This window comes from Aeromonas sp. 603757, from assembly GCF_049171255.1.
Lineage (GTDB): Bacteria > Pseudomonadota > Gammaproteobacteria > Enterobacterales > Aeromonadaceae > Aeromonas > Aeromonas veronii_A.
The window spans coordinates 1-56643 of the sequence record NZ_JAAKOE010000020.1; the positions used below are offsets into that span (position 1 = coordinate 1).

Here is a 56643-nt window from a genome sequence, read left to right on the forward strand (position 1 = left end):
AATAAACTGTTCGACTTCTTATTGCTAAGAAATCGTCTTGGTCACTTCATCAGACATTGAAAATCAAAAATTGTTTTGATGTTCGATGCTGTGAGTGCCCACACAGATTGCTTGATTCAAATTGTTAAAGAGCGATGCAACAGAGTGTTGCTGCGGGAGTGAAATTCTACTCAACCGCCTTCTCGAGTCAAGCCTTATTTTCAAAGGCTTTTCGAGGTTATCGACTCGGCTGTTTGCGTTGCCGCTTGCCCTGTCGATGTGGCGCATTATAGAGATCCAGCTCACATTGACAAGGCTTTACCGCAATAAAATTGCAAAAAAGTGCAATTTCTTGGTTATTCATATTAACACACAGCCTTTATACAGACTTATCCACAACCAAGGGTGAAGTGAGGACGTTTTACACCGGATAAATGCCTTACAAGGGTACTGGCCTGGCACTCATCCACCATTGCCGCACTGTCGCGTCTAACGCGCAGCGCCCTCGACATCTTCTATATAAGAAGGCCTATGAGGAATATATAGAAGCGCTTATCCCAATCCAGCCTCTTTGACCCAGCACGCCATTAGCTCACCAGCGGGAAGATCCCGGCAGCCCGATACATCCTGCCCAGCCCAGAGCGGAGAGAAGCCACTATCCCCCGCCTTCTCGGCGGCGACGCGCAGCGGGGCCAGTGCGCCACTGGCATAGGGGAAGTGAGGGGCAAGATCCGAGAGCGGGCCCAGCTCTTTCATAAGACGGTTGACGATCCCCCGCGCCGGACGTCCACTGAACAGATTGGTCAGTGCCGTCTGCTGGCCCTCTGGTGAATGGATGGCGGCGCGATGCAACGCCGAGGTGGTCGCTTCATGGCAGCAGAGAAAAGCAGTGCCCATCTGCACGGCGCTCGCCCCCATTGCCAACGCGTTGGCGATCCCCTTGTCATCGACGATACCGCCAGCGGCAATCACCGGCAGATCGGTCACCGCGAGGATCTGCGCCAGCAGGGTCAAGGTGCTCTGCTGCAAGGCGAGATCATCGGAGAGGAAATGACCGCGATGGCCGCCCGCCTCCAATCCCTGAGCGATGATGGCGTCGGCACCGTGCTGGGCAAGCCATACGGCCTCCGCCACCGTGGTGGCGCTGGCCAAGACCTTGGCCCCCGCCGCCTTCACTTGGACAAGCAACTCGGGCGCGGGCAGGCCGAAGTGAAAGCTGACCACCGCCGGTCTGAACTCAGCCACCATGGCGGCATGTTCCCCATTGAAAGGTGCACGGCTTGGCGCCGTCGTAACAGCTGGGGGCTGTACGCCGAACTCGGCATAGTAGGGAGCAAGGCACTGCTGCCAGCGGGCCAGTACAACGGGATCCGGTTCCCGTTGCCGATGGCAGAAGAAGTTGATGTTAAATGGCCCAAGACCACTTTGGGCAAGACGCTCCAGTTCGCTGCGCAGCTCCGCTGGCGTGAGCATGGCGGCAGGCAAGGAGCCCAAGCCGCCCGCACGGGTCACGGCCAGCGCCAGCTCGCTACCCTGCACACCGGCCATCGGCGCCTGAATAATGGGATAACGCATCCCCAGTTCGCTAAAGAGGCTCATCCATTCACCCCTTTTGCAGCGTCCGCCGCCAGATGTGCGCGGGCCAGCGCAATGGCACCGTCGATGGCACTACGCGCCTGCGGGCTGTTCTGCCAGCAAGTCGAGCCCAGCATGCTGGCCACCAGCTGGACGATATGGGTGGTGTCGGCCTCGGCCAATCCGGCCAGGGTATGATAGCCCAGCTGTTCGAGCCGCCCGATAACGGGCGGCCCCACCCCTTTCACTCCGAGCAGCATTGCCCGCTCTTGTGGGGTAAACCGGTTATTGCCATCCATCTGTCAGACTCCTTTCTGATAACCGTGGTTAAACATCAGGCCCGCAAGGGGCCCGATGAAGAGAGTGGAGGCTTAACGCACGCTGCGCAGCAGGAAGTCCGGCTGACCACAGGAGCGGCGCTCGCGCTTTTGCATCTCGGCGGAGCAGGTGACCGCATCCGTCCCCTCTTTATTGACGCAGATGTAGATCTCCCGCAGGAAGCGGCCACCATCGGCGCAAGCCACCGTGATGTTGTCGGGGGCCAGCCACTGGTTGACGCTCGCCAAATCGGCCTTGAGCTGGAAGCTGGTTTTGCGCAGCGGCTCTTCCGGGGATTGATAAGCCGCCGGGATCTTCACCTTCTGGCGCAAATCACTCGCCAGCTGATGGAAGGCCTGCTGGCTCAGGCCGGAGCAGGTGCCATGTTTCTCCCACTCATGGCGATAGAGGAAACGGCTGGGGTAGAGGTCGGCAAACTCGCTCTCCATATCGGGATCGAGCCGTTCGCGAGTGCAGTTGCTGGGGTAACCGCGATCGTACTGGGGCCAAAGACCATGCAGCACAAAGCCCAGCTTGCGGGAACACTGGTCCCGATCCGCCGGTTTGACGGCGCAGTGCTCGGGCGACCAGGAGAGCGCCATGGCGTAATAGTCAAACTCCCCCGCCTCCCCTTTGGCCTGCACGGCCGAGGAGAGCAACAAACCACCCGCCAACAGGGCAATCATCTTCTTCATCTATATATGTCCATTTCAACCAACTCGGGAATGGCTGCAATGCTCCCATATTCCAGCGCGCGGAAACAGTGGTCCCGCCAAGGCTTGCGACAAGGGTCAGACCACTTCGGGGTTTCACCGGATACTAACGAGGCGTAAGCTGGCATCCTGGCGCCGGGTGCGCCACCGCATCATTTCAAGCAACCACAGGATGTAACATGATCCGCAAGAATCCCTCCGGCCATCTGCCTGTCATCGACGAATCCGCCTATATCGACAAAACCGCCATCATCTGCGGCAAGGTGATCATCAAAGAGAATGTCTTTGTCGGCCCCTATGCAGTGATCCGTGCCGACGAGGTGGATGAGAGTGGAAATATGGAACCCATCGTCATCGGCGCCAACTCCAATATCCAGGATGGCGTGGTGATCCACTCCAAATCCGGCGCTGCCGTCACCATCGGCGAGTACACCTCCATCGCTCACCGCTCCATCGTCCACGGACCATGCGAAGTGGGAAACCGGGTCTTTATCGGCTTCAACAGCGTGCTGTTCAACTGCCATATCGGCGATGGTGCCGTGGTGCGTCACAACTCGGTGATCGATGGCTGCGATCTGCCGCCGGAGTTCTACGTCCCCTCCACCACCCGCATCAACCAGCAGAGCGATCTGACCCATATTCCGCGGGTTTCAGTGGATGCCGCCGAATTCTCCGAGGACGTGGCCCACACCAATATCGATCTGGTCAAAGGGTACAAGGCGCTCTCCAACGAGTTCTGATCCCTCTGTATTCCCAGAGAACAAAACGGGCGCCGAGGCGCCCGTTGCTGTTTCTATTTCTACTTATATACGTGCGGGTCAGGAGCACTTCTTCAGGCTGATATGCCAATTGGCGCCGGATTGCACCTGATGCTTGGCGGCGAAGCTGTCCATGTTCAGCGCCACTGACACCTGCAGCAGACTGTTGAGGTAGACCAACGGCTGACCTTCCGGCACGTCACCGAAGCTGCTGACGTAAGGGGCCTTGCCGTCATATTTGACCACATCCCCTTCACGGATCTTGATGCAGGCGTTATCCCCCTTGTTGATCCCCGCCTTGGTCAGCAAGGCATCGTCGATATTGGTCCAGACGTTGCCGTACTGCACATCGAGGATCGGGATGGTGCCCTTGAGGGTGCCATCTTTCTCTGCTACCGCAGGCTGATAGGGGATCTTCACTACCTCGGCGGGCAGCAGCGGGCCAACCTGCTCGTAGCTGATAGCGCCGGAGGCGAGCCGTGCGCCGGTATAGGCGTACACATCGCGGCCGTGGAAGGTGTAGGACTTCTCGGAACCCTTGAGGCGGTTGAGCTTCTCGTCGATCTGGCGCACCGCCTCGATGCCGAAGTGCTCGGCCACCAGGGTCAGGGTGCCGTTGTCCGGAGTCACGATGTAGTGACCGCTCCTGGTCTTGAGGACCACTGACTTGCGCTCGGTGCCGACACCGGGATCCACCACGCTGACAAACACTGTGCCCTTGGGCCAGTACTGCAGGGTCTGGTAGAGGCGGTAAGAAGCTTCCCAGATGTTGTAAGCCGGGATCTCGTGGGTCAGGTCATAGAGCGGCAGGGTGCGATCCACCCCGAAGGCGACCCCCTTCATGGCCGACACGGCGCCATCTTTGAGGCCGAAATCGGTCTGGATCACCAGCGCTTCGTTGGCGGCGGCGATGCCGCTTGCCAGCATGAGGGCGAGCGCTATGGCGCGGGGTGTGGTGCGAATATCCATATCTGAACTCCTGAATCATCTGAGGATAACGAAACGGCGACGGCCATTTAGACATCCAGACTGCCACCAATGGATTTTTTTGCAAGGGGTTTGCAACAAAGTGAGGGACGACTCGCAGAAATTGTGCTCGCAAAACGTCGGCGGCGGGGGTATCAAAGGCAGAATGGGAAAACGTTTACAATACAGGAGCTCAGCACCATGACACAACCCGTACCGGAGATGATGACCCTGCTGCTGGAGATCGGTGAACAGAGCAGTCAGCTCTGGCTGAGCCAGCCAGATGCGGCCCCGTCACACTACCCGCTGGCCTTTGGCACCCACGCCATCCAGCCCGGACCGTTTCGCAATGCGCCACCCACCCCGCTCGAACTGGAGCGGGCCATCATGGTGGTGGAAGATGAGCTGATGCGCATCGCCCCACAGATCCCGCCCGGCTTGCAGCTGACCCTGCGCAGCCAGCCATCGCTGGCCGAAGCGCTGGGGGACAATGAACTCAGCCGGGATCTGGTGGAGCAAGCCTTTGGCCAGCTGGCCGCGATGGCGGAAGGGGATCCCCTCGCCGCCAGCTTGCTGCCACGCGACGAGCACTTTGCCGCCGTGCTGCTGATCGTCAGGGAGTGGCTGCACCATCTGGCCAGCGAGAGCGTGCTGATCGTGGAGTAGTGTCATGGCTGATGCCCCTTGCACTGCCGACTCGCGGTAAAACAGAAGCGCGGCGACGAGGTCCTGCGCCACCGCCATGCGCGACATGCAAAACCGGGAGCTATGCGCCCTTGCTCATCATCACCTTCTGCCGCGCCCCCAGCTTCTGTTACCATCGCGGCCACGATCACTCATTGCATCGCGGCCGCTGGCCGCGATAACCCCGACTGGTGCCCCTATGTCCACAGCCTCCTTTGCCGAACTGGCCCTCTCCCCCCGTCTGCAGCAGACCCTGACCGAGCTCGGCTATGCCGCCCCCACCCCCATTCAGGCTCGTGCCATCCCCGTCATTCTGGCAGGGCGGGATCTGATGGCGGGGGCACAGACCGGCACCGGCAAGACCGCCGCCTTTGTGCTGCCGCTGCTGGAGCAGTTGCTTGCGCAGCCACAAATGGAGTCCCAACGCCCGATCCGGGCACTGGTGCTGGTGCCGACCCGCGAGCTGGCGGTGCAGGTCGCCGAGAGCGTGGCGCGCTACGGCCAGGGCACCGGTCTCACTAGCACGCAAGTCTACGGCGGGGTGAGTATCGCGGCGCAGGTGGAGGCGCTTCAGACCGGGGTGGATATCCTGATCGCCACCCCGGGCCGTCTGCTCGACCATCTGCGTCAGGGGGCCTTGAGCCTTGATAGCCTCCGCCATCTGGTGTTTGACGAGGCGGATCGCATGCTCGACATGGGCTTTATGGACGAGATCAAGGCGCTGCTGAAACAGATCCCGGCGGGTCGCCAGACCCTGCTCTTCTCCGCCACCTGCGACGACAACCTGTTTGCCCTCTGCAAGGTGCTGCTGCGCGACCCCGAGCTGATTGAAGTGGCACCGCGCAACACCACGGCGGCCGAGGTGGAGCAGCGGGTCTACACGGTGGACAGCGATCGCAAGCTGGCGCTGGTCGAACACATGCTGAAAGTGAAAGGGTGGGCACCGGCACTGATCTTCAGCCGCACCCGCCAAGGTGCTGACAAGCTGGCCCAGCAGCTTGGCAAGGCGGGCATCAATGCGCTGGCCTTCCACGGCGATCTGTCGCAAAGCGCGCGGGAGAAGGTGCTGCTGGAGTTTCGCGCCGGCACCTTGCAGGCGCTGGTTGCCACCGACGTGGCGGCCCGCGGCCTCGATATCAGCGATCTCAACTACGTGATTAACCTCGAGTTCCCGTTTGTGGCAGAGGATTACGTCCACCGTATCGGTCGCACCGGTCGCGCTGGCAACAAGGGGCTCGCCATTACCCTGTTCAGCCCGGAAGATGCACCGCTGCTGGAGAAGGTGGAAGCGGTACTCGACACCCGTTTGCCCCAGCAGTGGTTCCCCGGCTTTGAGCCGGATCTCACCCGCTTCGAGCCCGAGCCGCGCCGCAACAGCAAGGCGGCCCAGAAGCAGCGCGCCAGAAAGCAGGCCCTCGCTGGCAACAAGGGTGGCAAGGGCAAGCGTTAAGCCTGCCCTGCGCCGCCAATAAAAAACGCCCGCACGGGCGTTTTTTGTTATCTGACAGAAGCCTGCTCTTGGCGAGTCACACCCTAGCGGGTCGCCAGCACCAGTGGCAGGGTACGCAGGATCTGCCGCTCTGCCAGGGTCGATAGGATAAACATCACCATATAGCCGAGGCCCAGCGCCACGATAATCGCCACCACGTTGGCGGTGAACTCGGCCACCAGATAGTAGGCGGCGACCAGCGCCACTATGCCCGCCAGCCGGATCAACAAACTCTGGGTAAAGTGACCGTGAGCCTTGATATAGGCGAGCTGATAGCCGTTGAGCATCATAAAGATAAAGAAGATGGAGAAGTGGAACAGCACCGGCACCGCCCCCACGTAGTCGGCGGGGAAGAACAACAGCACCAGCGGCTTGCCCGCCAGCAGCATCAAACCAAAGAAGGCCAGACTGACGATGGCGGAGAGGCGGAAGATCCAGCGGCGAATAAGCCTTATCTGGCGGTGATCGCCGTTACGCAGATTGACCGCCAGCTCAGGCAGCACAAAACGGTAGATGGGGAAGACAAACAAGGTGGTCATATAGGTGAAGATGGGGCGCACCACTACCTGAAAATCCCCCAGCTCGTCGATGCTGAAGTGGCGGATGGTGAGCAGCACAGTGATGTAGATCATCAGGATGCTGGCCCCCGCCTCCAGGGATGCGGTAAAGCTCTTCTTCACATAGCTCACCATCTCGGGGCCGAGCGCCACCTTGGCCAGCGGCTTGGTGGCGATGGCCCGGCGCCGCGAAACATACATATAACCTGCGATGGCGAGCGACGAGAAGGTCAGCCCGTAGAAGAGCGAAGGGAGCGCATCCATCCCGAGCCCAAAGTAGCAGGCCATAAACAGCAGACCGTTGGCCAGCGGCTCCAGCCAGGTGACCCGGTTGGAGAGCGCATACATCCGGTACATGGCCACCAGATTGGTGAAGTAGACCTTGAGCCCCAACCCGAAGATGACCCCCACCAGTTGCAGATACTCCACCCGGATATGGAGCCCGTGCTTGATATAGGGGATCACCGCCCCCCAGGTGAGCAGCACGATACCGATGAGGAAGTAGCGAAAGATATTGATGATGTCCCGATCGTTTTTAGTCTGGGAGTAGCTCACCACCATGGAGGAGCGAAAACCTGTCATCAGGATAAAGGAGAGGGAGATCAAATCCACCACGCTGTTGAACAGCGCCAGCTCCCCCTTGGCGACCCACTGCGCCAGCCACACCTTGAAGGCGAAGCCGATAACGATGCTGACCAGCGAGGCCCACATCCCGGTGATAAAGGCCTGCTTGAGGCGCGCGAGAGAGGCGTATTGCATAACGAAAATGGATAACTTTCAGGAAAAAGAGAGAGGGCCATCTTATGAAAGCCCACCCCCCTTGAACAGCCTTAATCTCGCAGTGCCAACGCCCGCAATAAGTGGCCGCAGAAAAGCCGCAACAGCAAAACCCCGCTTATTTCCTGAAAGCGGGCGTTTTGTGGTGTGCCGTTATGGCTGCTGATTGCAGCGATGGCACGGCTTGCTGCCAGTCTGTCGCGCAACCCTTATGACTGCGGCACCGCCTTGATCAACTCTTCATAGTGATCAATCAGCTCGGGGCCGTGCAGCGGCGAGTCGTGCCCGCCAATCACCGTCTTGATCGGCAGCTTCATCGCCTTGAGCCGCTCGATGGTCTGCGGATAGGCCTTCACATTGGCAAAGCTCAGGTTGCCCAGCTTCTCCTTGAGGATGCAGTTGCCATAGAGCACCTGCTCGTCGGGGAAGTAGACAAAGATGCCGTCCGGCGTATGGGCCGGGCCCGCGTAGAAGGCGCGCACCTTGCCCTCTTGCAGCGTGAAGTCGCCATCGTGCACCACGTTGGGCAACACCAGCGGCAGATCCGGGAACTCCGGCAGCCCCTTGCGGGTAAAGGCGACAATCTCGGCCCAGTCGCTCTTCATCAGATCCCGGGTCTGGCGCGTCGCTACCACCTTGGCCCCGATGGACTTCCAGTAGGCATTACCACCCACCCGGTCGGTGTGGTAGTTGGTGTTGATCACCTCCAGCACCGGCTTGCTGCTGACCCGTTTAATGAGCTTGTGCAGCTCGCGGGCGGTATCCGGCGTCCAGGTCGCCCCCACCACAGTCACCCCCTTGGCCCCGAAATAGACCATGGAGTTCTCTTTGACGTAGTAGTTGTCCTCCACCACATAGACAGGGCCGCTTACCTGCTTGAGCTCGATCCCCGCTGCCCGCACGCTGCCACCCCAGAAACTCGCCATCAGCACCACGGCCCCGGCCAATGTGCACTTCATCCAACCTTTCATCATCTTGCTCCCTCGAACCAACCGCCCCCTCGCCACCCCTGTGGCAAGCCGGGCCTTTTAAGCAGTGGGCAGAAGATACGGGAGATTTGTGAGGGGAAAATGAGGTTGTGTGAAGAGAAAGTGAAGTCTGGGGGAATTCAGAAAAATCAGGGGGAATCGGCGGCCTCTCGGCCACGATCTATTCGCAAACGTCCGAATACGCTTCGCTATTCGAACCTGCAACACAGATAGCGGCCCCTCACCCTAGCCCTATTCCGAGGGAGAGGGGATGGCCCGAGCCAATTCCACGCTGCTCATATTCACCCGAACCACAGAGCCAACACACAACTAGCGGGGCATATCTGCTCCCTTCTCCCACTTTTGATCACAAACAAGGGGAGAAGGGCTGGAGATAACAATAACTCCCACAATGTAGGGTCGATTAGCGCAGCGTAATCGTCCGTTTATCGCCACGCCTCGAGTCATGGCAAGGCCAACAGGAAACTCTGAATATCACCTGCTTCTCGGCCACTACTTGTTCGCGTTCGTCCGAATACGCTCACTATTAGAACCAATGCCCTAAAGCTAAAGCAGACAGTATATACGGTCTATATCAACCGATTATCTCGTAACCAAGTTGATCTAGGGTTATATATGAGATACATATGTTATTGTCTTTTTCACTTTGACTTATTCTTTCTTTTTCATCGGCCTTCAATTCTGAATTCAATACCAAAATGAGATGTATTTCTGGTTTATGTCCAGTGATATCCTCATGAATTTGACATGCGTTTTTAATTCTACTAATGGAGAAGGCTAGGTATGCGGTCAACTGACTTGGATTCCTCAACCATTTCACTTCGAATATCTTGTTGTTTTTATTGTCTTTACTGGAAATGAAACCATCAAACTCTACAAATTTATTGTTTTGTGTTATCCGTACATTACGCTCTATCTCACCATGTGTTTGAGATACTAAATTCAAAGCCTTCTCTTCAATGTCCAATGCAAGCCTCATAGTAGCACCATGGCCTTGTTCATTAAGCTTTGCAATATTAATTGATGTGCTTTTAAATTTTTGTGGTGATGTGGGGGGAACCACTGATGCTATTTCTTCGGCTACAGCCTCTTCGACCTTTCTACGTAGATTATCTTCTTTGCTCAAAACTTCTTTTTTAAAATCAAAGTAATTTTTATCTTTGCTTATTATAGCGGCAAGATTTTGTAAAAACTCTAGTTCAGTGACTGCTGTTGCCACTATAAATATAGCTGCGAAGTATGTGGTCCAGTGAGAAGAGAAAAATGCAATAGATGTGACCAACATAATAGAGAACAGCTTTGTAGCATGGCCTCTTTGCTTTTCCATGAAGGTAATGCATAAACAAATGGCTGCCACTAGTAATGAGGTGGTTCCAATAAAATTTGGGTATGTATCTGGCGGAGGGAAATAGTTCATATTAAAAATAACCCCATAAATATATTCCCTTATCAGATTAACTATCTATAGTGGTGTTCAAATAGGCTCTATTGAAGCCTTTTATACGCGAAATTTATTGTTTTTTCTATAAGGATTTCAGTAATAAAATTAAATCTCAGATATCTTTCACACTTTTCTCAGCGCAAGGGGATTGGTCTCAATACTGGACCATCAGGAGGATAAAAAACCACCCGCATAGCGGGTGGTTTTGTGTTCGTTATCACAAGAAAAACTACTAATATTCAATCCCTGATGGCACTCACCCCAACGGCGGCGTGCGTGGCGGCACCATACGCTTGCTGCCGGTGGACTCGAAGGCCGAAGCAAAGCGCAGCAGGTTGTTGTCGTCATAGGCGCGACCGGCGAAGGTCAGGCCCACCGGCATACCGATATCGGCCATCACCCCCATAGGGACGGTAACGGTCGGCACGCCGAGATGGCGAATGGCGAGGTTGCCGTTGGCAACCCAGATGCCGTTGCTCCAGGCGATATCGGCGGAGGCCGGATTCACATCCGCATCAGCCGGGGCGACGTCAGCGACGGTCGGGAACAGCACGGCGTCGAGCTTGAGCCCGTCCATCCAGTCCTCCAAGTCCAGCTTGCGAGTTTTCTCCAGACCGCGCAGGCCGTCCGGCACTGTGGCGATCTCGTCCCAGGATTTCAGGCCGCGCTTGGCCATATTGACGTACTCGTCCATGCCCGCCGCCAGATCGCCCTCGCGGTTCGGCAGGGTGCCCGGGTCGTGGGGGAAGATCTTCGGCCCATCGACATCGGCCAGCTTGTTGAGCTTGGGATCACCGTTGGCGCGCAGGAAGTCGTCGAACGCCCAGCCGGAGAGCTCCCACAGCTCGTCGTTGAGAAACTCCGGGCTCACGATGCCGCGATTGAACACGGTCGGCGCGCCGGGTCTGTCCCCTTCGCAGTTGGATACCAGCGGGAAGTCCACTTCGATGACTTCTGCGCCAGCGGCTTCCAGCGCCTTGCGCGCTTCTTCCCAGAGGGCAATCACGGTCTCGCGGGTATGGATGCGCTGACCGGTCGGGCCGCCGATACCGGGGTTTTCGCTGGTGCCGGCCAGTTCATCCTTGTTGATAAACATGCGCGGCACGCCGAGGCGCTTGCCCTTGAGGGCATCGGCCTTGGCTGCCAGCTCCAGATAGGAAGCCGGACGCACCTCGGAGGCCTTGGGCAGCTGCACCCAGGGCTGCATGCGCCACAGATCGCCACGGGTATCGGCATCGTCGGCGACCACTACATCGAGCACTTCCAAGAGATCGTTCATGGTGCGGGCATAGGGCACCACTACATCCATAGTCGGGGTCAGCGGCCAGTTGCCGCGCACCGAGATGACGCCACGGGACGGGGTGTAGGCGCACAGGCCGTTGTTGGAGGCAGGGCCACGGCCGCTCGACCAGGTCTCTTCGGCCAGACCAAAGGCGGAGAAGCTGGCGGCGGTGGCGGTACCGGCACCGTTGGAGGAGCCGGAGGCAAAGGGCGCGGTCAGGTAGTCGGCGTTGTAGGGGCTCTCGGCACGGCCATAGACGCCGCGCTGCATGCCGCCATTAGCCATCGGCGGCATATTGGTTTTGCCAAGGCAGATGGCACCGGCGGCGCGCAGGCGCTCAACGGTAAAGGCATCGCGCTGGGCCACCAGATCCTTGAAGGCCGGGCTGCCGGAGGCGGCGGTCAACCCCTTGACCAGATAGCTGTCTTTGGCGGTGTAGGGGATGCCGTCGAGCGGGCTCAGGGTCTCGCCACGGGCACGGCGGGCATCGGAAGCCTCGGCTTCTTTCAGCGCATCGGGATTGGCGACCACCACGGCGTTGAGTTTGGTGGCAGTCTCGGGGCCGTTGTAGGCCTCGATCCGGGCCAGATAGGCCTTGACCAGTTCGACCGCTGTGGTGCGGCCTGATTCGAGCGCAGCACGCAGCTCGGCAATGGAAACCTCGGTCACTTCGATCATGGGGATCTCCTGTAAAAGGGTGACTGTTTGTCATGATGTTCGCCGCATCAGCACCGGCGACCATCACACCATCAAGAGAGAAAACCCCACGGCGTGGGGTTTTGAATACCAACGGGAACCGGTTTACGACCCGTCGCGAGAGGCCGTCAGCAAGGTGAAGAGCAGCGCAGGAACCGTAGTGTATGTGAATACATGAGGATTCCGAGCAGCACATGAGCCTTGATCACGGCTTCGCAGCAGGATCGTCATCCGGTTCTTATTTGCCGGAGGGGATCTGCTGGGTGATGCAGTGAATATTGCCACCGCCCAGCAGGATCTCGCGGGCCGGCACGCCGACCACTGTGTGATCGGGGAAGATCTCTTCCAGAATGCGCTGAGCTTCGCCATCGGTGGCGGCATCCAGCAGCGGATAGACGATGCGATCGTTGGTGATGAGGAAGTTCACGTAGGAACCGGCCAGACGGCCCTCGGCCTCGCGCGGCACACCGGTACCGCTCTCGACACCGGCAGACTCCTCTTCAGTGCAGAACAGCGGGCCCGGCTGGGGCAGCTTCCACACTTTCAGCTTACGCCCCTTGGCATCGACCGCCGCTTCCAGCACCTTGAGGGCGGCCACGGAGCGGGCGTACTGGGGATCGTTCTGATCGTCAGTCCAGTGCAGCGCCACTTCACCCGGACGCACGAAGCAGCACATGTTGTCGATGTGGCCGTCGGTTTCATCCATATAGACGCCTTCGTCCAGCCAGATGAAGCTGGTGACGCCCAGATAGTCGCGCAGGTAAGCTTCGATCTGCGCTTTGGTCAGGTGCGGGTTGCGGTTTTCGTTGAGCAGGCACTCGGCGGTGGTCAGGCAGGTGCCTTCGCCATCGACGTGGATGGAGCCACCTTCCAGGATCAGCGGCGCATCGTAGCGAGCCATCTCGTGTTGGGTCAGCATCTGGGCTGCCACTTCCTCATCCTGATTCCACGGGTAGTAGAGACCACCCTTGTGGCCGCCCCAGGCGTTGAAGCCCCAATCCACCCCACGGCACTCGCCGGCTGCGTTGGTGACAATGGTCGGGCCGGTATCGCGGGCCCAGCAGTCATCGCTGTCCATTTCAACCAGAGTGACGTGGGCGGGCATGATGGCGCGGGCCTGCTCCATAAACTGGGCCGGAACCCCCATAAAGACCGGAGTCGCGCCACCGATGGCATCGGCCACCTTGGCGAAGGTCTCTTGCGCGAAGCGACCGGCTACGCGCCAGTTGTCCGGGCGAAACGGCCAGATCATCCAGACGGCCTGCTGGTGCGCCCACTCGGCGGGCATGGTGAAGCCGTCGGCGGCCGGCGTGGAGTTAATGGTCTTGATGCTCATCGCAAGGCTCCTTGCATGGATTGAGGCCCCCGTTTACGCCAGATGCGGCACGGGAACCCGGAAAAATAAGAGTGGGTCGCAGATTAAGACGTTGCGCCCCCATCCATCAAATGAATAGGATGGATTGTCCCATAAACACGGCGAATAATCCCCCCATGAAACTGCACCAGCTCGATCTCAATCTGCTGCTCGCGTTTGACGCCCTGATGACGCAGGGCAGCGTCACCCGCGCCGCCGAAGCGCTCTTTATCAGCCAGCCCGCCATGAGCCACTCCCTTAACCGGCTGCGCACCTTTCTCGGCGACCCGCTGCTGGTGCGTACCCCGCAGGGGATGCTGCCGACCCCGCGCGCCCAGCGGCTGCATCTCGGGGTGCAGCAGGCGCTGCGGCTGCTGGAGCAGCAGCTCAGCGAAGAAGAGGAGTTCGAGCCGCGCCAGTCGAAGCGGCGCTTCGTGCTCTGCACCACAGATTACGTGGAGTGCGTGCTGATCCCGCCGCTGATCCAGCGCCTCAGACGGCTGGCGCCGGGGGTCACCATCGAGATCCGCATCCTGCGCGACACCCTGCCCGAAGCCGAGCTGGCAAGCGGCGAGATCGATCTGGTGCTGGGCTTTGACGAGTACATGCAGGTGCCGGGGTATCTTGGCAAGGAGACCTGGCTCACCGAGCCGCTGGCCGGACTGGTGCGCGCCGATCTGCCGATTGCCAAATCGGCCCCCGCCGGTGCCGAGGATGACCCCTCCCAGTGGCAGGAGCGCATCACCCTGCAGCAGCTCATCGCCATGCCCCATGTGTTCCACTCGCCGCTAGGTACCTCGGAGGCAAGCCTCGACCGCTATCTGAAGAGTCAGGGCTTTAGCCGCACCATCTCGGTCAACAGCCAGAGTTACATGTCCGCCGCCGCCATCGTCAGCCAGAGCGATCACCTTTTGGTGCTGCCCAGCATGGTGGCCGAGCTGCTCGCCACCCACTGGCCGCTGAAAAGCCTGCCGCTGCCCGAAGACGTGCCCGACTACCACCTCAACTGCGTCTGGCACCCCGTGCACGCCCAGCAACCGGCGCTGGTGTGGCTGAAAGATTTGATGAAAGAGCTGGTGGGGCCGAGGTAAAGCGGAATGCACTTCCCGAAAACAACAGTGGCTCCCGAGGGAGCCACTGTTGTTTCTGCGGTATCGCGTTACGCCCGCAGGGCCCGCATCAGCTGGGCGACTACATCGTCGAGCAGGGGGCGATCGGGGCGGCACTGGGCGAAGGTAATAAGACCCTGCAGGTTGATCAGCAGCAGGGCGGTGAGGGTGTGGATATTGCTATCCGGGGCCAGCTCGCCCTTGGCCTGCGCCTGCGTCAGCAACTCGGCCAGATCCTGCTCCAGCTCGCCATAGATCCCCTTGACCCGCTGGGTCAGCTCCTCATCCTGCTCGCTCAGCTCCATCATGGTGCGAGTCACCAGACAGGAGCCGCAGAGCGCCTCCCCCACAATCCGGTCGAGATAGGCCGCAAGGCCCGCCAGCGGGCTCGGGTTGTCGAGCAGGGAGCGGCGCAGGGTGCGTTTGCCCTCGACATAATGATCCACCGCCGCCAGCAGCAGGCCTCGCTTGTTGCCAAAGGCGCCGTAAATGCTGCCCGGATGGAGGCCTGTGGCGGCCACCAGCTCCTGCATGGTGGTCTTGGCATATCCCTTGGCGCGAAACGCTTCCATGGCATTTCGCAGTACCTCGTCCCGATCAAACTCGGCTATGCGCATGGTTCCTCCCGTGGGAAATGGTTCACCGGCAAGGGGCAACAGGGCCCGCCGATAAAGAGTGGCTGGAAAGGGCGGCAAGTTTACCCCAGCCGCCTGCTCGGGCCAACCTTCTTGAACGCTCATTCAAAAAAAGCTTGCGCCCGACGTAAAAAACGTCTTGAATGCACGTTCAAGAATAACCCGTTCAGGACAACCTATCATGAATACCCTGTTTCAGCCGTATCGACTCAATGACACTCTGACCCTGGCCAACCGTTTCATGATGGCCCCGCTCACCCGCTGCATGGCAGGCCCAGGTCTGGTGCCGACCGAGCAGATGGCTGCCTATTACGGCCGCCGCGCCGACATCGGCCTGATTGTTTCCGAGGCCGTCATCATCCGCCCCGACGCGCAGGGCTACCCCAATACCCCGGGCCTCTTCACCCAGGCGCAGATCGATGGCTGGAAGAAAGTGACCAGCGCCGTACACGCCAAGGGCGGCAAGATCTTCGCCCAGCTGTGGCACGTCGGCCGCCTCTCCCACCCCTTCTTCCATCAGGCTGAAGTGTTGGCCCCCTCTGCCGTGGCGCACGAGGGCACTGTGCCCCGCATGCGCGAGCTGACCTATCAGGTGCCGCGTGCCCTGACCGAGGCGGAAATCGCCCAGCTGGTGCTGGATTACGCCCAGGCCGCTGCCAACGCCATCGAGGCGGGCTTTGACGGGGTAGAGATCCACGGTGCCAACGGCTACCTGATCGACCAGTTCCTGCACCACTCCACCAACCTGCGCACCGACAACTACGGTGGCAGCCCGGAAAAGATGAGCCGCTTCGCGCTGGAAGTGGTCGATGCCATCAGCGCCCGCATCGGTGGTGATCGGGTTGGCATTCGTCTCTCCCCTGGTGCCTATGTCCATCTGGCGGGCAGCCCGGAAGATCGCGCCGTGTTCGACTATCTGCTGGGCAAGCTCAACGATCGCCCGCTGGCCTATATCCACCTCGGCATCTTTGATGACAACCTCACCTTCGATTATCTGGGTGGCCGCGCCTCCGACTATCTGCGCGCCCACTACAAGGGCAATCTGGTCGGGGTGGGCAACTACGACGCCGAGCGCGCCGCAGCGGCCATCGAGGCTAACCGCTTCGATCTGGTGGCTATCGGCCGTCCGCTTATCGCCAACCCGGACTACCTCACCAAGGTGAAGAAGGGCGAAGCGCTGGTGCCCTACGCCGACACCATGCTGGCCGAGCTGGTATAACCGCAAAGCCATCACCAGACGACAGGCAATAAAAAACGAGGGGAGCGATTGCTCCCCTCGTGCTATCTGGCTGATGCGCTGATCAGCTGGTGCAGACTTAATTGGTGCGGATGCTTAATTGGTACGAAATAGCGCCTCGATGGAGAGCCCCTGGCTCAGCAGGATCTCCCGCAGACGGCGCAGCCCCTCCACCTGGATCTGGCGTACCCGCTCGCGGGTCAGGCCAATCTCGGCCCCCACATCCTCGAGGGTGGCAGGCTCATAACCCAGCAGACCGAAACGACGGGCCAGCACTTCCCGCTGCTTGGGGTTGAGCTCTTCCAGCCAGTGTACAATGCTGCTGCGCATATCATCTTCCTGTGACTCCAACTCAGGCCCCATGCCGCGCTCGTCGGAGAGCACATCCAGCAGCGCCTTGTCGCGATCGCCACCAATGGGGGTGTCCACCGAGGTGATCTTCTCGTTGAGTTTGAGCATGCGGTTCACGTCATCCACCGAACGATCCAGCGCGAAGGCGATATCCTCGGCGGTCGGCTCGTGATCGAGACGGTGAGAGAGTTCGCGCGCGGTGCGCAGGTAAACGTTTAACTCTTTGACCACATGAATGGGCAGACGGATGGTGCGGGTCTGGTTCATGATGGCCCGCTCTATGGTCTGGCGGATCCACCAGGTAGCATAGGTAGAGAAACGGAAGCCGCGCTCGGGGTCAAACTTCTCGACCGCGCGGATAAGACCGAGGTTGCCCTCTTCGATGAGATCCAGCAGCACCAGGCCACGGTTGTTGTAACGGCGGGCGATTTTCACCACCAGTCGCAGGTTGGACTCGATCATGCGCTTGCGGGCGGCTTTGTCACCGCGCAAGGCACGACGGGCGTAGTAGACTTCCTCTTCGGCAGTGAGCAGCGGGGAGAAACCTATCTCCCCCAGATAGAGTTGCGTGGCATCCATCACCTTGTTCAGTTCCGGTGCCAGCAACTCATCGGAGATAATATCTTCCGCCTCGGCGGCTACCTCCTGCAACTCTTCTACTTCATGAGATTCGGGTTCAGCGTCAAACTCTAACTCTGCATCCTGCATTACCAGTTGTTCTTGGCTCATGGTGTGTCTCCCTGACGTTACCAGAGTAAGACGGTCTCTCTGGGGTTAACGCTTTGGCAAATAGCTCATCGGATTGATCGACTTGCCTCTGTACCGGATCTCGAAATGCAATCGCACATCCGGCGCGTCCGTGCTACCCATGTTGGCAATGACCGAGCCCCCCTTGACGCTGTCCCCTTCCTTCACCCGCAACTCGTCGTTGTGTGCGTAAGCGGAGAGATAGTCATCATCATGCTTGAGGATAATCAGCTTGCCGTACCCCCTTAAAGCACTGCCAGCGTATACCACTTTACCGCTGCTGGCGGCGTAGACGGGTTGCCCCTTCTGGCCGGCTATGTCGATCCCTTTGTTACCCTGTTCTGCAACAGAGAACCCCTCGACAATCCGGCCTTTTGCGGGCCAGTGCCAAGCAAGTCTCGACTGGGAGTTGTTTATTTTTTGTTCTTTGGACTGAGCGTATTCCTTCGGTGCTGCCGGAGCAACGGATTTCTGAGAGATGAACGGCGTGGTCTGACCAGATCCACTCGGCTCGGCCAACGGACGCGGACCGCTGCTCGGACGGCTCACGGCCACCGGCGTCACGGTTGCCGGACGAGTCGCAGCCACCATCTGGGTCGAACCGCCGCCTGCGGTCTGGACATTGAGCACCTGACCCGGTTGCAGCGCATAGGGGGCGCTCAGGTTATTGCTCTGGGCCAGCGCCTGCGGCGTCATGCCGAACTGGCGGCCGATGCTGCTCAGGGTATCGCCGCGGCGCACCTCATAGGTACCGGCACTGCGGCTGCTGCCAACACTGGCGCTGGAACCATCGAGTCGCAGTCGCTGCCCCGGATAGATGTTGTAGGGCGGGCTGATGTTGTTGAGGCTGGCCAGCGACGGCACGTCGTTGCCGGAGTTGAAGGCGATGGAGTAGAGGGTATCGCCCCGTTTCACCACATAGCTGCCGCCCTGAATGGGGGCGCTGACCTGGGCACCGCTTTGGCGAGCCGGAATGGTCGAGACAAACTGCCCCTCATCAACACCATCTACCGGAGCTGCATTTTTACTGGAGGAGCAGGCAAGCAGCAGCCATGACAACACCACGACACTGCTTCCTTGCCAAATACGCGAACGCATAATGGATCCTTAACGACTAAACCAGAAATAGGCCACCACGGCCAGACCAATACAGAGCCAACCGAGCACATCTACGTAGTGCATCAGTTTGCGTTCCATCTTCTCGCCACCCCAACGCATCAGGCCCGCAACCAGGAAAAAGCGCATGCCACGACCGATGAGGGAGGTGATGATGAAGGGCAGCAGAGCCATTTGCAACAACCCTGCCGTCACGGTAAACACCTTGTAGGGGATAGGGGTGAAGCTGGCAATGAAAATGACCCAGATCCCCCACTGCTCAAACCAGTTGCGAGCAATCTCGATCTTGTCCTGATAGCCCACAGACTCCACCAGTGGCAGCACGACCGGATCCCACAGCGCATAGCCAAGGGCATAGCCAAACAGGGCGCCCAGCACAGAGAAGAGGGTGGCCAGCGTGGCGTAGTGCCACGCCTTGTTTGGCTTAGCGAGCGCCATCGGTGCCAGCATCACGTCCACCGGGATGGGCCAGAATACCGACTCGATGAAAGCGGTGATGGAGAGATACCAGGGGGCATGCTTGTGGCGAGCCCACTGCATCACCAGTACGTACAAACGGGAAAACAACTTCACTCAACATCTCCGTCAATCAGGGGAACAAATCGTACCGGCTCCAGAATACGGCTGGTCAGCTGGGATCCGGATCGTTCGATCAGTTGCAGGGTCTGCTGGCTGTCACCCACGGGCAACACCAGTCGGCCCCCTTCGGCCAGCTGATCGGTGAGTGCCGTCGGGATCTCGCTCGCCGCGGCCGTCACCAGAATGGCATCATAAGGCCCCTTATTGGGCCACCCCAGCCAGCCGTTGCCGTGCTTGGCCGAGACATTGTGCAGATCGAGCTGGCGCAGTCGGCGTCTGGCCTGGAACTGCAGCGACTTGATCCGCTCCACGGTATACACATGCTCCACCAGATGGGCGAGGATCGCCGTCTGGTAGCCCGAGCCAGTGCCAATCTCCAGCACATGGGCCGGATTGTTTTGCATCAGCAACTCGGTCATTCGCGCCACCATATAGGGCTGCGAAATGGTCTGGCCGTGGCCAATGGGCAGGGCGGTGTTATCCCACGCCTTGTGCGCCATGGCCTCGTCCACGAACAGCTGGCGCGGCACTTTCGCGATGGTCGCCAGCACGCGAAAATCGCGAATATCCTGCGCAATGAGCTGATTTAACAGGCGCTGTACTATCACACCACCCTCATCCCTGCAGATCTAACCAGGCCCCCAGACCGGCGAGACTGTCATAGGCAGTCATATCGATGGTCAGGGGGGTAATCGAGACATAGCCCTGCTCGATGGCAGCAAAATCGGTGCCTTCACCGGCATCCTGCTGGCTACCGGGGGGGCCGATCCAGTAGATGGGCTGGCCACGGGGATCCTCGGTGCAGATCACCGACTCCGCCCGGTGGCGATTGCCAAGGCGGGTGGTCTTGATCCCCTTGATCTGCTCGAGGGGCAAGTCCGGCACGTTGACGTTGAGGATCTGATCGGCAGGCAGGGGGTGCTTCATCAACCCTTTCACCAGCAGGGCCGCATAGTGGGCCGCAGTGGCGAAGTGGGTCTTGCCCACCAGCGAGATGGCGATGGAAGGGTAGCCAAGATGGCGCCCCTCGGTGGCCGCGGCGACCGTGCCCGAATAGATGACATCATCCCCCAGGTTGGCACCGTGGTTGATACCGGCCACCACCATGTCGGGTTCAGGGCGCACCAGCTCGTTGACCGCCAGATGCACGCAGTCGGTCGGCGTCCCCTTCACCGCATAGCTCTCGCACCCATTAAAGCCGTTTTCTGCAATGCGGGTAACCCGCAGCGGTACTTCCAGCGTCAGGGAGTGACTCGCGCCGCTGCGGTTGCGATCCGGTGCCACCACAATGACCTCGCCGCAGGCGCGCAGCGCCTCGCTGAGGGCACGAATGCCCTCGGCATGCACACCATCATCATTACTGACCAGAATTCGCATCGGTCTGATTCCTGAAACCGTGATCGGCCTCTTCGGCCTGCATTAACTCGCGCACCACGCTGGTGGCAAACGCGCCCGCCGGCAGGAAGAAGGAGAGGGTCAGCGCCTCGCCGTCCAGCTGCCAGCTCATCTGCTCCGGCTTGAGTAACAGGGGGCGCCTGTCCTGCTCCAGCCCGGCCTTCTCCAGCCCGTCACACCAATCGCTGTAAGGAGCCAGCACGCCCTGTTCGAACTCGGCAGCGGCGCCCTGACTGGCCAGGCGGCCACGGCCCCACTGGGGCGCGGTAAGCTGCACGTCGCCGGAGGCAAGACGCGCTTCCAGCTCGGGAGTCACGCTCTCTTCGCTGAAGATGGAGTGGCTGCCCTTGAGCATCACGCAATCACCGGCCAGCAGCTGATGAGCCAGCCCCTGCTCGATACGGGCGCTGACGATGGCGTTGAACAGCATGCTGCGGGCGGCAGAGAGGTAGAGGGAGCGCTTGTTGCGATCCTTGATCCGCTTGCCGGCAAACATCGCCTTGGCCGCTTCCAGGTTGTTGCCATCGCGGCCAAAACGCTGCTCACCATAGTAATTGGGTACGCCCTGAGTGGCGATGGCCTGCAGGCGCGCTTCCAGCCCGTCGGCCTGTTCCAGACCGGTGAGACGCAGGGTGAAATGGTTGCCCTTGAGGTAGCCGACCCGCAATTTGCGGTTGTGACGCCTGGCTTGCAGGATCTGGATGCTGTCGCTCTCGATAACCGACAAGTCCGGTTCGGCCTTGCCCGGCAGGTGAATGCCGAACCACTGCTCGGTCACCGCGTGGCGATCCTTCAGGCCCGCCCAGGTCACCGCATTGCGGTTGACACCGGCCGCATCGGCCAGCAGACCCGCTACCCAGGCGGTGTTCTCGCCGGTTTTGCGCACCCGGACGAAGATATGCTCCCCTTCCCCGCAAGGCTCGAAGCCGAGATCTTCATTGACCACGAAGTCGGCGGCCTCGGCCTTGAGGATACCGCGGGCGGTGGGCGCCCCGTGCAGATAGGCAAGTTGTTCCAGCATTATTGTTTCACCAGTAGGACGACGGCTTCGGTGGCGATCCCTTCCTTGCGCCCCGTAAACCCAAGCTGTTCGGTGGTGGTCGCCTTGACGTTCACCCGGTTCAAATCACATTGCAGATCGGCGGCCAGCACGGCGCACATGGCGTCGATATGGGGGGCCATTTTGGGGGCTTGGGCGATGATGGTCACATCCAGGTTGCCGATGGCATACCCCGCCTGCTGTACCCGGGCAAAGACATCCCGCAGCAGAATGCGGCTGTCGATCCCCTTGAACTCGGCAGCGGTATCGGGGAAGTGGCGACCGATGTCACCGGCACCGATGGCCCCCAGCAGGGCATCGCTCACCGCGTGCAGCACCACATCGCCGTCAGAGTGGGCAACCAGCCCCCGCTCGTAGGGAACCGGCACGCCACCCAGCATGCAGGGGCCAACACCACCAAATTTATGAACATCAAAACCATGACCAATGCGCATCATCAGCGGCAACCTCCCAACATGCTGAAACCAACCCCATCAATTTTGTGTACGTCCACACCATGTCCAATCCGGATCATGCTAACTCCTTGTTCGGGCCTGTTTGTTCGAGACGCTCTGCTCTGAACGGTCTGTTCTGACTGAGAGGCTTATGCTTGCTGGCTTAAAAACAGCCCCGCCAGCGACAAATCTTCCGGCCGGGTCACTTTGATATTGTCGGCGCGCCCCTCCACCATCCGCACCGTGAATCCGGCCCGCTCCATGGCGGAGGCCTCGTCGGTGATGGTGGCGCCCAGCAGCAGCCCCTCTTCGAGCGCCCGTTTCAGGGCTCGGGTCGGGAACATCTGTGGCGTCAGGGCATGCCAGAGCTGCTCGCGCTCGACGGTGGCGATGATATTGCCCTCCCCATCGGAGCGTTTCATGGTATCGCGCACCCGACTGCCGAGAATGGCACCGCCGCAGTTCATGGCCGCGGCAATCAGCGCATCGAGATCGCCGTGAGTCAGACAGGGGCGGGCCGCATCGTGCACCAGCACCCACTCCCCTTGCGCCACATGGAGGCCATTGAGGACGGAAAAGGCGCGCTCGGCGCCTCCCTCTACCCGCACAATTCGCGGGTCGGCCGCCACTGGCAGGGCCTCGAACCAGCGGTCATGGGGTGCCAGCGCCACGATCACCTGGGCGATAGCCGGGTGGGAGAGCAGCCGCTCCAGGGTATGTTCGAGAATGGTTTTACCCGCCAGTTGCAGGTACTGCTTGGGGCAATCGGCCCCCATCCGGCTGCCGATACCGGCGGCAGGGACGATCGCCGTCAGGCCGGATACCCGGCTGGCATCAGTCATCGTAGGGCTCATCGTCCGGCGCTGTCTCTTTGTCTTTCTCTTTGGGGATGATCCGGTAGAAGGTCTCCCCCTGCTTGATGTAACCCAGATCGTTGCGCGACAACTCCTCGATGGCCTCGAGGCCAGAGGTGAGATCATCTATCTCGCGGTAAATGAGGTCGTTACGATCCTTGAGAGTCTGGTTGTCCCGCTGTTGCTGCGAGATGGCCTCCGACAGGTTCTGATAATCGGATAGCCCGTTCTTCCCCAGCCAGAGGTCATATTGCAGTCCCCCCAGCAGGAGGATCAGGATCAGGGTGAATAGCCGCATGCACTAGGTCTCCTTCAGGCGGCCTAGTGTCCCATATTCGGTGCCAAGACAAAAGAAAGCGAGCACCCGGGAGCCACTGGCCGAACATAAAAAAGTGCCCAAGAGTGAATCAGATAGCACAAAGCCCCGCCAAACCGGTGCAAGGATGGCCAACCAGGGCGCTCCTTGTCCGGGGGCGGGGCTCTCAATCAGAAAGCGGTAAGGGGGATCAGTTCACCGCGACCGGCTCTCCCGCGCTCTCGGCCGGGGTGTTGTACTCCTCCTCGGCATCGCGGAAACGCTCCAGCATCGCTTTTGAGGGCGCTTCGCCCAGCAGACTGCCCACCACGATGGCCAGCAGTGCGAACAGGAAGCCCGGAATGATCTCATACAGCCCCAGCCAGCCGAACTGCTTCCAGACGATGACTGTGATAGCACCGACCAGCATGCCGGCCAGCGCGCCGTTGCGGGTCATTCTCGGCCAGAGCACCGAGAGCAGCACCACGGGACCAAAGGCGGCACCGAAACCGGCCCAGGCGTAGCTCACCAGCCCCAGCACCCGGTTTTCCGGATTCATGGCAACGGCGATGGCAATCACGGCGATCAGCAGCACCATCAGGCGACCCACCCACACCAGCTCACGCTGGGAGGCATTCTTGCGCAGGAAGGGCTTGTAGAGATCCTCGGTAATGGCGCTGGAGCAGACCAGTAATTGACAACTTAGAGTGCTCATCACCGCCGCCAGAATAGCGGAGAGCAGCACACCGGCGATCCAGGGGTTGAACAGGATCTTGGAGAGCTCGATAAAGACCCGCTCCGGGTTGCCGGTCACCCCAGCCGCCACTTCCGGGAAGCGGGCGAAGTAGGCCAGCCCGAAGAAGCCTATGGCCACCGCGCCTGCGAGGCAGAACACCATCCAGGTCATGCTGATACGGCGGGCATTGGCCATGGAGTGGTGGGAATCCGCCGCCATGAAACGGGCCAGAATGTGGGGCTGACCGAAGTAGCCAAGGCCCCAGGCCATCAGCGAGACAATGGCGATCACATCCAGATTCTTGAACATGTCGAGGTTGGTGGCGCTCTTGGCGGCCACCTCGATCATGGCGCTGTCCACCCCGCCGACGGCGATGATGACGAAGACCGGGGTCAGGATCAGGGCGAAGATCATCAGGGTCGCCTGCACCGTATCGGTCCAGCTCACCGCGAGGAAGCCGCCGAAGAAGGTGTAGGTAATGGTGGCGGCGGCACCGACCCAGAGGGCGGTGTTGTAATCCATGCCGAAGGTGCTCTCGAACAGACGGGCACCGGCCACCACGCCGGAGGCGCAATAGATGGTGAAGAAGAGCAGGATCACCAGCGCCGAGAGAATGCGCAGCACTTTGCTGTGATCTTCAAAGCGATAAGTGAAATAGTCCGGCAGGGTCAGGGCGTTGCGGTTCTTCTCGGTATGTACCCGCAGGCGACCCGCTACCCAGCGCCAGTTGAGGTAGGCACCTATCACCAGACCGATGGCGATCCAGCTCTCGGAGATGCCGCTGACGAAGACGGCGCCGGGCAGGCCCATCAGCAACCAACCGCTCATGTCGGAGGCGCCGGCAGAGAGAGCGGTAACCCAGCTCCCCATCCGGCGACCGCCCAGAATGTAGTCATCAAAGTTGCGGGTAGCGCGATAGGCGACGAAGCCGATCAACACCATTCCGAGGATATACACCAGGAAGGTGATTAACATGGGTGTGCTAGCTGTCATGCAAAACTCCGTTTTGTGTCATTTTCTGCCCGCTCTGGTGACGGGCTCATCCCTAAAAAACCGGCCTAGCTTAATCAGCCGTTCGCGCCAGCTCAACCACTTTTAACAAACACAAAACACAATAAAAACCTTTGCGCATCAAATCATCTGCCGCATCAAGAGGATGGAGCCAGATTTCCTGCCATGGCCGTGACGGTCATCTCGCTGCGCCAGCCGCTACTGAGCGTTATGTTTTCACATTTTGTTACTATCCATTTTTTTACAAGCCAGCGCCCCGCTCCTACACTCCCCGCCCTGTCTCATCACACCAGTCAGAGGTCGGCACCATGTCATCTCATCTGTCACACCTGCGAACCCTCGCCCGCCGCCTTCACCCGGTGGAGGAGTCGGGTCATCTCATCCGACGGGCCAAGTATGTGGGGCGTCTCTGGCTCAATCCCGGCGCCCGCGCCCTCTATCGCCAGCAGCAGGAGCAACCGCTGCTGGCGCAGGCGATCAGCCGCTTCCCCGATATTCTGGAAAAGCCGATCCACCCCTATCGCCACAAGGGGCTCAGCAAGCGCCTGCGAGCCGGGCTTATCAGCGGCCACTACCAGCAGCTGGCACGTCAGCTGCCCAAGGCGCAACAACTGGCGATCTACAGCGGGCGCGGCCTGCTGCTGGCCCAGTGGCAGAGCGACAAGCTGACGACCCCCCTCACCCTGCAACTGGATTACCAAACCCACATGGGCAAAGAGGGAGAGATGAGCCTGACCCTCAAGCTGGGTGACGCGGCCCTCTATTACATGGCCCTCAATCTACGCCCCGCGCCGAACCCGACCCTCGAGATCTGCTCGCTGCAGGGCGGCAAGGGGCAGAGCGAGGAGATCAAGCTGGTCACCAAGGCGTGCGGCGGGCTGCGCCCCATGTCCCTGCTGGTCTATATGGCCGCCGAGCTGGCCCGGGGGTTGGTGTGCAAGAGCCTGCTCGGGATCCGCACCCAAAGCCACGTCTATCAGAGCAGTAAGCGCACTGCCGATCGGGTCAAGTTCGATCTCGACGGTTTGTGGCAGGAGCATCAGGGCTGCGTGCAGGATGAACTCTGGATGAGCCTGCCGCTGGAGGTGCCCCGCAAGACGCTGGAGGAGATCCCCTCCCGCAAGCGGGCCAGCTACAAGGCGCGTTATCAGCTGCTCGATCAGCTCGGCAGCGAGCTGCAGACAAATCTGCTGCGAAGCTGAGTCAACCTAGCAGAAACAAAAAGGGCGAACAGCATGCTGTTCGCCCTTTGTCGTGACGGGGATTTGCCGTTAGCGGTTGATCGCCATCGGCATGCCGTTGCGCTGCTCCAGCGCCTGCTTCACCAGTTGGGAGTCGCTGTCGGCGTGGGCAATGAAGCGGGTCACCGCCGGAGTCATCGGCAGCGGTGCCGGCAGCTTGGAGTTGAACTCCTCTTCGCTGCGTGACAGCGGCTGATGCACTTCCAGATAGCGGACACCGTTGGGCTCGAGAGAGGCCTTGATCGGCTGGTTGACGAACTGGACGCGAGTACCGACCGGTACCTGCTTGAACAGATAGGCGATGTCATCGTTGCGCAGACGCACGCAACCGTGGCTCACCCGCAGGCCGATGCCGAAGTTGGCGTTAGTACCGTGGATGGCGTACATCTTGCCGATGTAGAGGGCAAACAGACCCATGGGGTTGTCCGGGCCGGCCGGCCAGACCGCAGGCAGGCTCTCGCCACGGGCGGCGTATTCGGCATGCATCTTGGCGGTCGGGGTCCAGGTCGGGCCCGCTTTCTTGCGCTGCACGCTGGTCACCCAGTTTTCCGGGGTGTCGGTGCCGAGCTGGCCGATGCCGATGGGCAGCACTTCCACCACTTTTTTACCCTTGGGGTAGTAGTAGAGGCGCATCTCGGCCACGTTCAGCACGATCCCTTCACGGGGTGCATCCGGCAGGATCAGTTGCTGGGGGATCACCAGCTTCTCGCCGGTCTGTACCAGCAGGGGATCCGCATCGGGGTTGGCTTCGGTCATGTTGGTGAGCCCCAGCTGGAATTTGGCCGCAATGGCCTCCAGCGGCTGGCCGTTCTCTTCGGCCGGAACCACATATTCCAGATTTTCCCCTACCAGACGGCTGTTGGCCGCAGGCAGAGCATATTCAACAGCGAAAACCGGCGCAGCGGTCAGCAGCAGGCTGTAGCAGAGTGTTGCCACACTATTGCGAAGGAGCTTCATAACTTTCCCATGATGATGACTTGAAGTGACGTCTCTGGGCTGGCAGCTGATCAAGAGGGGATCAGGGACGCGAAGAGAAGGCTGCCATTTTTCTCCTCTGTACGGCAAATTTCAACTGACAAGTGGCGACGGGTCGATGATTAATATGCGGTTTTTTCCGCGTCCTCGACCCGCCCCATTTCCCTGTTTATCCCCGTTGCCAGGCTCGCATGTCGTAACCTGTGGGAGATTGGTGCAACCGCAGATGAAATTGCTCAATGATGGCGAAGATATGGTCGAAAATATCGGCCTGAATCCCTTCGTAATCAGCCCATGCGGTAGTCGCGGTAAAGCAGTAAATTTCCAGCGGCAGACCGTCTGACGTCGGTGCCAGCTGGCGCACCATCAGGGTCATATCCTTGCGAATGCCGGGGTGGGCGCGCAGGTAGGCATCCAGATAGGCGCGCAGAGTGCCGAGGTTAGTGAGGTGACGACCATTGATGGGGCAGCTCAGGGCATCGCTCAGCTGCTGGTTGTAAGCGCTCAGCTCCTGCTCCTTGCGGCTCAGATAGGGTGCCAACAGTTGCGCCTGCTTGAGCAGCAACTGCTCCTCGGCCGTCAGAAAGCGCACGCTGGTCATGTCGATATTGACGCTGCGCTTGATGCGGCGCCCCCCCGACTCGGTCATCCCCTGCCAGTTCTTGAAAGAGTCGGAGATCAGGGCATAGGTGGGAATGGTGGTGATGGTCTTGTCCCAGTTCGACACCTTGACCGTGGTAAGCCCGATGTCGGTCACCTCGCCATCGGCGCCGTACTTGTCCATCTGCAGCCAGTCACCGACACTCAGCATCCGGTTGGCGGAGAGCTGGATCCCCGCCACCAGCCCGAGGATGGGGTCCTTGAACACCAGCATCAGCACTGCGGTCATGGCACCCAGACCACTGAACAGGAACAGCGGCGACTTGCCGAGCAGCAGGGCGATCATCAGGATGCCCACCAGAATGCTGCCTACCAGCTTGGCCCCCTGGAAGATGCCGCGCAGGGGCAAATCCCGACCAAGGCGGGTGTAACGGCTCACCGACAACAGGCAGTCGAGCAGGGCGAAGAAGGCCAGCAGCAGGAACAGCAAGATCCAGAGCTGGGCCACCATCTCGATAAGCTTGAGGCTGTCCGATTGACGGGGCAGCCAGATCTCCGCCTGACCGAGCAGCACGGCGCCCTGCAGCACGAAGGCGAGCCGGTTGAAGAGGCGCTGTTGCAGCTGGGGCGGCAGCCACACCTGCTTGGCCTTGCCGAGGATCCCCACCAGCCGGACCAGCAGCACCCGGTGCAGCGCCATGTGCAGCAGCAACGAGGTGATGACGATAAAGCCCAGCGCGATCACCAGCGCCATCATGCTGGTCACTTCCACCCCAAGGCCCGACAACCAGTTAAAAAACGCCTCTTTCATTGCTCTCTCCCGAACCGGGCAGCCCGCTGGCTGCAAAAACAGTGGTGGTCAGGGTACCGCTCCCCTCCCCCATGTCAAATCGGTGAACGCCAGAAATGACAACGCCCGGCACAGGCCGGGCGTTGTTTCAAAGCGAGGCTGACTTAGCAGACCAGGCTCAGGGCATCGCGGGCGATGACCAGCTCTTCGTTGGTCGGGATCACCATGGCGCAACGGCTGTCGGCGGTGGTGATGCGACCTTCGCCACCCAGTACGGCAGCGTTGTTGGCCTCTTTGTCCACCTTGAAGCCGAACAGGGCCAGACGGTTCAGCACCATCTCGCGCACCATGGCGGCGTTCTCACCGATACCGCCGGTAAAGACCACGGCGTCCAGACGACCGTCCATCGCAGCGGCATAGGCGCCGACATACTTGGCCACACGGTAGGTGAAGACATCCAGCGCGCGCTTGGCACCGGCGTCGGTGGCGTAGTTGGTGGTGACGTAGCGGCAGTCGCTGCTCGCTTCTGTCATCCCCAGCAGACCGGACTCACGGGTCAGGGTGTGGTTGATCTGCTCCACGCTGTATCCGAGCTGGTCGTGCATGAAGAAGACTACGGCCGGATCGATATCACCGGAGCGGGTACCCATCGCCAGACCTTCCAGCGGAGTCAGACCCATGGAGGTGTCAACGGATTCGCCGTTCTTGATGGCGCAGACAGAGGCACCGTTACCCAGGTGGCAGTTGATGATGTTCAGTTCATTCAACGGCTTGCCCAGCTCTTTCGCGGCTTCTTCCGCGATGTAGCGGTGAGAAGTACCGTGAGCACCGTAACGACGGATGCCGTGTTCACGGTAGAGCTTGTGCGGCAGCGCATAGAGGTAGGCCTCTTGCGGCAGGGTCTGGTGGAAGGCGGTGTCGAAGACGGCCACGTTCTTCTCGGACAGCTGCGGGAACACTTTCAGCGCGGCGCGAATACCGATGAGGTGCGCCGGGTTGTGCAGCGGGGCGAACGGAATGGCGGCTTCGATACCGGCAATCACGCCGTCATCAATGCGCACGGAGCGGGAGAACTGCTCGCCACCGTGTACGATTCGGTGACCGATGGCCACCAGTTGCTCGGCAAGAGTCGGATCCTGCGGCAGGATGTGACCCACGATATGGTCGAGGGCCTCCTGGTGAGCGGCACCCGCTCCCAGCATGGCTTCGCCCTTGACCCCGTGGAGTTTCCATTTGATACGTGCATCATCCAGATTGAAGCATTCGGCCAGGCCGGACAGCATGTCCTCACCTGTTTCGGCGTCCATTACGGCAAATTTCAGGGAAGAGCTACCGCAGTTAAGGATCAATACCAACTTGCTCATTTTCTACATCTTCCTGTGCTTCGGCTTTATGCCGACAGTGTCGTGTCATCCAAAAGAGGATGGGATTCCCCTGCCGGGGGCTTATGGTCGCAGGAGGGTGCGTCCAATTTTTCAATTCTTGCTCTTGAAAGAGTCATCGCAACCTGTGGTGCGTATCACTGGTTTCAATTCTTGCTCTTGAAAGAGTGATCGCAACTTGTGGTGCGTATCACTGGTTTCAATGCTTGCGAGTCTCAACGCATCAGCTGCGCAGGGCTCACCTCAATGGGAATGCTCAGGCGATAGCCAGCAGATCCTTGTGTACCTTGACCACCAGCTTCTTCACCCTGGCGGGCTGATTGAAGGTACAGAGCGGGCGGTGCAGCTCGCCCGGCCAGAAGATGGCGAAATCGCCCGGTTGCAGCGCCAGATAAGTGGTCTGCTCGTCATCGACAAACCAGAGGTCGGGATGGGGATGGTCGGCGCCGTCGCTCACGTAGTCGTGGGGGCCCACACCTATCCACTCTTCACCGCGCAGCAGCAACTGGATATCGAGATACTGCTGATGGAATTCGCCACGGCGATCCGCGGCTGGCTCGGTCAAATCCTCGCTCACCAGACAGAACAGGTTGAGACCATCGATCTCGGTCTTGCCGAGCGGAGCGTCACCCCAGTGCGCCACGCTCTTCACCACCTCGGCCATGATACGGGCCAGCGGGGCGGGCAGCGGCGTCCGCTGCAGGGTGTTCAGGCTACCGGTGATCATGGCGTCTGTTTCCTGTTAGGTATATCTGGGCGGCATCTTTGCCAGCCAATGAAAAAGGACCTGTGACAGGTCCTTCAATAATGCCGTCTGCAATCCGTGCAAACCGGTTTAGAGCTTTTGCTCATGTTCAGCTATATGGGCACTGTTACACACTCGTCAGCACCTTGCCAAGAGACATAATCCCATTTTCATAGTGATCGTACCAGCTGAAACCATATTATTCACCACCCTTTCCCCCTCGACTTTGACCAGACGCAAAAACGGGCGCATCAGCGCCCGTTTTTTTCGCAAAACCGTTTAACAACCGGTTTCATTCAAGCCTTTTTGGCGTTTTCCACCGGTTTGGCGTACATGGCACGCCAGATCGCCTTGTGCTCTTCCGGCACCTCTGACTGACGGGTCAGGAAGGCCGCCTGCTCGATGGTGTTGGCCTTGCCGGAGACATCGGCCGCCAGATAGTTGCTGGGGAAGAGGTGGTAACTGCTCCAGATCGCCTTGTCGATCAGCGCGGCCAGTTCGTCCGGATCGCTGAAGCCCTCGGTAATGGGGGCGCCGAAGGAGACGTGTACCCGCCCCTTCATGCCGACGATACCGGCGACGATACTCTCGATATCCTCGAACTCGCCCTTCTCATAGCTGCCGTTGACCGACTTCTCGTAGAGCTCGCGCGCCTTCGCCTTGTCGGTCGGGTCCAGCTCGTAGCTGATGCTGACCGGCACGATATTGAGGCTGCGCATGTAGTCGACGAAGTCGATCTTCTGCTTCTTGCCGTCGACGTAGAACATCTTGAGGATGGCGGGATCTGTCTTGTCATCGCCATTCTTGGCGCGCCCTTCCTTCTGGGCAATCCAGATGGAGTGACCTTCGTGAACCGAATTGCCGATATAGGCAGACAGCTCGCCGAGCGCCTTCATCATCTCCCGCGGCCCCTTGGCGGAGCGTTTGACGATAAAGCTCTTGTTGAGCTTCATCAGCTCGGTGGCGCAGGGTTTGCGCAGCAGGTTGTCACCGATGGCAATGCGCACGGTATCGAAACCGTGGGTGTGCAGCCCCCAGTTGACGAAGGCCGGATCCATGGCGATGTCTCTGTGGTTGGAGACAAACAGATAGCCCTGCTCTTTCTTCAGATGCTCTATCCCGGAGAAGGTCACCCCCTTGGTAGAGGTGGCGATCATGCGGGACATGTACCGGGTGACCCCCATCTGGACCTGATGCACAGTGGTCACTTTTGACCATTTGCGGCGCAGGAACAGGCGGATCATCGGGCGGATGGCCCAACCCAGCCAGCTCATCAGGGAACCGAAACGATACTTGGCGATGGCGCCGATAAATTCATCATCCTGGATCAGCCGTTCGATGGCTGCCGGCACTTCTTCATCGCGGTAGGGGCGAATATCCGCGAATCTATCTACTTCAGTCACAATGTCAGCCTTGCATGCTAGGAAACCGCAGCCAACCCGCGTTGGCCGGGGAAAATTCAGGGCGCAATTTTACACGCTTTTATGGCAAGGGGTATGAGACAAGCATGAATAGTGAGATCTGACCAGTTTATTAATCGGATGCCAGTGCCAGCGCGACCGCCGCCTCGGCATGGATGGCGGTGGTGTCGTAGAGCGGCACCGCCGCCCGGGCATCCCCCACCAGCAGGGCAATCTCGGTGCAGCCAAGGATCACCGCCTCGGCACCCGCAGCCGCCAGCCCCTCGATAATGGCCAGATACTCGGCCCGCGACGATTCACGGATCTCCCCCAGACAGAGCTCGTCATAGATGATCCTGTGTACCCGCTCCCGCTCAGCTTCGGCAGGCACCAGCACCGCCAACCCGAAGCGATCCTGCAAGCGCCCTTTGTAAAAATCCTGCTCCATGGTGAAGCGAGTGCCGAGCAGGCCGACCCGGGTTATCCCGTCCGCCTGCAATTTGGCCGCGGTAGCATCGGCGATATGGAGCAGCGGGATATCGATGGCTGCCTCAATCTCGGGCGCCACCTTGTGCATGGTGTTGGTGCCGATCAGCAAGAAATCGGCGCCGCCATCTTGCAACTTGCGCGCCTCCGCCGCCAGCAAACGGGCGGTAGCGGGCCAGTCACCGGCATGCTGCAACCGCTCGATACCGGCAAAATCGACGCTGTTGAGCAGCACCCGCGCCGAGTGCAAACCGCCGAGCTGTGCCCGCACCCCGCGGTTGAGCGCCTGATAGTAACTGACGGTGGACTCCCAGCTCATGCCACCCAGCAGACCGATACATTTCATAGGAACTCCTTTCATCCCAAGGGAGGGCAGAACCACGCCACCTTGCAGGCAAGGTCACGGGATCGAGATAAAAAAGGCCCCGCAGGGCCAACAAGACAGCCGGTAAAGGCCCTGGTCAACCCCGGGCTAAATCCAGATCATCCCGACACAGGCGGCCGTCGCCAGCCCCATGCCGAGGTTGAAACGCCGCCAGCCCCGGGCTGTGCGAATGATTTGCCGCACCTGGGCACCAAACAACACCCAGAACGCCCCGGTGTAAAGGCCGGTAATAAAGAAGATCACCAACACCCAGAGCGCGGAGGGCCAGTAAGCCTCCCCCGCCAGAGTGAAACCGCTGATGGCGGAGAGCGCCATCATCCATGCCTTGGGGTTGAGCAGTTGCAGCATGGCCCCCTGATGGGCGGGAATGAGCGGCCGGTTGCCCTCGGCCGGGCCGCTGGCGGTCGCCACCTTCCACGCCAGCCAGAGCAGATACGCCGAGCCGATAATCTTGAGGCCATCGTGCAGCAGCGGCACCTTCTCGAACACCACGCCAAGCCCCAGCGCGGTAGCGAGGATCATCAGATTGATCCCCCCCACCACCCCCACCAGCAGGGGAATCGTGCGGCGAAACCCCTGCGCCGCCCCGGCGCTGGTGAGCAACATGTTATTTGGCCCCGGCGTGCCGCAGGTAACCAGGGCAAACCCCGCCAGGGGCAGTAACCAGTTCAGATCCATCTCAACCTCTTGTCGATTCAACGCCCCCGTTATGGGGAAAGCCTTCTAATATGCAGAGCCAACCCCGTGGCGACAAGTCAGAAATGCCTCTTTCTCGGCCACCTCCCCCTCCAGCGCAACACGGCTCAATACCAGAGCATCACCACACAGAGTGCCGTCAGCAGGCCGAGAGAACCGTTGAGTCGCCGCCAGCCCCGATCCGAGCTGATCCAGTTGCTCAGCTGATGGCCGAACAGTACCCAGACAAAGCAGACCGGCAGGGCCACCAGCGCAAACATGACCATCACCGCCAGCTGACTCGACCAGTAACTGGCGCCGGGCAGGCTGAACAGACTGATGGCGGAGATCCCCATCATCCACGCCTTGGGATTGAGGAACTGAAAGCCCAGCCCCTCCAGCATGGTCAACGGACGGGCCCTCCGGGCCGGATCCCCCGGCGCCCCGGCCACCGCGATACGCCACGCCAACCACAGCAGATAGAGGCTGCCGAAGATCTGCAAACCGAGCCGTAGCAGGGGCCAGCGCTCGAACAGCGGATAAAGCCCCAGCGCCAGCACCAGTTGCAACACCGGCTGCCCCAGCCCCACCCCGAGCAGATGTGGCAGAGTGCGACGCACCCCGAAGTTGGCGCCGGAAGCCGTCAGCATCAGGTTGTTGGGCCCCGGCGTACCGCAGGTGAGTACGGCAAAACTGAACAGGGTAACATACCACTCCATCGTCATATTGTGACTCCTTACTCGCTGAGTTGTATCGATACAATGCAAGCTATTTGATTGTTATCAGGCTGAAATTCACGCTATATTGACAACAAATTTGGATCAATGGATTTATTGTCACCATGACAATCTGGACGCCCGACCTTGCGGCCTTCGATGGCCCCCTCTACCTCAAGCTGGTCAAAGCAATCGAACAGGGGATCGCGAATGGCGAGCTGCCACCGCAGACCCGATTGCCTACCCACAGATCCCTGGCGGATCGTCTGGGTGTCACCGTCGGCACCGTCACCCGCGCCTACAGCGAGGCGGAGCGGCGCGGCCTGCTGGCCGCCCGGGTGGGCCACGGCACCTGGGTCAAGGGAGCGAACACGGATCCCGCCAATGAGTGGGTGATCCGTCAGGAGGAGGGGCACCGCATCGAGCTGTGGCAGAACCTGCCGGTGCAGCTGGATCGGGCGGCCATCATTCGCCCCATGCTGGGGGAAGTGGCGGACGGGGATCTCAACGCCCTGCTCGGCTACGACAAGGAGGCGGGACGACCGGATCAGCGCCAGCAGTTCGTCAACTGGCTGGCGGAGCAAGGGGTGGCCTGTAGTGAGGATCGCCTGCTGTTCAGCCACGGCGCCCAGCACGGCATCATGCTGGCGCTGCTGGCGACCGGCTGCGTGGGGGAGACCATCCTGTGCGAGGGGCTGAGCTACCCCGGTATGCTGGGCAATGCCCGCCAGCTGAAGAATCAGGTGGTGGGACTGGCGATGGACGAGGAGGGGCTGCTGCCCGAGGCGCTGGACGCCGCCTGCCGCACCCGCCGGGCCAAGCTGCTCTACCTCACCCCAACCCTGCAAAACCCCACCACCGCCATCATGAGTCTGGCGCGGCGGGAGGCCATCGTCACCATCGCCCGTCGCCACGATCTGCTGATCATCGAGGATGACGTCAACGGCCTGCTGCCCCAGCAACCTGTGATCCCTCTGGTCAATCTGGCGCCGGAGCGGGTCATCTATCTGGGCAGTCTGGCCAAGATCGCCTGCGGCGGCCTGCGGGTGGGCTTCGTGCTGACGCCCCCTGCCCTGCGCAGCGCCTTCGCCCAGACCATGCGGCTGTCGAGCTGGATGGTGAGCCCGCTGCTGATCGAGCTCGCCTGCAAAATGGTCAGTCAGCGCCAGATCATGCCGCTGGTCGAGCAGCAGCGGGAGATCCTCAAACGCCGTGGCGAACTGCTGCGCCACCTGCTGCCTGCCGCCCGCTGGCAGCCTGGCAGCATGCACGCCTGGCTACCGCTGCCTGAGCCTTGGCGCAGCCAGCAGTTTGCTGCCGCCGCCGACGCCCTTGACGTTGGCGTGGCGAGCGGGGAACACTTCGCTGCCGGTCAGTTTGCCGCTCCGCAAGGGGTGCGCCTGAGCCTGAGCCAACCCGCCACCGACGCCCGAGTCGGCGAAGGGCTGGCCCGTCTGGCGCAACTGCTGCAGGGGACGCCCCCGAGCAATCCCCTGCTATAGTCAGGGCCAGCCGACCTGACCTTCACGCTTCATCGTCATTGCCAAGGAGATGCCGTGCCCCCCATCAGAGCCGCCCTACTGCTTGCCACCCTGTTGTTGGGTGGCTGCGCCTCGTCAACGACCCACCAACAGCTGGGGGCCGCGCTCAATGGACTGGAAGGGGAGTTGCAACGACTGGAAGAGGAGCTGGCGGCGATGAACGGCCTGCACTATCAAAAGGCGATCGATGCGCCGCTCAGTTTGCGCCGTGCGCTCGGGGCGCCGCAGCCCACACCAGAGGGGCTGGTACCGATGACCAGCAAGCTGGAGGATGGGCCAATCCTGCGCTATCAATACCGACTGCCAGCGGGGATGGCGAGCCTACCCCAGGACAACCTCTGCCAGCGCTACGAGTTCGAGCTGCGCCATCTGGGCCGCCTCGGCAAGCTCGAAGTCAGCTGGCAAGGGAAACTAGGGAGTGGTTCACACCTGATCCGTCAAACAGAGTGTGTCTTTCTCACCGGGGTACATGGCTCCCGGTAACCACCTATAGTGCCCTCTCCCTTCCCGCGCTGACTACTGTCACTTTTCCTCCCTCCGCAGAGTTGTCGCTATGTTCCTCTTGGGTCTACTCTGATCTACTCGTGGAGTATTGAAAGGACGCGTGCATGACGATACTGCTGCTCGAAGAGGATCCCCTGCTCCGTAGCGCCATCACCAGAGAACTGACCGAACAGGGTATTCCTGCTGAACGGATCCACCACCACAGCCATCCGGGTCAGGAACGCAGCGGTCTGCTCACCCTGCTGCAACAACAGCCATTCGATGCCATTGTCTGCCAGCAAAATAGAAAACTGGGCCATGACGGCGCCCGCCTGCTGCATGAGGCACACTACCTCGGCCTGCTGCAACCCGCCTGCGTCCTGTTGTTGCTGGATGCGGACCAGAACGAGCAGGATTTTCTCCCCTCGGACCTCTACTTCTCCCTCCATCTGCCACTCCCCTTCATGGCAGGAGAGCTCACGACTGTGCTCAAGCAGTTGGCACAACTGAGCAAAATGACCCACACCCTCGCCCCTCCGGCCCTGCTGCGGGAGTGGAAACTGGCGACCGCACTCTGTGAAGACCTGCTCTATCAACGGGACAACCGCCCCCTTGCCCCCTGGCTGGATCGGTTCAAGGGCTACCTGCTGCTGCAATCCAGCGAACAGCTCACTGCCGCTCAGCATTATGCCCTCTGCGCCAACGAGTATCGGGCAAGCTGGCCAAGGGTCGGACTGTTTTACGCCATGTTGGGATTGGGCAAACTGCAGAGTGCCGAAACTGACTTGCAGCGTCATCAGGCCATATTGCCGACCGCCACCCGACTGGAGCTGCAACTCGCCAGCCAGCTGCACCAACATCAGTGGCAGGCAGCCTGGGAGACCATGGTGCAGCTGCAGCAAGTCCGCCCTCATCAACCACGCTGGCATCAGCTGGCCATGATTCTGGGACTGTTACAGCAAGACGAGAGGAAGGTACTGGAACAAGCCAGCACCCTGAATCTTCACTATTTCAGTGAGCTGCGCGTCCGGTTGGCCATCGACCACTTCATGATCAATGCCATGCTGGCGGTACTGTGGCATGCACCGTCCAGCAACCGGATCCGCTCCCTGAAACAGGAGTGGACCCACCTGCAGCGAACAGTGAACCTGCCACCCCAGGAGTACGAGCTGCTGCAAGCACTGATGCAAGGACTGGATTACTGCTTCGACGAGGCGTTGATCCTGATCGCCCACCATCAACCCAACCAGGCGAGCGAGAACCATCTCACCCTGTTGTTGGGCTTTGCCGTCTGTCAGTTTTGTGGCCTGCCCCATCATGCCCAGCGTTATCTCGCCCAACTGGCACACTACCGTGACCGTGTCGCGCCCCACCCACTGACCCGTAAACTGTTTCACCATCTGCTAACGGAACTGGGCCAACGGTTGATGACGCGGGAGCAGCGCCTGACCAGCTTGCGCCAGACCCGCCATCAGGGGATACAAAAAGGTGATTATCAACTGGCTCTGCAGGCCGGCTTGCAGTTGCTGGAGGAGTTCCCTGCCCTGCCCGGCGATGCCTGGCAATTGCTGGAACTGCTGCAACACAGCTGGCCGACGGGCATGGCTGCCCCTAAGGTAGCGCTGCTGGTCGATACCCTGGAGCGGCGCCTCAAGCACAGCCCTGCGTTTCTGGATCAACATGCCCAGCAGTACCAGCGTACTCTGCAGGAGATCCGCACCCACTTGCAGCCGCACCTCTCCGGCAGTGGCCCATCCAGCTTGGCCAAGGGGCCCCCGGAGTCATGATGAAGCAGCAGGGGGTGCACTTACCTGCGCCACCAGCCACCACATAGAGAGAGGGGAGCCTTGGCTCCCCTCTATTCATTTCGTGTACCCTTATGGCCCTCAAGGACGGGCACAAGCAGCTACGGTGACAGATGACTGTTATGTACCCGGGCTCAGCCCAGCGCATCACTCTCCAGCGCCGCCTTGAGAAAATCTTTCCAGCTGATGATGCCGACCAGAGCGCCATTCTCCAGCACCGGCAGGCAGGAGACCCCCTTCTCCAGCATCAGCTTGACGCCGTCGCGCACGGTGAGATGGGGAGCGATGGTGACGAGCTGACGACTCATGATCTGGTGGGCCCGCTTGTTGAGGGTTTCGGTATCGCGGCTCATCTCGGCTTCGGAGTCGAGATAGGGGCTGATGGCGCGGAACAGATCCCGATCCGAGATGACCCCCACCAGCTCCTCCTCTTCCAGCACCAGCAGATGGCGAAAGTGTGCCTGCTCGAAGATATCCCTGATGACTCGGAGTCGATCATCCATTGAAACGGTGGCGACCCGGGTCGTCATAATATCCCTGATATGCATGCTAACCTCCCGTAACCAAACTGGTTTCTCTGTTATGGCATGTTTTTGCAGCGCCAGCCAGTGGCCAGCCCTTCGCTACAGTGCAAATCAGCGTCATTTCACGTAAGATCCGCGCCAGTTTTTCTCCTCCATTTTGAGCAAGCAGATCCCACCCATGATAGTTGCCAGTCAAATCGAACTGATCCGCGGCGGCCGCAAGCTGCTGGACAACGCCTCCGCCACCATTCACCCCGGCCACAAAGTGGGTCTGGTGGGCAAAAACGGCTGTGGCAAGTCCACCTTTTTTGCACTGGTACGGGGCGAGCTGGCCATCGACAGCGGTACCTTCAGCCTGCCCGCTGGCTGGCAGATTGCGGGCGTGGCGCAGGAGACTCCGGCGCTCGATTGCTCCGCCCTCGACTACGTGATCGACGGCGACAAGGAGTTCCGCTCGCTGGAAGCCCAGCTGGCGCAAGCCGAGCAGGATGACAATGGGCTGCTGGTGGCCGAGCTGCACGGCAAACTCGACACCATCGGCGCCTACAGCATTCGCGCCCGCGCCGCCGAACTGCTGCACGGCCTCGGTTTCAGCGATGAGCAGTTGAGCTCCCCGGTGCGCAGCTTCTCCGGTGGCTGGCGCATGCGTCTGAACCTCGCTCAGGCGCTGCTCTGCCGCTCCGATCTGCTGCTGCTCGATGAACCGACCAACCACCTGGATCTCGACGCCGTCATCTGGCTGGAGAAGTGGCTCAAGGGCTATCAGGGCACGCTGGTGCTCATCTCTCACGACCGCGATTTCCTCGATTCGGTCATCAGCCGCATCATCCATATCGAGAACGGCAAGCTCAACGAATACACCGGCGGCTACTCCGACTTCGAACTGCAGCGCGCCGAACATCTGGCCCAGCAGCAGTCGATGTACGAGAAGCAGCAGCGGGAGATGTCCCACATGCAGGCGTATGTGGACCGCTTCCGCTACAAGGCCTCCAAGGCCCGCCAGGCCCAGAGCCGCCTGAAAGCGATGGAGCGGATGGAGAAGATCCTGCCCGCCCACGCCGACTCCGAGTTCAGCTTCGAGTTTCGCGAGCCGTCGGCCCTGCCGACCCCGCTCATTGCCATGGAGAACCTCTCTGCCGGTTACGGTGACAAGGTGATCCTGGAGAAGATCAAACTCAATCTGGTACCGGGTTCGCGCATCGGTTTGCTCGGTCGCAACGGCGCCGGCAAGTCCACCTTTATCAAGATGCTGTCCGGCTCCAACCCGCCGCTCTCCGGCAAGCTCGAAGTGAGCGCCGGGGTGAGCATCGGCTACTTCGCCCAGCATCAGCTGGAGACCCTGCGTCTCGATGATTCCCCGCTCGATCATCTGGCCCGCCTCGCGCCGGACAAGACCGAGCAGGAGCTGCGCAACTATCTGGGCAGCTTCGGCTTCCACGGTGACAAGGCGCTCGACAAGGTGGCCCCCTTCTCCGGTGGCGAAAAAGCGCGGCTGGTGCTGGCGCTGATCACCTGGCAAAAGCCGAACCTCCTGCTGCTGGATGAACCGACCAACCACCTGGATCTGGAGATGCGCCACGCCCTGACCATGGCGCTGCAAGGCTTCGAAGGGGCCATGGTAGTGGTCTCCCACGACCGTCACCTGCTGCGTACCACCACAGATGACTTCTATCTGGTGCACGGTGGCCGGGTCGAGCCGTTCGACGGCGATCTGGACGACTACCACAAGTGGCTCGGCGAGCAGGAGAAAGAGGCCAACGCCAAACCGGCCGACGGCCCCGTCTCTGCCAACTCGGCAGTGGCGCGCAAGGATCAGAAGCGGCGCGAGGCGGAGTTCCGCCAGCAAACCCGTCCCCTGCGCCAGAAGCTGGAAAAGCTCGAAGCGAGCATGGAGAAACTGCAAGGCAAGCTTGGCGACATCGAGAGCCAACTGGCCGACCCCGCCATCTACGAAGAGAGCGCTAAAACCAAGCTCTCCGAGCTGCTCAAATCCCAGGGCCCCCTCAAGGAGCAGCTGGAAGAGGTAGAGCTGGAGTGGATGAGCCTCTCCGAAGAGCTGGAAACCATGGAGCAAGCCTTCTTTGCGTGACGAACAGCTGATGGCCAGCGAGCGGGTCGCGGTCCACGAATTGCCGACGCCGATCGGCTTCTGGCACTGGAGCGGCAAGGTCTATGGTGAGCGCAGCCAGGATTGGCTCACCGTGCAGGAGCAGGGGGGCAACGTCAATCTGGCGCTGCTGCTGCACCGGCTCGATCAACTCGGCATCGTGGTCGATCTCACCGACCTGCAACCAGCGCTGGTGCAAACCGAGGCGGTGCTAACCCCGTGGCGCGCCCTGCGCCAAAGCGCCAAGGCGCGGCTCGACGAGCAGCAGTATCAGTCGATGCTGGCCCACGAACTGGAGCTGGAGCGGCTGCAACAGGGCGTCCTGTTGCAGACCCTGCGCAGCCTCTCCCTGTTTCGCGGCAACAGCCGCAATTTGTTGAACTATCTATCGTTACTGGGTGCCCAGCAGGGCCCCCTCAGAGATCTAATATGCTGAGCTATCGCCACGCCTTTCACGCCGGCAACCATGCCGACGTGCTGAAACACGCCGTTCAGGCCCTGATCATCGAGTCCCTCAAGAAGAAGGAGAAACCCTTCATCGTGCTGGACACCCATGCCGGTGGCGGTCTCTACGACCTGCGCGGCGACTGGTCCCAGAAGAAGGCCGAGTATGCCGATGGCATCGGCCGCCTGTGGGACGAGCGGGCCCAATGGTCTGCCATGGCCCCCTATCTCGGCATCATCGAAGAGATGAACAGCGATGGCGAGCTGCACTACTACCCCGGCTCGCCGGAGCTCTCCCGTCGCCTCACCCGCGAGCAGGACAAGCTGGCGCTGATGGAGCTGCACAACAACGAGGTCGAAGATCTGCGCGCCAATATGGGTTACGACCCTCGCGTGGCCGTGCACCACCGCGACGGCTTCGAGGGGCTGATCGCCCTGCTGCCGCCGACCCCGCGCCGCGGGCTGGTGCTGATCGACCCGCCCTATGAGCTCAAAGAAGATTACTTCGCCGTGGTCGACACCCTGAAAAAGGCGCAGAAACGCTGGGCGACCGGCATCTACGCCCTCTGGTACCCCATTCTGGGGGAAGAGGCGGACAAATCCCGCGACATGCTGCGCGCCATCAAGCGCGAAAACTTCGGCAACGTGCTGGTGGCCGAGCTGGAAGTGGCCGGTCAGACCAAGGATTGGGGCATGAACGGCTCAGGCATGCTGATCATCAGCCCGCCCTGGATGCTGGACGAGCAGATTGAAGCCTTCCTCAAACCGCTGTGTGCCAAGCTGGCGCAGGGCGCCGGCGCCCAATACAAGGTCGAGTGGCTGAACAAGGTCGAAGAGTAAACCTGCACCAGCCCGCTCCGGCGCCCGGCCAAGGCGCCAGCAAGTCGCTCACCCAAGCCGTCCACAGTGGCGGCATGGCCAGCAAAGAGAAGCCCCGTTCAGGAGCTTCTTGTTTTTTTACCCGCTACCGCTTTAGCCACGAACTCTGTTCCCCACTAACTGTTTACCTCACCAATGGCAGCACCCGCCCCATCTGCACACCAGATCAGTCGTTATTGACTAATTAGTCGATCCAGATCAGAAATCGGCCATCTGGCCCTTTCCCTCCATCGACCCGCCGCTAATATATCCGATTGGCAACACACACCTCGTTGGAGTCTCCCATGAGCCATGCCAACCCCATCCCGTTGGTGAAATGCAGCAGACTGGAAGCTGAAATTCAGAGGCGGTAGCCATGCCGGATGGAATGGATAAGCGAGAGTTTCCTACGACCCACTCAACATGGTGACGGCCCCATTTTTATTTCTGACCTGCTCATGCAGGCATGCTTTGGCGGCGCTTTCCAAGACTGCGCTGAGCACTTTTTTCACACCAATAGTAACAGCGGCACAAAAAGAGGAGGTCAAGCGAATACATTCAAGTATCAGAGGTAGACTGGTAATATTTTGATTTGATTTTATTTTTCCATGTCAAAAATCAGAGCAGATCGGATTTATATGGAAGGCTCTGCTATCGGATTAGTGCCGCCCTCTATCTAATCACCGTTAAATTATCAAGAAGGAGCGAGAATTGAATTCAATTGACGATATATTTAGCTTTATTATTGAAATCGAAAAGCTTAAAAATGTACTTCGAAAAACCAAGCCTGTCGGTCTAAATCGCTTTGAAAATTCTGGTGAGCACAGCTGGCATGTTTGTCTAGTAGCATTACTTTTTAAAGAATATTCCAACTTTGAAATCAATATTGACCGTGTAATTAAAATGTTACTTATTCATGATCTTGGTGAAATTGATGCAGGAGACACAATTGTGTACTCCTGCGAAAATAAAGAAATAAAGGAATTAGAAGCTGCCAGCATCCGAAGAGTTTTTAATCTATTACCAAGTCATTTAGCTGCGGAGCTATCAGATCTTTGGCACGAATTTGAAGAAGGTATTACACCCGACTCAATTTATGCAAAATCCATAGATCGAATTCCTCCTCTACTCCACAACATATATGGAAATGGTCACAGCTGGAAAGAACACAATATCTCTGCTGCACAGGTGTATGGCCTGAATAGTAGAATCGGAAAAGGCAGTGAGTTAGTTTGGGAAAATCTTAAGCAAAAGCTAAAAACCGCTGAATCTGAGGGAATTCTTAAGCAGTACAAATCTGGGACACCACCTTTCTGAGCAAGGTGTAGCATAACCAAAACCCAAAAGATGGGTGTCCAAGGTCTGGCAACCTAGCCTGGAGCCCCTTCCGCAGCCAGCCCTATGAGCGGGCGGGCAGATCCTGTTTCAGCGCAACCAGCAACAGGGCCAGCAGGCCAAAGGGCGGAAACAGACAGAGTAGGGAGCAGATAAGGGTGACCAGCGCCGGATGCTCGCTCTTGCGGCGCGCCAGTCGCCAGGCGATGACGCCGACGATGACCATCAGCAACGCAATGAACTGGCCAAGCAGGGTGGCATTGATATTCATGAAAGATCCTTTTTCATGGGCAAGTGTGAAGAACCTGTACTTTATCGCCTTGGCTGCGATTGGCAACCGCTGAACCTCACCGGCCACTCGCCCGTCGATAGGTTCTCTCTATTTCGGCAATAGATGAGAATAGTTTTCATTTAATCTCATTTCGGCAGATACTCTCATTATCAACAGAGGGAGCCGCCATCATGAAAAAGACCATCAGCTTTGCCATCCTGCACTTCGGTGTCGCCTTTACCGTGGCCTACCTGCTGACCGGTGAGCTGCTGACCGCCAGCCTGATCGCCCTGATCGAGCCCGCCGTCAACACGGTCGCCTTCTACTTTCATGACCTTGGCTGGCACAAGCTCAAGCCAAAGCACAGCCTGCAGGCCAAGACCAGCAGCTTCGCGGTGGTCCACTTCTCGGTGGCCTTCGGGGTGGCCTTCCTGCTGAGCGGCGAGCTGCTCACCGGTGGTGTGATGGCGATGATCGAACCGGCCATCAATACCGTGGTGTTCTTCTTCCACGAGCGGCTGTGGCGCGCCCGCAGTCAGCAACTGGCGCTGGCCTGATCAACCGGGCAACCCGCCTACCCTTTATCGCGGCCACAAAAAGCCCGACATTCCGGCCAGGAGTGTCGGGTTTTTCCGCTTTGCAGCCATTCAGCTGTGCAAGTGCGCTCAGCTCCCCTGCTGCATTGCCCTGTAGAGTGTGCTGTAGTAGGCAGATATGCCCTCCTCATTGCTGGAATCTATCGATGAACAAGACCTTGCTTGCCACCCTGCTGTTTGCCCCTCTGCTGGCCAGCGCCGCAACCCCCTCCTTTGACTGCACCAAAGCCTCCGGGTCGGTCGAAACCCTGATCTGCAAGGATGCCGGACTGGCCGCCCTTGATAACGAACTGGCGGCCCTCTACCCCAAGGCGATTGCCGCGCTCTCTCCCGAACAGCTCAAGACCGAGCGCGCCATGCAGCGCGGCTGGATCAAGGGGCGTAACGACTGCTGGAAGGGGCAGGATCTGCGCCAGTGTGTGGAGGATAACTACCTGCTGCGGATCACCGAACTGCAGATCAGCGGCGGCCAGCTGATGGTGCCGGCACCGGTCAACTACAAGTGCGGCAAGAGCGTCACTCTCTCCACCTACTTCTATAACGATGCCAAGCTGCCCGCCGCGGTGATTAACCTGAGCGAGGGCGACAAGCAGCAACAAGTGCTCGCCTATGAAGCCCCCAGCGCCAGCGGCGCCCGTTATGAAGGGCAAAATCTCACCTTCTTCACCAAGGGGGACGACGCCACGCTGGAGCGTTACGGCCAGCCAACCCTCACCTGCATGGAAAATCCGACCAAGGGCTGACGCTCATGGGGGCGGCTCGTCTTGCCGCCCCACCTTGACTAGATGGCGATATCCAGCGGTTGTCCTTCCCGCACAATCCGCAACTTGAGCGACCCCGGCTTGCCGGTGCTGAGCAGTTCACGCACCTTGTCGATCTCGAGGGGACGGTAAGCCACCCCGTTGATCTGTTCCAGAATGTCGCCGTTGGCCAGACCATAGGGGGCAAGATCCCGTTCGTCGCTGTAGTAGACCTGCAGATGCTCGCCATCAAAACGCACCCCGATATTGCGCAGGATTGGCGGCACTTTGCGCGCCAGGCTGTCAGCGTCGTAGCAGAGCATCATCCGCCCGGGCATGATCGCAAAGCGATTGAAGCGGTTAACAAAATCCAGCCCCAGACCATACTGTTCATTGCTGTTTTCCGACACGCGCAGTTCACCGAGCTGGCGCTCATCAAAGTGCAGGCCGGTGAGGATATGGTCACGCCCCTCCACCATACCGCTGGCATCCACCCCTTTGCGTGGCGTGGCATCTTCGCCAGAGATCGCCTTCTGGTTCGCCATAAAGTCGATAAAGGCATGGTCGGCATAGCTCTGATCGGCCCCGGTATCCAGATACATGCGCACGCTGCTCTCGCCGTGGGTCAGATACACTGCCGGGGAGCGGTTGTAGCTGTCTTCATAGCCGATGCAACGCTCGAAAGTCGCTGCCGACGGTGCCGTCAGCGAAGCCGTGAGCTGATGCTTGTCGCGATCAAACACCCAGTTGAAACGGCGGATGGTGTCGATCCCGAGGATGCCATCGATACGGCTGCCAAGAGACTGGGAGAAGAGATCGAAATCAATAGTTGCCCACAGATCGCTGTCATCAATGGTGACCGACCCCACCGAGAAGGGCTGCGGCTCAACAAAGCCAAGCTGCTCGCTGCCCAGTTGGCTCGACACGCTGTTCACAGTGGCAAAATCAGCCTGATAGGCCCTGGGCAATTCGCTTAAGGTCAGCGCCTTGAAGCGGCTGGCCAGACGACGATCGATAAAGGTGATACTGGCTCCGGTATCGAGCAAAAACTGGTACTGCTCACCAGCGATGGTGACGGGGATCAGGGGGGCACTTTCGTAATGCACTGTCAGCACCGGGCTGGGTGCATGGCGTTTGGCGGATGAATCCGGGGCTGTGCAGCCTTGGACGACGAACAGGGCCAACATGGCCAGCGCCACTTTGAACTGCGACTTCATAACTCTCCTTCCCGATAGCAGATGCCCCCGCGACGCCACCGCATAATGCTATCTTGTTGATTTATAGATAAATAAGCTATTTCAGCGGGGAGCGCGGACAATAACAAAGAATTTTATGCTGGTTCAAGCCAGATATAACCATGAATATTCTATGGCGATAGTTCAAGAATGGTTGTTCAGGCTATGTCGGCGCGTCATCAATCGCGGGTGACATTTGATTAATTTATTGATCTTGAACAGAAATCCTCAATATTGAGCTTTCTATCCACAGCGCCATGGTTAATATTGCCATTTGGCAACAATTGCCTCGTCGGAGTCTCCCATGAGCCATGCCAACCCTATCCCCTTGGTGAAACGCAGCAGACTGGAGGCTGAAATTCAGGGGCGGTAGCCATGCCAATTCCCCTGCTTGCCAAGCCGGTGCCTCACCCACAACATGCAAATCAAGGTGATGTATGGAAACACAAACCCTGCATCGTGGTCGCTTGATCGACCATATCCAACTGGTGGTCAAAGATTTGGTCGCCAGCCAGCGCTTTTATACGGCCATTCTCACCACCCTCGATATTCCGCTGGGCGGCACAGGGGAGGGCTACTTCTGGGCAGACGAACTGTTTGTTACCGCCATCGACAGCCCCGCAGCGCTGGGGGCACTGACCGGCCGCCATCATCTCGCCTTTCAGGCGCAAGACTGCGCCATGGTGGATCGCTTTTATCAGGCCGCATTAGCTAACGGCGGCAAAGACAACGGCGCCCCCGGCGAGCGTAATTACCACCCCGGCTACTACGCCGCCTTTGTGCTCGATCCGGACGGCAATAATATCGAAGCGGTTTATCACGGCGAGGCAAAGCGTAGTGTAGAGTCGGTGGAAATTACGTTTTAGAACGCGGATAAAAAATTTCATCACCATCATTTGTCAAAAAAGATCTACCACCTCACTACTAAAAATATTAAATATAAATATTTACAGCACTTCACAGAGTGATTCTTATTCACTTATACTTAAATAAAGGAATATAAATGAGAGTTTCTGAATTCTTCAACTTAAATAGAACACAACCATATCTTGATTTTGTAGACATCCCGTTAAATACAGATATCCCAGTATTTCTTGACCCTAACGCAATAAAGTCGCTTGAGTCAGCATGGGGGAATGAACTTTCTTCATTACTTCAAACTTTTTTTGAAGTAGTTTTACGGCTAATTAAAAACAATCAGCATGATAAAGCAAAAAGTTATTGTCATCATTAAATGAAAGGAATGAATTTCATCTAGGGTATTCAGCCGGTGAATCTAAAGGTCATGCTTTTGGATCTGAGTCAGCAAAATCCGTTTGGAGTGCACTGACAAAAAGTAAAGCAGCTGCAACGGGATTATTACAGGACTTAGAAGATACGGCATTGCTAATTCATGGCATTGGTACTGACATGATTTCTGATGCAGTTTGCAACATCCTTAGAGGCCCATTAATCAAATACACGCAAGACATGTGTATGTATTATGGCATTCCATTGACACCGAATGTTGCATCTGGGCCCATCTGGAATCCACAAAAAGAACTATGGGAGGAAACTTTTGTTTCTTTACCGATGACGAATTTTGGTAAAGTTATACTTGTCCCTAAAATTATTGTTAGACATCGACTAACCTTTCAATACAATGAATATTATAGATATTTTTTATTACCTGAAATGCAAGATGAACATCTACGAGCAAATTCCTCCCTGGTTGAAACACTGAAAAGTGGAGAGAGACGTGTAACAAAAAAGGCACTTCAGGAAAAATATGGGAAAGACAAGTTAGCTGTAGTAGAACAAACTTTAATTAGACCTAATATTCTTAATGAATACCGTGAGGCAAAAGCAGAGTCCCCATCGAACCCGCTTACTCATGAACAGTTTTCTGAAATTGAGCAAACTGAAAAACCTCAGTTAGAGCTATTACTAGTACAACTAAAAGCATTACGTCCAGGCAGAGATACCGCTGAAGATTATGAGAGTATAATAGAAAAAATTTTGTCTGTGTTATTTTATCCATCCCTCTGCAATCCGACAAAACAACATAAGATACATAATGGCAGAAAAAGAGTAGATATTACTTATGTAAATGAAGCTAAAAGTGGATTTTTTTACTGGCTATCCATGCATTACCCATGCCCTCAGATTTTTGTGGAGTGTAAAAATTATGGTAAAGATGTTGCTAATCCAGAGGTAGACCAATTATCTGGTCGTTTCTCGCCTAGTCGCGGAAAAGTTGGCATTTTAATTTGTAGAGAGATTCAAGATAAAGAGCTTCTATATAATAGATGCCAAGACACGGCAAAAGACCAAAGGGGATTTATCATTCCTCTCGATGATAGAGATGTTGAAACCATGGTAAATAATTACATAGAAAATGAAGGGAACCAGTCATTTGATTTATTACGTGGACTTTGGTCAACCTTAATTAATTAATAACAAGCTTAGCATTGGTCAAATTATAGTGATATAGTTGCCACTTTGTGACCAACATCAAATTAATTTATCATTTCTTTCTTATTTTCGCTAACACCACTCCCAATAATGGTTTGGCGCAACACTCCCCAAGGAGATAAATGAAGCCTGACTTAACCGGCACTCGAATTGTACTGCGCACCATTGGCCCGCAAGATGCGGCCGATCTGTTCGAGATTTATGGCAGTCCACTGACCATGGAGTTTGCCTCCGATCCCTGCTTTACCTCCCCCGCCATGGTGGCGCAGATGATGGTGAGCGTGGTGCGGCTGGAGCAAACGGGGGAGTCGCTGGAGTGGGCGATTGTCGAGCGGGAGGGCAACAAGGTGATCGGCACCTGTGGCCTGCACAGTTTCAGCGAGGCGGGCCGCAGCTGCAAGGTAGGTTGCCTGCTCAATGCGGCCTATTGGCGCAGAGGGTTTATGTCGGAGGCGCTGGGATTGCTGTTCGCCCACGCCAGCACACAGGGAGTCACCCGCCTCACCGCAGATATCGATGCAGATAACGTCCGCTCTATCGCCCTGTTTGAAAAGCTGGGCTTCAAGGCGCATGCAGGGCGCTATCAGCGCACGCTCCCCTTTATCTGACCGAGACCAGAGGCACAACCCCCTCGCCTCTCAGGCCGTTTTGGCAATGTTCAGGCATAAAAAAACCGGAACCCAAGGGTTCCGGTTTTTTTTCATTCCAGCCGAGGCTGGCAAACCAGCAAATTAAGCCTGGTTTTTAACTTCTTTCAGACCGCGGAAAGGAGCTTTGGCACCCAGAGCTTCTTCGATACGGATCAGCTGGTTGTACTTGGCAACACGGTCAGAACGGCTCATGGAACCGGTCTTGATCTGGCCAGCAGCGGTACCAACAGCCAGGTCGGCGATGGTCGCGTCTTCGGTCTCACCGGAGCGGTGGGAGATGACGGCAGTGTAGCCAGCGTCTTTGGCCATCTTGATGGCAGCCAGAGTTTCGGTCAGGGAACCGATCTGGTTGAACTTGATCAGGATGGAGTTGGCGATGCCGTTGTCGATACCGCGCTTCAGGATCTTGGTGTTGGTTACGAACAGGTCGTCACCCACGATCTGGATTTTCTTGCCCAGTTCAGCAGTCTGGTAGGCGAAACCTTCCCAGTCAGATTCGTCCAGGCCATCTTCGATGGAGACGATCGGGAACTTGGTGGTCAGGTCAGCCAGGAAGTCGGAGAAACCGTTGGAGGTGAAGACACGACCTTCGCCTTTCAGGTTGTACTCTTTCTTCTCTGCGTCGTAGAACTCGGAAGCAGCGCAGTCCATAGCCAGGGTGATGTCGGTGCCCAGTTTGTAACCGGCAGCGGCAACGGCTTCAGCGATAACTTCCAGCGCTTCGGCGTTGGATTTCAGGTTCGGAGCGAAACCACCTTCGTCACCAACTGCAGTGTTGTAGCCCTTGGACTTCAGCACTTTGGCCAGGTTGTGGAACACTTCTGCGCCCATGCGAACGGCTTCTTTCAGGGTCTTGGCGCCAACCGGCTGGATCATGAACTCCTGGATGTCGACGTTGTTGTCGGCGTGCTCACCACCGTTGATGATGTTCATCATCGGCAGCGGCATGGAGTAAACACCCGGGGTGCCGTTCAGCTCGGCGATGTGGGCGTACAGCGGCATGCCTTTGGCAGCAGCGGCAGCTTTGGCGTTAGCCAGGGAAACAGCCAGGATGGCGTTGGCGCCGAACTTGGATTTGTTCTCGGTACCGTCGAGGTCGATCATGATCTGGTCGACAGTGGCCTGGTCCTTGGCATCTTTACCCAGCAGAGCTTGAGCGATCGGGCCGTTTACGGCTTCGATGGCTTTCAGCACGCCTTTACCCAGGAAACGGCTCTTGTCGCCGTCACGCAGTTCCAGCGCTTCGCGGGAACCGGTGGACGCGCCAGACGGAGCGGCTGCCATACCAACAAAACCACCTTCCAGGTGAACTTCGGCCTCAACGGTCGGGTTACCACGGGAGTCGATGATTTCACGACCGATCACTTTAACGATCTTGGACATGTGTATTTCCTCAGGTTTCGTAAAAAAACAACAAAAATATGCCAAAAAAAGCGGCTGTGGCACAGTGCCCCAACCGCATTTATTTTCAATTACTTCAAATTACGCTTCTGATACTCGCCTGCCGCCTTCACAAAACCGGCGAACAGAGCGTGGCCATCACGAGGAGTAGAGGTGAACTCCGGGTGGAACTGCGCAGCCACGAACCAGGGGTGATCCGGGATCTCGATGATTTCCACCAACTTCTTGTCGGCGGAGAGACCGGTCACTTTCAGACCTGCCGCTTCAATCTGCGGCAGCAGCTTGTTGTTTACTTCGTAACGGTGACGGTGACGCTCGTAAATGGTCGGGCTGCCGTACATCTGACGCACCTTGGAATCTTCGACCAGGTGGCAGAGCTGGGAACCCAGACGCATGGTACCGCCCAGATCGGACTTCTCGGTACGGGTCTCGATATTGCCCTCTTCATCCACCCACTCGGTGATGAGGCCGACGACCGGATACGCGCAATCTTTCTTGAATTCGGAGGAGTGAGCCCCTTCCATGCCCGCTACGTTGCGAGCGAATTCGATCATGGCAACCTGCATGCCGAGGCAGATACCCAGGTAGGGGATCTTGTTCTCGCGGGCATACTGGGCAGCCAGAATTTTGCCTTCCACACCGCGCTCACCGAAGCCACCCGGCACCAGGATCGCGTCCAGACCTTCCAGCAGCTCGGCGCCACGGGTCTCGATATCCTGAGAGTCGATGTACTTGATGTTGACGGAGTGACGGGTCTTGAGACCCCCGTGCTTGAGCGCCTCGTTGACGGACTTGTAAGCGTCCGGCAGGGAGACGTACTTGCCGACCATACCGATGGTCACTTCACCAGTCGGGTTGGCCTCTTCATAGATAACCTGTTCCCACTCGGACAAGTCAGCCTCTTTGCACTCCAGACCGAAACGCTCGGTGAAGTAGGAGTCCAGATTCTGGGATTTCAGCAGTGCCGGGATCTTGTAGATGGAGTCGACGTCTTTCATGGAGATGACGGCGCGCTCGGGCACGTTGCAGAACAGGGCAATTTTGGCGCGCTCGTTGGCCGGAATGGCACGGTCGGAGCGGCAGATCAGCACATCCGGCTGGATACCGATGGAGAGCAGCTCTTTGACGGAGTGCTGGGTCGGCTTGGTCTTCACTTCACCGGCAGCAGCCAGGTAAGGAACCAGCGTCAGGTGCATGAACATGGCATTGTTGCGGCCCACTTCGGCAGCCAGCTGACGAATGGCTTCGAGGAACGGCAGGGACTCGATGTCACCTACGGTACCGCCCACTTCGACGATGGCAACCTGATGGCCTTCGGCACCGGCAATCACCCGCTCTTTGATGGCGTTGGTGATGTGCGGGATAACCTGAATGGTGGCGCCCAGATAGTCACCACGACGCTCTTTACGCAGTACGTCGGCGTAGATGCGGCCGGTGGTAAAGTTGTTGCGACGGGTCATCTTGGTGCGGATGAAACGCTCGTAGTGACCCAAATCCAGATCGGTTTCGGCCCCGTCCTCGGTTACGAACACTTCACCATGCTGGGTCGGGCTCATGGTGCCCGGATCCACGTTGATGTACGGGTCCAGTTTCATGATGGTCACATCCAGACCACGGGCTTCCAGAATGGCTGCCAGAGAAGCTGCGGCAATGCCTTTGCCGAGGGATGAAACAACGCCACCAGTAACAAAAATATATTTGGTCGTCATGCTGAACCTGAAAGAAGTTTAGGGAATTTTAAGGGGTGCTTCGGGGATGAAGCAGGACGGGGAAACAGTATACCAAAAACCCCTCTCCCAAACAATGAGCAAAAATCTATCAGGCTCACCGCCCCCCCATCTTGCGCCAAATCAACTTTGCTCGGTTTCCTTCGCCTTATCCCAGACGGCATCGAGCTTTTCGAGGGTGCAATCGGTCATTTTCAAGCCTTCTGCGGCGATTATCTGCTCAACCTGACGAAAACGACGTTCGAACTTGGCGTTGGCGCCGCGCAGTACCTGCTCCGGATCCTTGCCCAGATGACGCACCAGATTGACGGTGGCAAACAGCAGGTCACCGAGCTCGTCGCTCACCCTCGCCTCGTCTACATCGGCCATCAATGCCTCTTCCATCACCTCGTCGATCTCTTCGTGGATCTTGTCCACCACAGGCCCCAGCGTCTTCCAGTCAAAGCCGACGGTGGCGCAACGTTTCTGGATCTTGGCGGCGCGGGTCAGGGCTGGCAGCGCCTGCGGGATATCGTCCAGCACGCTCTCTTTGTCGAGGGCCGCTCGCTCTTTGGCTTTTTCCGCCTCCCAGTTCGCTTTTACCGCCTGCTCGTTGGCAAGGTCAGCATCGGAAAAAACGTGGGGGTGACGACGAATGAGCTTTTCACTCACCGTCTCCACGATATCGGCGAAGTCGAACAAGCCCCGCTCTTGACCCAGCTGGGCGTAAAACACCACCTGAAACAGCAGATCCCCCAGCTCCCCTTTCAGCCCCTGCCAATCCTCGGTCTCGATGGCATCGGCCACTTCGTAGGCCTCTTCCAGGGTGTGCGGCACTATGGTCTGGAAGTCCTGTTTCAGATCCCAGGGGCAGCCGTTTTGCGGATCACGCAAACGAGCCATGATGTCGAGCAGTTGAGGCAGATCGTAACGTTGAGACATGGGATATTCGCTTTCAATTCGTTCAAAAAGGGTCGTAAATGCAGACCGGCCACTGGGGCCGGTCGGTTCGATATCAAAGCCGCTTGGCGCTGATCACATCGTTGAGCTGACTGAGCTTGGCCAACGCCCGGTTGAAGGCGTTGATGTTGTAAATCTCCAGCTCCATGTCGATCTCGGCGGTCTGCTCGCGCACGTTGGAGCGCGAGCGCACCCCCATCACATTGATCTTCTCGTTGGCCAGTACTGTGGTGATATCGCGCAGCAGGCCGGAGCGATCGTTGGAGATGATCCGGATGGTGAGGCCGTAGCCGCCGGAGTAGTTCTCCCCCCACACCGCATCGATCAGCCGCTCGGGGTTGCGCCGTGACAGCTCCTTGAGCTGCTCGCAATCTTCCCGGTGAATGGATACGCCGCGCCCCATGGTGATAAAGCCCTGAATGGAGTCCCCCGGAATGGGCTGACAGCAACGGGCAATATGGGTCATCAGGTTGCCGACCCCTTCCACTACTATGTGGTCTTTGGGCTTGTGGCGCATCGGCGCATTGGCCTTCTGCTCCAGCTTCTCCAGCAGGCGGCGATCTTCCTCTTCCGCCGTCGGCTTGTTGTAGCAGGTGTCGAGATAGTTGAGCACCTGGTTGATGCGGATATCGCCGCTGCCGATACCAGCCAGCAGATCGTCGGTGCTCTCCAGATTGAAGCGGCGCAGCATGTTGCCCTTGTCGATCTTGGACATGCTGAGGTTGTGGCGATCCAGCTCCTTCTCGAACAGCTCGCGACCGGCCACGATATTCTTGTCCCGATCCAGTTTTCTGAACCAGGTCGCCACCTTGGCCCGCGCCCGGCTGGAGCGCAGGAAGCCGGCGTTGGGGTTCATCCAGTCGCGGCTCGGGTTCGGCTCTTTCTGGGTGATCACCTCCACCTGATCGCCGGTCTGCAGCGCGTAGGTAAACGGCACGATGCGGCCGTCAATCTTGGCGCCGATGCAGCGGTGACCGATCATGCTGTGGACGTGATAGGCAAAATCGAGCGGGGTGGCGCCAGCTGGCAGGTCGATGACATCCCCTTTCGGGGTGAAGACGTAGACCCGGTCCTCGAACACCTGACTGCGCAGGTCTTCGAGCAGGGAGCCGCTCTCGGAGAGATCCTCCTGCCAGGCGAGCAGCTTGCGCAGCCACTCGATCTTGTCTTCGAAGGTGTTGGCCTTGCCGCCAGCCTGCGCCCCTTCCTTGTAGCGCCAGTGCGCCGCGACGCCGAGTTCGGCATCCTGATGCATCTGGTCGGTACGGATCTGGATCTCGACGGTCTTGCCCTCAGGCCCCACCACTACGGTGTGGATCGACTGATAGCCGTTGGGTTTGGGGTTGGCGACATAGTCGTCAAACTCGCGGGGAATGTGGTGGAACTGGGTGTGCACGATACCGAGCGCCGCATAGCAATCCTGCAACCGCTTGGTCACTACCCGCACCGCGCGCACATCGAACAACTCGTTGAATTCGAGGTGCTTCTTCTGCATCTTGCGCCAGATGCTGTAGATATGTTTCGGCCGACCGTACACCTCGGCGTCAACTCCCGCCTCTTTCAGGCCATTACGCAGGGATTGCACAAACTCGCGGATGTAGCGCTCGCGGTCGAGCCGCTTCTCGTCGAGCTGCTTGGCGATCTGCTTGTAGGTATCCGGGTGCAGGTAACGGAAGGCGAGATCTTCCAGCTCCCACTTGAGCTGGCCGATGCCCAGACGGTTGGCGAGCGGCGCATAGATATTGGTGATCTCCTGGGCCATCAGCACCCGGGTCTCTTCATCTGCCGTCTTCGCTTCCCGCAGGCAGGCGATCCGCTCCGCCAGCTTGATCACCACAGCGCGCACATCCTCGACCATGGCAAGCAACATACGGCGCACGTTGTCGACCTGCTCCGGCGAGGTTTCGCTGCGATGGAGGGTCTGCAGGGAGCGGATGGCTTCCATCTCCAGCACCCCTTCCACCAGCTTGGCGATCTTGGAGCCAAAGTCCTCGTCCATCCGCTCCTGGCTGATGAGACCGGCTTCGACGAAGGGGTAGATGATGGCCGCTTTGAGGGTACCGATATCCATGCTGAGCATCTGCAGGATGCCCACCATTTCGATGCCGCGCACCAGCAGCTTGCTAGTCAGCGCCTCGTCACCGAGCGTCAGACAATACTGGTAGACGGTTCGCAGCTGATCCTTTTCACTGTCACTCAAGGAGAGCGAGCTGACCCACTCTTCCAGGGTGAAGTTGTCTTTCAAATGAATATCGCGAACCGCAACCATGGTATCAATCCTTTAAATTATCGGGCCGAAAGCTGTCACTTTCCCCCCTCATGAGATTGCCTCAAATGGGGATATCCAGCGCACTTTTCAAGGCATATTGTCCAGAAAGACAATAGAGCGCACCAACAGGCCCTGCCGAACGACGAGGGTCTAGATTACCCCAATCACATCAGCTCAAACAGCCGCAGACATGCCGGATTACATATCCGCATCGCCCAGCTGATGAGTCATTTACTCCCGTTCAAACAGCGCCATGGACTCCAGATGACTGGTGTGAGGGAACATGTCGAGCATGCCGAGGCGCACCAGACGATAACCCCCTTTCACCAGCACCTGACTGTCCCGCGCCAGGGTGACCGGGTTACAGGAGACGTAGACCACCCGCTTGGGTGAAAGTTTCACGACGTGTCCCATCACTTCCATCGCGCCGGGACGAGCCGGATCCAGCAGCACCAGATCAAACCCTTCCCGCGCCCAGGACATGCCGACGATGTCATCGCTCAGGTCGGCTTTGTAGAAACGGGCATTGGTGATGCCGTTGCGACGGGCGTTCTCTTCGGCCCGCTGCACCATGGCCAGTTCACCTTCGACACCCACCACTTCGCGAGCCTGACGGGCCAGCGGCAGGGTGAAGTTGCCGATACCGCAGAAGAGATCGAGCACCTTGTCATCCTTGCTCGCCCCGAGCCATGTCAGCGCCTGCTCAACCATGCTCTGGTTGATGGGGCCGTT

General features: G+C 58.7%; 55 protein-coding genes (1 of these 55 only partly in view). 19 read left to right on the forward strand and 36 right to left on the reverse strand.

Annotated elements, in window-relative coordinates; all coding sequences use genetic code 11:
* Positions 1 to 531: 531 nt before the first annotated feature.
* The 3 genes from G5332_RS16865 to G5332_RS16875 form a co-directional block, all read right to left on the reverse strand.
* Positions 532 to 1578, reverse strand: a complete 1047-nt coding sequence (locus tag G5332_RS16865) for an NAD(P)H-dependent flavin oxidoreductase (RefSeq protein WP_421311417.1) — start codon at positions 1576 to 1578, stop codon at positions 532 to 534.
* Positions 1575 to 1853 carry a helix-hairpin-helix domain-containing protein gene (locus G5332_RS16870; protein ID WP_216951994.1) on the reverse strand — a complete coding sequence of 93 codons (279 nt, stop codon included), beginning with the start codon at positions 1851 to 1853 and terminating at the stop codon, positions 1575 to 1577. Before G5332_RS16870 ends, G5332_RS16865 begins: the two co-directional genes overlap by 4 nt.
* A gap of 72 nt (positions 1854 to 1925) precedes the next feature.
* A complete protein-coding gene (locus G5332_RS16875) occupies positions 1926 to 2567 on the reverse strand; it encodes a ribonuclease T2 family protein (protein WP_421311419.1) in 642 nt (213 codons plus the stop codon).
* Positions 2568 to 2764: 197 nt separating this feature from the next.
* Between G5332_RS16875 and G5332_RS16880 the strand changes: the two genes are divergently transcribed.
* On the forward strand, positions 2765 to 3325 hold the full coding sequence (locus G5332_RS16880) for a carbonate dehydratase (protein ID WP_346197720.1): 561 nt from the start codon (positions 2765 to 2767) through the stop codon (positions 3323 to 3325).
* A 78-nt stretch (positions 3326 to 3403) separates the two neighbouring features.
* Here the strand turns inward: G5332_RS16880 and G5332_RS16885 are convergent, their stop codons facing one another.
* Complete coding sequence (locus G5332_RS16885) at positions 3404 to 4312, reverse strand: SAM hydrolase/SAM-dependent halogenase family protein (protein ID WP_421311421.1); 909 nt, start codon at positions 4310 to 4312, stop codon at positions 3404 to 3406.
* A 198-nt stretch (positions 4313 to 4510) separates the two neighbouring features.
* Between G5332_RS16885 and G5332_RS16890 the strand changes: the two genes are divergently transcribed.
* Together G5332_RS16890 and G5332_RS16895 are read left to right on the forward strand one after the other, a co-directional pair.
* Entirely contained in the window at positions 4511 to 4975 is a 465-nt protein-coding gene (locus G5332_RS16890) for a hypothetical protein (protein WP_164536146.1), read from the forward strand.
* Between the two features lie 217 nt (positions 4976 to 5192).
* Complete coding sequence (locus tag G5332_RS16895; protein ID WP_421249975.1) at positions 5193 to 6443, forward strand: DEAD/DEAH box helicase; 1251 nt, start codon at positions 5193 to 5195, stop codon at positions 6441 to 6443.
* 83 nt (positions 6444 to 6526) lie between these two features.
* On the opposite strand, the gene G5332_RS16900 is transcribed toward G5332_RS16895, so the two are convergent.
* From G5332_RS16900 to aguA, 5 genes are all read right to left on the reverse strand, one after another.
* The gene (locus tag G5332_RS16900; protein ID WP_421249976.1) at positions 6527 to 7798 is read right to left on the reverse strand and encodes a hypothetical protein; all 1272 of its coding nucleotides are present in this window, start codon (positions 7796 to 7798) and stop codon (positions 6527 to 6529) included.
* 227 nt (positions 7799 to 8025) lie between these two features.
* Entirely contained in the window at positions 8026 to 8790 is a 765-nt protein-coding gene (locus tag G5332_RS16905) for a CphA family subclass B2 metallo-beta-lactamase (protein ID WP_421258275.1), read from the reverse strand.
* 589 nt (positions 8791 to 9379) lie between these two features.
* Positions 9380 to 10132: a hypothetical protein gene (locus G5332_RS16910; RefSeq protein ID WP_368172550.1), complete on the reverse strand. Its 753-nt coding sequence runs from the start codon at positions 10130 to 10132 to the stop codon at positions 9380 to 9382.
* 370 nt (positions 10133 to 10502) lie between these two features.
* On the reverse strand, positions 10503 to 12206 hold the full coding sequence (locus G5332_RS16915) for an amidase (RefSeq protein WP_421311424.1): 1704 nt from the start codon (positions 12204 to 12206) through the stop codon (positions 10503 to 10505).
* A gap of 256 nt (positions 12207 to 12462) precedes the next feature.
* The gene (gene aguA, locus G5332_RS16920; RefSeq protein ID WP_421311426.1) at positions 12463 to 13560 is read right to left on the reverse strand and encodes an agmatine deiminase; all 1098 of its coding nucleotides are present in this window, start codon (positions 13558 to 13560) and stop codon (positions 12463 to 12465) included.
* Positions 13561 to 13715: 155 nt separating this feature from the next.
* Here aguA and G5332_RS16925 point away from each other — a divergent pair, with 155 nt between their 5' ends.
* A complete protein-coding gene (locus tag G5332_RS16925; RefSeq protein ID WP_421311428.1) occupies positions 13716 to 14669 on the forward strand; it encodes a LysR family transcriptional regulator in 954 nt (317 codons plus the stop codon).
* A gap of 68 nt (positions 14670 to 14737) precedes the next feature.
* Here the strand turns inward: G5332_RS16925 and G5332_RS16930 are convergent, their stop codons facing one another.
* Complete coding sequence (locus G5332_RS16930) at positions 14738 to 15304, reverse strand: TetR/AcrR family transcriptional regulator (RefSeq protein ID WP_021229505.1); 567 nt, start codon at positions 15302 to 15304, stop codon at positions 14738 to 14740.
* 199 nt (positions 15305 to 15503) lie between these two features.
* Here G5332_RS16930 and G5332_RS16935 point away from each other — a divergent pair, with 199 nt between their 5' ends.
* Complete coding sequence (locus G5332_RS16935; RefSeq protein ID WP_160881992.1) at positions 15504 to 16541, forward strand: alkene reductase; 1038 nt, start codon at positions 15504 to 15506, stop codon at positions 16539 to 16541.
* Between the two features lie 114 nt (positions 16542 to 16655).
* Here G5332_RS16935 and rpoS read toward each other — a convergent pair whose 3' ends face one another.
* The 10 genes from rpoS to putP form a co-directional block, all read right to left on the reverse strand.
* The gene (gene rpoS, locus G5332_RS16940; RefSeq protein WP_005362773.1) at positions 16656 to 17639 is read right to left on the reverse strand and encodes an RNA polymerase sigma factor RpoS; all 984 of its coding nucleotides are present in this window, start codon (positions 17637 to 17639) and stop codon (positions 16656 to 16658) included.
* 45 nt (positions 17640 to 17684) lie between these two features.
* Positions 17685 to 18755, reverse strand: coding sequence for a LysM peptidoglycan-binding domain-containing protein (locus G5332_RS16945; protein ID WP_042081491.1), 1071 nt, complete (start codon positions 18753 to 18755; stop codon positions 17685 to 17687).
* Between the two features lie 9 nt (positions 18756 to 18764).
* Positions 18765 to 19346, reverse strand: coding sequence for a YqaA family protein (locus G5332_RS16950; RefSeq protein ID WP_047439434.1), 582 nt, complete (start codon positions 19344 to 19346; stop codon positions 18765 to 18767).
* Positions 19343 to 19960: a protein-L-isoaspartate(D-aspartate) O-methyltransferase gene (locus G5332_RS16955; RefSeq protein WP_005335507.1), complete on the reverse strand. Its 618-nt coding sequence runs from the start codon at positions 19958 to 19960 to the stop codon at positions 19343 to 19345. The genes G5332_RS16950 and G5332_RS16955 overlap by 4 nt, the downstream gene beginning before the upstream one ends.
* A 7-nt stretch (positions 19961 to 19967) precedes the next feature.
* Positions 19968 to 20729, reverse strand: coding sequence for a 5'/3'-nucleotidase SurE (surE, locus tag G5332_RS16960; protein ID WP_005335515.1), 762 nt, complete (start codon positions 20727 to 20729; stop codon positions 19968 to 19970).
* Positions 20710 to 21768 carry a tRNA pseudouridine(13) synthase TruD gene (gene truD / locus G5332_RS16965; protein WP_040068370.1) on the reverse strand — a complete coding sequence of 353 codons (1059 nt, stop codon included), beginning with the start codon at positions 21766 to 21768 and terminating at the stop codon, positions 20710 to 20712. The genes surE and truD overlap by 20 nt, the downstream gene beginning before the upstream one ends.
* Positions 21768 to 22244: a 2-C-methyl-D-erythritol 2,4-cyclodiphosphate synthase gene (gene ispF, locus G5332_RS16970; RefSeq protein WP_265343906.1), complete on the reverse strand. Its 477-nt coding sequence runs from the start codon at positions 22242 to 22244 to the stop codon at positions 21768 to 21770. The genes truD and ispF overlap by 1 nt, the downstream gene beginning before the upstream one ends.
* A 146-nt stretch (positions 22245 to 22390) precedes the next feature.
* On the reverse strand, positions 22391 to 23083 hold the full coding sequence (gene ispD, locus G5332_RS16975) for a 2-C-methyl-D-erythritol 4-phosphate cytidylyltransferase (protein WP_021229511.1): 693 nt from the start codon (positions 23081 to 23083) through the stop codon (positions 22391 to 22393).
* Positions 23076 to 23393 carry a cell division protein FtsB gene (gene ftsB, locus G5332_RS16980; protein WP_005335520.1) on the reverse strand — a complete coding sequence of 106 codons (318 nt, stop codon included), beginning with the start codon at positions 23391 to 23393 and terminating at the stop codon, positions 23076 to 23078. Before ftsB ends, ispD begins: the two co-directional genes overlap by 8 nt.
* A 208-nt stretch (positions 23394 to 23601) precedes the next feature.
* Positions 23602 to 25119 carry a sodium/proline symporter PutP gene (gene putP / locus G5332_RS16985; RefSeq protein WP_005354514.1) on the reverse strand — a complete coding sequence of 506 codons (1518 nt, stop codon included), beginning with the start codon at positions 25117 to 25119 and terminating at the stop codon, positions 23602 to 23604.
* A gap of 326 nt (positions 25120 to 25445) precedes the next feature.
* On the opposite strand from putP, the gene G5332_RS16990 reads away from it, so the two are divergent.
* Positions 25446 to 26339 (forward strand): VirK/YbjX family protein, encoded by an 894-nt coding sequence (locus tag G5332_RS16990; RefSeq protein ID WP_421249980.1) that lies wholly within the window; start codon positions 25446 to 25448, stop codon positions 26337 to 26339.
* Between the two features lie 69 nt (positions 26340 to 26408).
* Here the strand turns inward: G5332_RS16990 and G5332_RS16995 are convergent, their stop codons facing one another.
* The 8 genes from G5332_RS16995 to G5332_RS17030 all read right to left on the reverse strand — a co-directional run bounded on the left by G5332_RS16995 (position 26409) and on the right by G5332_RS17030 (position 34541).
* The gene (locus G5332_RS16995) at positions 26409 to 27335 is read right to left on the reverse strand and encodes a L,D-transpeptidase family protein (RefSeq protein ID WP_005354531.1); all 927 of its coding nucleotides are present in this window, start codon (positions 27333 to 27335) and stop codon (positions 26409 to 26411) included.
* A gap of 187 nt (positions 27336 to 27522) precedes the next feature.
* A complete protein-coding gene (locus tag G5332_RS17000) occupies positions 27523 to 28764 on the reverse strand; it encodes a mechanosensitive ion channel family protein (protein ID WP_421311432.1) in 1242 nt (413 codons plus the stop codon).
* 143 nt (positions 28765 to 28907) lie between these two features.
* Positions 28908 to 30107, reverse strand: a complete 1200-nt coding sequence (locus G5332_RS17005; RefSeq protein WP_005354534.1) for an acetate kinase — start codon at positions 30105 to 30107, stop codon at positions 28908 to 28910.
* 274 nt (positions 30108 to 30381) lie between these two features.
* Positions 30382 to 30852 carry a YhcH/YjgK/YiaL family protein gene (locus G5332_RS17010; protein ID WP_371178764.1) on the reverse strand — a complete coding sequence of 157 codons (471 nt, stop codon included), beginning with the start codon at positions 30850 to 30852 and terminating at the stop codon, positions 30382 to 30384.
* Positions 30853 to 31166: 314 nt separating this feature from the next.
* Positions 31167 to 32273 (reverse strand): 1-acyl-sn-glycerol-3-phosphate acyltransferase, encoded by a 1107-nt coding sequence (locus G5332_RS17015; RefSeq protein ID WP_005362790.1) that lies wholly within the window; start codon positions 32271 to 32273, stop codon positions 31167 to 31169.
* 130 nt (positions 32274 to 32403) lie between these two features.
* Positions 32404 to 33102: an aspartate/glutamate racemase family protein gene (locus G5332_RS17020; protein ID WP_139462093.1), complete on the reverse strand. Its 699-nt coding sequence runs from the start codon at positions 33100 to 33102 to the stop codon at positions 32404 to 32406.
* Between the two features lie 126 nt (positions 33103 to 33228).
* A complete protein-coding gene (locus G5332_RS17025) occupies positions 33229 to 33819 on the reverse strand; it encodes a LysE family translocator (RefSeq protein WP_040068358.1) in 591 nt (196 codons plus the stop codon).
* Positions 33820 to 33944: 125 nt separating this feature from the next.
* Positions 33945 to 34541 carry a LysE family translocator gene (locus G5332_RS17030; protein WP_421249982.1) on the reverse strand — a complete coding sequence of 199 codons (597 nt, stop codon included), beginning with the start codon at positions 34539 to 34541 and terminating at the stop codon, positions 33945 to 33947.
* A gap of 116 nt (positions 34542 to 34657) precedes the next feature.
* Between G5332_RS17030 and G5332_RS17035 the strand changes: the two genes are divergently transcribed.
* The 3 genes from G5332_RS17035 to G5332_RS17045 all read left to right on the forward strand — a co-directional run bounded on the left by G5332_RS17035 (position 34658) and on the right by G5332_RS17045 (position 38343).
* On the forward strand, positions 34658 to 36034 hold the full coding sequence (locus G5332_RS17035) for a PLP-dependent aminotransferase family protein (RefSeq protein WP_421206958.1): 1377 nt from the start codon (positions 34658 to 34660) through the stop codon (positions 36032 to 36034).
* A gap of 54 nt (positions 36035 to 36088) precedes the next feature.
* A complete protein-coding gene (locus tag G5332_RS17040; protein ID WP_421249983.1) occupies positions 36089 to 36556 on the forward strand; it encodes a hypothetical protein in 468 nt (155 codons plus the stop codon).
* Positions 36557 to 36681: 125 nt separating this feature from the next.
* A complete protein-coding gene (locus tag G5332_RS17045; RefSeq protein ID WP_421249984.1) occupies positions 36682 to 38343 on the forward strand; it encodes a hypothetical protein in 1662 nt (553 codons plus the stop codon).
* A 152-nt stretch (positions 38344 to 38495) separates the two neighbouring features.
* On the opposite strand, the gene G5332_RS17050 is transcribed toward G5332_RS17045, so the two are convergent.
* Positions 38496 to 38909: a CBS domain-containing protein gene (locus G5332_RS17050; RefSeq protein WP_227341361.1), complete on the reverse strand. Its 414-nt coding sequence runs from the start codon at positions 38907 to 38909 to the stop codon at positions 38496 to 38498.
* 154 nt (positions 38910 to 39063) lie between these two features.
* Between G5332_RS17050 and G5332_RS17055 the strand changes: the two genes are divergently transcribed.
* The 4 genes from G5332_RS17055 to G5332_RS17070 all read left to right on the forward strand — a co-directional run bounded on the left by G5332_RS17055 (position 39064) and on the right by G5332_RS17070 (position 43611).
* Entirely contained in the window at positions 39064 to 40974 is a 1911-nt protein-coding gene (locus G5332_RS17055; protein ID WP_421311435.1) for an ABC transporter ATP-binding protein, read from the forward strand.
* On the forward strand, positions 40967 to 41428 hold the full coding sequence (locus G5332_RS17060; RefSeq protein WP_042052355.1) for a DUF2390 domain-containing protein: 462 nt from the start codon (positions 40967 to 40969) through the stop codon (positions 41426 to 41428). Before G5332_RS17055 ends, G5332_RS17060 begins: the two co-directional genes overlap by 8 nt.
* A complete protein-coding gene (locus G5332_RS17065; RefSeq protein ID WP_158110599.1) occupies positions 41422 to 42276 on the forward strand; it encodes a 23S rRNA (adenine(2030)-N(6))-methyltransferase RlmJ in 855 nt (284 codons plus the stop codon). Before G5332_RS17060 ends, G5332_RS17065 begins: the two co-directional genes overlap by 7 nt.
* Before the next feature lie 729 nt (positions 42277 to 43005).
* A complete protein-coding gene (locus G5332_RS17070; RefSeq protein WP_159157601.1) occupies positions 43006 to 43611 on the forward strand; it encodes an HD domain-containing protein in 606 nt (201 codons plus the stop codon).
* Between the two features lie 82 nt (positions 43612 to 43693).
* Here the strand turns inward: G5332_RS17070 and G5332_RS17075 are convergent, their stop codons facing one another.
* Positions 43694 to 43900, reverse strand: coding sequence for a hypothetical protein (locus tag G5332_RS17075; RefSeq protein ID WP_042656489.1), 207 nt, complete (start codon positions 43898 to 43900; stop codon positions 43694 to 43696).
* Positions 43901 to 44091: 191 nt separating this feature from the next.
* Here G5332_RS17075 and G5332_RS17080 point away from each other — a divergent pair, with 191 nt between their 5' ends.
* Entirely contained in the window at positions 44092 to 44457 is a 366-nt protein-coding gene (locus G5332_RS17080; RefSeq protein WP_005343334.1) for a DUF2061 domain-containing protein, read from the forward strand.
* A 185-nt stretch (positions 44458 to 44642) separates the two neighbouring features.
* Positions 44643 to 45239, forward strand: coding sequence for an MliC family protein (locus G5332_RS17085; protein ID WP_064341585.1), 597 nt, complete (start codon positions 44643 to 44645; stop codon positions 45237 to 45239).
* A 38-nt stretch (positions 45240 to 45277) separates the two neighbouring features.
* Here the strand turns inward: G5332_RS17085 and G5332_RS17090 are convergent, their stop codons facing one another.
* The gene (locus G5332_RS17090) at positions 45278 to 46453 is read right to left on the reverse strand and encodes an aspartyl protease family protein (RefSeq protein WP_421259427.1); all 1176 of its coding nucleotides are present in this window, start codon (positions 46451 to 46453) and stop codon (positions 45278 to 45280) included.
* A 455-nt stretch (positions 46454 to 46908) separates the two neighbouring features.
* On the opposite strand from G5332_RS17090, the gene G5332_RS17095 reads away from it, so the two are divergent.
* The 4 genes from G5332_RS17095 to G5332_RS17110 all read left to right on the forward strand — a co-directional run bounded on the left by G5332_RS17095 (position 46909) and on the right by G5332_RS17110 (position 49533).
* Positions 46909 to 47337 carry a VOC family protein gene (locus tag G5332_RS17095; RefSeq protein ID WP_421259428.1) on the forward strand — a complete coding sequence of 143 codons (429 nt, stop codon included), beginning with the start codon at positions 46909 to 46911 and terminating at the stop codon, positions 47335 to 47337.
* Between the two features lie 137 nt (positions 47338 to 47474).
* A complete protein-coding gene (locus tag G5332_RS17100) occupies positions 47475 to 47705 on the forward strand; it encodes a hypothetical protein (protein ID WP_421311437.1) in 231 nt (76 codons plus the stop codon).
* A complete protein-coding gene (locus G5332_RS17105) occupies positions 47693 to 48907 on the forward strand; it encodes a hypothetical protein (RefSeq protein WP_421311439.1) in 1215 nt (404 codons plus the stop codon). Before G5332_RS17100 ends, G5332_RS17105 begins: the two co-directional genes overlap by 13 nt.
* 140 nt (positions 48908 to 49047) lie before the next feature.
* Positions 49048 to 49533, forward strand: a complete 486-nt coding sequence (locus G5332_RS17110) for a GNAT family N-acetyltransferase (protein WP_421259430.1) — start codon at positions 49048 to 49050, stop codon at positions 49531 to 49533.
* 123 nt (positions 49534 to 49656) lie between these two features.
* On the opposite strand, the gene eno is transcribed toward G5332_RS17110, so the two are convergent.
* From eno to rlmD, 5 genes are all read right to left on the reverse strand, one after another.
* Positions 49657 to 50958, reverse strand: coding sequence for a phosphopyruvate hydratase (gene eno / locus G5332_RS17115; protein ID WP_005335583.1), 1302 nt, complete (start codon positions 50956 to 50958; stop codon positions 49657 to 49659).
* Between the two features lie 89 nt (positions 50959 to 51047).
* Positions 51048 to 52685: a glutamine hydrolyzing CTP synthase gene (gene pyrG / locus G5332_RS17120; protein ID WP_005343329.1), complete on the reverse strand. Its 1638-nt coding sequence runs from the start codon at positions 52683 to 52685 to the stop codon at positions 51048 to 51050.
* A gap of 141 nt (positions 52686 to 52826) precedes the next feature.
* A complete protein-coding gene (mazG, locus tag G5332_RS17125; RefSeq protein WP_421172744.1) occupies positions 52827 to 53624 on the reverse strand; it encodes a nucleoside triphosphate pyrophosphohydrolase in 798 nt (265 codons plus the stop codon).
* Positions 53625 to 53697: 73 nt separating this feature from the next.
* A complete protein-coding gene (relA, locus tag G5332_RS17130) occupies positions 53698 to 55911 on the reverse strand; it encodes a GTP diphosphokinase (protein WP_005335588.1) in 2214 nt (737 codons plus the stop codon).
* Between the two features lie 231 nt (positions 55912 to 56142).
* Positions 56143 to 56643: the final stretch of a 23S rRNA (uracil(1939)-C(5))-methyltransferase RlmD gene (rlmD, locus tag G5332_RS17135; RefSeq protein ID WP_421259431.1), read on the reverse strand. Its footprint extends 822 nt past the window's final position; the window shows 501 of its 1323 coding nt (coding positions 823-1323); the start codon falls outside the window, past its right edge — the gene reads right to left on this strand; it ends in the stop codon at positions 56143 to 56145.

What these genes read in the sequence shown, in the direction of transcription:
- G5332_RS17045 (WP_421249984.1), top strand. Translation starts at nt 36,682, where the DNA reads ATGACGATACTGCTGCTCGAAGAGGATCCCCTGCTCCGTAGCGCCATC.
- truD (WP_040068370.1), bottom strand. Translation starts at nt 21,768, where the DNA reads ATGCTGGAACAACTTGCCTATCTGCACGGGGCGCCCACCGCCCGCGGT.
- G5332_RS16925 (WP_421311428.1), top strand. Translation starts at nt 13,716, where the DNA reads ATGAAACTGCACCAGCTCGATCTCAATCTGCTGCTCGCGTTTGACGCC.
- G5332_RS17055 (WP_421311435.1), top strand. Translation starts at nt 39,064, where the DNA reads ATGATAGTTGCCAGTCAAATCGAACTGATCCGCGGCGGCCGCAAGCTG.
- G5332_RS17095 (WP_421259428.1), top strand. Translation starts at nt 46,909, where the DNA reads ATGGAAACACAAACCCTGCATCGTGGTCGCTTGATCGACCATATCCAA.
- G5332_RS16995 (WP_005354531.1), bottom strand. Translation starts at nt 27,335, where the DNA reads ATGAAGCTCCTTCGCAATAGTGTGGCAACACTCTGCTACAGCCTGCTG.
- G5332_RS16865 (WP_421311417.1), bottom strand. Translation starts at nt 1,578, where the DNA reads ATGAGCCTCTTTAGCGAACTGGGGATGCGTTATCCCATTATTCAGGCG.
- G5332_RS17030 (WP_421249982.1), bottom strand. Translation starts at nt 34,541, where the DNA reads ATGACGATGGAGTGGTATGTTACCCTGTTCAGTTTTGCCGTACTCACC.
- putP (WP_005354514.1), bottom strand. Translation starts at nt 25,119, where the DNA reads ATGACAGCTAGCACACCCATGTTAATCACCTTCCTGGTGTATATCCTC.
- G5332_RS17005 (WP_005354534.1), bottom strand. Translation starts at nt 30,107, where the DNA reads ATGAGCAAGTTGGTATTGATCCTTAACTGCGGTAGCTCTTCCCTGAAA.
- G5332_RS17035 (WP_421206958.1), top strand. Translation starts at nt 34,658, where the DNA reads ATGACAATCTGGACGCCCGACCTTGCGGCCTTCGATGGCCCCCTCTAC.
- G5332_RS16875 (WP_421311419.1), bottom strand. Translation starts at nt 2,567, where the DNA reads ATGAAGAAGATGATTGCCCTGTTGGCGGGTGGTTTGTTGCTCTCCTCG.
- G5332_RS16930 (WP_021229505.1), bottom strand. Translation starts at nt 15,304, where the DNA reads ATGCGCATAGCCGAGTTTGATCGGGACGAGGTACTGCGAAATGCCATG.
- surE (WP_005335515.1), bottom strand. Translation starts at nt 20,729, where the DNA reads ATGCGAATTCTGGTCAGTAATGATGATGGTGTGCATGCCGAGGGCATT.
- G5332_RS16890 (WP_164536146.1), top strand. Translation starts at nt 4,511, where the DNA reads ATGACACAACCCGTACCGGAGATGATGACCCTGCTGCTGGAGATCGGT.
- G5332_RS17090 (WP_421259427.1), bottom strand. Translation starts at nt 46,453, where the DNA reads ATGAAGTCGCAGTTCAAAGTGGCGCTGGCCATGTTGGCCCTGTTCGTC.
- G5332_RS17110 (WP_421259430.1), top strand. Translation starts at nt 49,048, where the DNA reads ATGAAGCCTGACTTAACCGGCACTCGAATTGTACTGCGCACCATTGGC.
- eno (WP_005335583.1), bottom strand. Translation starts at nt 50,958, where the DNA reads ATGTCCAAGATCGTTAAAGTGATCGGTCGTGAAATCATCGACTCCCGT.
- G5332_RS16910 (WP_368172550.1), bottom strand. Translation starts at nt 10,132, where the DNA reads ATGGAAAAGCAAAGAGGCCATGCTACAAAGCTGTTCTCTATTATGTTG.
- ispF (WP_265343906.1), bottom strand. Translation starts at nt 22,244, where the DNA reads ATGATGCGCATTGGTCATGGTTTTGATGTTCATAAATTTGGTGGTGTT.
- G5332_RS17065 (WP_158110599.1), top strand. Translation starts at nt 41,422, where the DNA reads ATGCTGAGCTATCGCCACGCCTTTCACGCCGGCAACCATGCCGACGTG.
- G5332_RS17025 (WP_040068358.1), bottom strand. Translation starts at nt 33,819, where the DNA reads ATGGATCTGAACTGGTTACTGCCCCTGGCGGGGTTTGCCCTGGTTACC.
- pyrG (WP_005343329.1), bottom strand. Translation starts at nt 52,685, where the DNA reads ATGACGACCAAATATATTTTTGTTACTGGTGGCGTTGTTTCATCCCTC.
- rpoS (WP_005362773.1), bottom strand. Translation starts at nt 17,639, where the DNA reads ATGAGCCAAGAACAACTGGTAATGCAGGATGCAGAGTTAGAGTTTGAC.
- G5332_RS17075 (WP_042656489.1), bottom strand. Translation starts at nt 43,900, where the DNA reads ATGAATATCAATGCCACCCTGCTTGGCCAGTTCATTGCGTTGCTGATG.
- G5332_RS16900 (WP_421249976.1), bottom strand. Translation starts at nt 7,798, where the DNA reads ATGCAATACGCCTCTCTCGCGCGCCTCAAGCAGGCCTTTATCACCGGG.
- G5332_RS16915 (WP_421311424.1), bottom strand. Translation starts at nt 12,206, where the DNA reads ATGATCGAAGTGACCGAGGTTTCCATTGCCGAGCTGCGTGCTGCGCTC.
- G5332_RS16905 (WP_421258275.1), bottom strand. Translation starts at nt 8,790, where the DNA reads ATGATGAAAGGTTGGATGAAGTGCACATTGGCCGGGGCCGTGGTGCTG.
- G5332_RS16945 (WP_042081491.1), bottom strand. Translation starts at nt 18,755, where the DNA reads ATGCGTTCGCGTATTTGGCAAGGAAGCAGTGTCGTGGTGTTGTCATGG.
- ftsB (WP_005335520.1), bottom strand. Translation starts at nt 23,393, where the DNA reads ATGCGGCTATTCACCCTGATCCTGATCCTCCTGCTGGGGGGACTGCAA.
- G5332_RS16870 (WP_216951994.1), bottom strand. Translation starts at nt 1,853, where the DNA reads ATGGATGGCAATAACCGGTTTACCCCACAAGAGCGGGCAATGCTGCTC.
- G5332_RS16885 (WP_421311421.1), bottom strand. Translation starts at nt 4,312, where the DNA reads ATGGATATTCGCACCACACCCCGCGCCATAGCGCTCGCCCTCATGCTG.
- G5332_RS17050 (WP_227341361.1), bottom strand. Translation starts at nt 38,909, where the DNA reads ATGCATATCAGGGATATTATGACGACCCGGGTCGCCACCGTTTCAATG.
- G5332_RS17080 (WP_005343334.1), top strand. Translation starts at nt 44,092, where the DNA reads ATGAAAAAGACCATCAGCTTTGCCATCCTGCACTTCGGTGTCGCCTTT.
- ispD (WP_021229511.1), bottom strand. Translation starts at nt 23,083, where the DNA reads ATGACTGATGCCAGCCGGGTATCCGGCCTGACGGCGATCGTCCCTGCC.
- G5332_RS16880 (WP_346197720.1), top strand. Translation starts at nt 2,765, where the DNA reads ATGATCCGCAAGAATCCCTCCGGCCATCTGCCTGTCATCGACGAATCC.
- G5332_RS17085 (WP_064341585.1), top strand. Translation starts at nt 44,643, where the DNA reads ATGAACAAGACCTTGCTTGCCACCCTGCTGTTTGCCCCTCTGCTGGCC.
- G5332_RS17010 (WP_371178764.1), bottom strand. Translation starts at nt 30,852, where the DNA reads ATGATCACCGGTAGCCTGAACACCCTGCAGCGGACGCCGCTGCCCGCC.
- G5332_RS17000 (WP_421311432.1), bottom strand. Translation starts at nt 28,764, where the DNA reads ATGAAAGAGGCGTTTTTTAACTGGTTGTCGGGCCTTGGGGTGGAAGTG.
- mazG (WP_421172744.1), bottom strand. Translation starts at nt 53,624, where the DNA reads ATGTCTCAACGTTACGATCTGCCTCAACTGCTCGACATCATGGCTCGT.
- aguA (WP_421311426.1), bottom strand. Translation starts at nt 13,560, where the DNA reads ATGAGCATCAAGACCATTAACTCCACGCCGGCCGCCGACGGCTTCACC.
- G5332_RS16895 (WP_421249975.1), top strand. Translation starts at nt 5,193, where the DNA reads ATGTCCACAGCCTCCTTTGCCGAACTGGCCCTCTCCCCCCGTCTGCAG.
- G5332_RS16990 (WP_421249980.1), top strand. Translation starts at nt 25,446, where the DNA reads ATGTCATCTCATCTGTCACACCTGCGAACCCTCGCCCGCCGCCTTCAC.
- G5332_RS17020 (WP_139462093.1), bottom strand. Translation starts at nt 33,102, where the DNA reads ATGAAATGTATCGGTCTGCTGGGTGGCATGAGCTGGGAGTCCACCGTC.
- G5332_RS17100 (WP_421311437.1), top strand. Translation starts at nt 47,475, where the DNA reads ATGAGAGTTTCTGAATTCTTCAACTTAAATAGAACACAACCATATCTT.
- G5332_RS16935 (WP_160881992.1), top strand. Translation starts at nt 15,504, where the DNA reads ATGAATACCCTGTTTCAGCCGTATCGACTCAATGACACTCTGACCCTG.
- relA (WP_005335588.1), bottom strand. Translation starts at nt 55,911, where the DNA reads ATGGTTGCGGTTCGCGATATTCATTTGAAAGACAACTTCACCCTGGAA.